Origin of the sequence: Prescottella agglutinans, assembly GCF_004011865.1 — a bacterium.
Classification (GTDB): domain Bacteria; phylum Actinomycetota; class Actinomycetes; order Mycobacteriales; family Mycobacteriaceae; genus Prescottella; species Prescottella agglutinans.
Map to the genome: position 1 here is coordinate 168,956 of NZ_RKLP01000008.1, position 57,202 is coordinate 226,157.

Consider the following 57,202-nt stretch of genomic DNA (forward strand, 5'->3'; position numbering starts at 1 on the left):
ACCGCCGCGGTGACGTCGGACTCGGTCATGACGGGGTACTCGGCGAGAACGGTCCCGGTCCGCGGGTCCAGGCTCGGGAAGGTGGACGGCGCCGAGTCCGGGGATAAGGCGGGGTCGGTGTCGCGCAGTTCTCGGGTCATGTCGAACTACCTCCGGATCTCCAGTGGGATCGCATCACATATATTTGATGTGATTTACTGTGGTGACGCTCACACTATTCGGCCCGGCGAGCGCGGACAACCCCCCACGCGGGTGTCCGCCCCGATGCGGCCGCAGGGGAATTCGGTAACTCGACTCTTTCCAGGCAGGAGCACGTCAATGACGATCGACTTCACCCCCGAACAGCACGACTTCGCGCAGGCGGTGGCCGCGTTCTGCCGACGCGAGTGTGGCACCCGCGAGCAGCGGGACGCGCTCACCGGCCGCGGTGAGCACAGCCACAACCAGGAGCTGTACCTGAAGATGGCCGACCTCGGCTGGCTCGGGATCACCGTCCCCGAGGAGTACGGCGGATCGGGCGGCACCGCGGTCGACATGTGCATCCTGCTCGAACAGGCCGCGAGGGGGATGGCGCCGATCGGCGGCATCGGGCCGACCCTCATCACCGGGGCGGCGTACGGAAGGTTCGGTACCGAGACGCAGAAGCGGGCCGTGCTCGGCGGCATCGTGCGCGGCGCTTCCGAGTCGATCTCGATGTCCGAGCCCGAGGCCGGGTCCGACGTCGGCAACCTCACCTGTCGCGCCGAGAAGGTCTCCGACGGCTGGCTCATCAACGGGCAGAAGACGTGGTGCTCCAACGCGCACTTCGCCGAGAACATCCTGCTCGTGGCCCGAACCGACCGCACCGGGTCCAAGCACGAGGGCCTGACGATGTTCCACCTGCCGGCGGACACCCCGGGTCTCAAGATCAGCGGCATCGACACGATGGGCGGCAAGGAGGTCAACGACCTCTATCTCACCGACGTCCACCTGCCCGCCGACGCCGTCGTCGGCGAGGTCGGCAACGGGTGGAGTCAGCTGATGACCGGGCTCAACATCGAACGACTCATCCTCGGCGCGATGATGCTCGGCACCGCGCAGCGGGCGTTCGACGACGCCCTCGAATTCATCACGCAGCGAAAGCAGTTCGGTCGGCCGGTCGGGACATTCCAGGTGCTGCGTCACCGTGTCGCGGATCTGGCCACCGAGATCGAGTGCACCCGGCTGCTCGTGTACAACACCGCACGGCTGGTCGACGCGAACCCGACGAAGCTGTTCCCGCGGGAGGCGTCGATGGTCAAGCTCAAGGCGACCGAGACCGCGAAGAAGGTGGCGCTCGAGGGCATGCAGATGATGGGTGGATACGGATACGCCACCGAGTTCGACATGGAGGGGCATGTCCGCAGGACGCTCGTGTCGTCGATCTACGGTGGTACCAACGAGATCCAGCGCGACATCATCGGCAAGACGTACGGGCTGTAGGGAGCGTCGACATGGGTGCGCCGGCACGTCCACTGCGCAGGACGCAGCTCTCCGATTCGGTGGCCACGTACCTGCGCGGTGCGGTCATGTCGGGTCGTCTGCGGCCCGGTGAGTTCGTGCGCCTGGACGAGACCGCCGCCGAACTCGGCGTGAGCGTCACCCCGGTGCGGGAGGCGCTGCTGACCCTGCGGGGCGAGGGCATGGTCGAGTCGGTGCCCAACCGCGGATACGTCGTGTCGCCGCTCGAACGCGACGACGTGCACGACATCTTCTGGTTGCAGGGCCAGATCACGGTGGAGCTGGCGGTGCGCGCCTCGGGTGTCGCCACGGCCGAGGACCTGACGCGGCTGACCGCGCTCAACGACGTGCTGGGTGAGGCGGTCGAGGCTTCCGATCCCGAGCGGATCGCCGACGCGGAGTACGAGTTCCACCGCGAACTGTGCCGGATCGGAGGCGGGCCCAAGCTCGCGTGGTTCCTGCTCAACGCCGCCCGGTACACGCCCTACCAGCTGTACGCCACCGATCCGGCCTGGGGCTTGCTGGCGGTGGCGTCGCACGCGAGCCTGATCGACGCGATCCGAGCGCGGGACCGTGAGGCCGTGGTGTCGCACACCCGCGTCCAGTTCGACGACGCCGCACGGCGCCTCGTCGCGCACCTCGAGCGAGTGGGGATATGGAAATGACGAAACCGCTTGTCGTGGAACGCGACACCGGACAGCTCGACCTCGCCGACTTCGTCGGGGAGTCCATGCTGCTGATCGGGGCGGGCGCCACGGTCCTGCTGCAGCTGGCGTTGCCGGGTGTCGGGCGCGGCGTCGCCGAGCACAGCACCACGCTCGAGCGGCCACTGGACCGGCTGCGGACCACCATGACGTACGTGTACGCGGTCACCCTCGGCTCCGCCGAGGAGAAGCAGGCCGTGGTCCGGTTGGTGAACCGGGCACACGTCCCGGTGCGGTCGGAGCGGTACAACGCCTTCGACCCGGAGTTGCAGCTGTGGGTCGCAGCCACCCTGTACCGCAACGGTTCCGACATGTACCAGCGGTTCTTCGGGCCGCTGTCGGATGCCGACGCCGAGCGCCTGTACCGGCAGTCGGCGGTGTACGGGACGGCGCTACAGGTCCGGGAGGACATGTGGCCGGCCACCCGCACCGACTTCGACGCGTACTGGGACCGGATGATCGAGACCGCCACCGTGGACGACCAGGTGCGCGCGTACGTGCGCGGGTTGCTCTCCGGCGGCCGGGCGCCGCTGCCGGTGCGGATGACGATGCCGTTGCAGCGATTCCTCACGATCGGGCTGCTGCCGCCGCGGATCCGGGACCAGTTCGCGCTGCCGTGGAGCCCTCGCGACCAGCGCCGCTTCGACCGCCTCATGACGGTGGTGCCGATCCTCTACCGCCGCGTCCCGCGCCCGCTGCGCCAGATCACGGCCACCTACTACCTGCGGGACATGCGCCGACGCCTGGCGCGGAGCCGGCACCTGATCTGACGCGGACGCGACGTCGCGCTCGGCCGCCCGAGGTCAGAGCGCGACGTCGCGTTCGAGGCCGAACCAGAAGTGCTCGCCGCCGTCGAACACCAACTTGCCCTTGCCGTTCATGACGCCGATGACGGTGTCGTCGTCGACCTTCTTGAAGTGGTCGAAGACCGGCATGCCGTCGTAGACCATGGTCGCGGTGATCTCGCCCCGGAAGACCACCTCCCACAGGCTGGCCTCGCCGTGGCCGGTGCCGATGTCGGAGACCAGTTTTCCGGAATCGTCTCGGCACAGCAGCGGCTGGACCTCCGATTCGCTCGTGAACGCCTTCCCGTACCAGTGGATGCGATCGAGCAGCGTGCCGGTTCGGTGGCCGGTGTCGAAAGCGAATCCGCGCCAGCGGTATCCGATGAGGTCGATCGGCCGGCACGGCTCGAGGCGCGCCCACAACTCGTCGAGTTCGCGTGGATCGATCCGATCGGTGCGGGCGCGCAAGGCTGTCACGTCGTCTCGGGTGGTCATGCGGGATCTCCTGGTTCGTCGGGTGCGGCTGTCGGTACGGCCTTCACCACCTCGCCGGCGTCGACTGCGGCGAGCGTGGTGGCGATCTCGTGGAAGGGAAAGGTGCGCACGAGCTTCTCGACGGGGAAGCACCCCGCCTGCCAGAGGTGCACGAGATGGGGGAATCAGCAAGAACGGAGAGCCCTGCTGTGAACATCGGGCCGGCTCGACGCGGTCTCTGCCATTGACGGAACCCGCCGGACCGGCGCAACCGTCTCGACGCGCAACGGTGACGATCGCCGACGATGAACCGTCCCGGGCGTCAGTGATGAACGGGAACGTGGTCGATTGGAGCGCCCGCGGGAATGAGTGGTTCGCGGGCGAGGCTGGCCTTGTAGTCGCCGAGGATGCGCCCGGCGTGGTAGGCGACCCAGCTGTGAAGGTACTTGTAGTTGAAGGGCTCACGTTCCTGCGGATCGGTGATCAGGTTGATGATGTGTGGCGCGGCGAGCGTGCCCACCTCATCGGTCGAGAGCTTCTGGGTCTTCATGACGACCTTGAAGTCCCGCCATTTCACCCCGTAGAGCTCGGCACCCATCCAATACGGGTAGCCGTCACGTGCGGATGCCTCTTGCCTGCCGGTGAGCCACGGCAGCTGATCGACGCCGTCGATCACCCGATCCGAGGGAACCTTCGCACCGGCCGCGGACAGCAGGGTCGTGAACCAGTCGGTGACATGCATGATGTCGTTCGATACGCGGTCTTGCCCGATGCGCCTGGGCCAGCGGACGATGCACGGTGTTCGAAGGTTGCCCTCGCCCCCGGCGAAGTACGACCCTTCCCAGTACCCCGGTGAGCCACGCCACGGCAGCATCTCTTCGGGTCCATTGTCGCCGGCGAAGACCACCAGGGTGTTGTCGCTGATCCCCAGTTCGTCGAGGAGGTCGAGCACCGTCCCGAAGTCGGAGTCGAGCTCGAGCAGGCTGTCCGCCCAATCGCCCATGCCGGATTGCCCCGCGAACTCGCGTCGGGGAATCACGGGCATGTGCATCATCGAGTGGTTGAAGTACAAGAAGAACGGCTCCCGTTCGGCAACCGACGTCCTGATGAAGGAGTCGGTCCGGGCGAGGTAGTCGACGTCGACGTCGCGGCGCACGTCTTGGGTCATCTGTTCGCCCTCGGTGACGTCGTCGTCGCCAGCCGCGATGGTGACCATGCGGCTGACCGGGTCGCGGGTGGGGTCGTACCAGGGATCGTCGGGCCACAGGGATTCGTCGTAGGTGCGAGGGGGGCCGCTCCACTCGACGAAGCCGTGGTCGGTCGGCCAATGACCGGGTCCTTCTCCGACATGCCATTTGCCGTAGACCGCGCATCGATAGCCGGCCTCCGACAACTGGTCCCCCAACGTTCGTTCCCAGGCCACCAGTCCCCATCCGCCCTGGACGCCGATCGGAACCGAGTGTGTGCCCGAACGCACCGAGTACCGCCCCGTCAGGAAAGCGGATCGGGTGGGCGTGCATTGAGCTTCGGGGGCGAAGTTTGTCAGCCGAGTCCCCTGCTCGGCGAAGGCATCGATTCGACGGGTCCAGGCGCCGCGAAAGGGGCCGCCGCTGTAGCAGCTGATCTCTCCGAAACCGAGGTTGTCGACATGGAAGTACACGATGTTGGGCCGGTTCGAAGCCCCGGTGCTGCCGCTGCCGTCCGCCATCTATTCCTCCTGGTCATGAACGTGGCACGCCCGCCACTGCGCCGACCGATCGGGAGTCGAGTATTGAGAGGACTTCTCGATGCACCCGAGTGAGGTGAATTGATGCCATGTGTACGCCCTTCCATCGACCGGCGGGCAGGTGCTAAGCAGTATGAAGTTCTCAGCCATTCGAATGAGGATCATGTCGGCAGCGCTGCCGCGCCGCATCACCCATTCCAGGTGAAGCGGGTTTCGAGCGTGAGAGTCGGTGACGATCCTTGTCAGCGCTGGAGATCTCGATCGGCGCCGTGCCGATGTACATCGCGAAGCCGGACTCGCCATAGAACAGGAGGGGGTTGCCGCCGCGGGCGAGGATGCGGTCGGCCATGATCGGGCCGACGCCGTAGCTGGTTGACCAGCCGTCTGTTTCGAACAAAACAGGTCGCGGCGGCGCTCGTCGATCAGGCACAGTTCGTCGGTGTGATCCTCGGGGTGACGGGCATGTAGCCCAGGGTCACGCGGACTCCCGGGCTGCGGAGGTCGCCGACCTCATGTATCGGCTCGCTCGCCCAACAGCGTCACGAGCATGAGCGCCTGCACGCGCGCTTCGTTGGCCTCGCCGGAATCGAAGCGCATCACCCGGCCCACATCGACGACGAGGCTCAGTGCCGCATGGACCAGGAACCTGCACTCGGCAGCGGACAGTTCGGGACGGGCTTCGCCCAGCAGTCGCGCCCACTCTTCGACGTTGAGTCGCTGCACGTTCCGCAGTTCGGTCCGCTGCTCGTCCGGCAGGCTCCCGATCTCGGCGAAGTACACGCTCATCAGTTCGTTCTGTGCGAACGAGAGGCGGACGTACACCTCCACCAGTGCGCCGAGGGCTTCCCTGGGCGTCGTGGAGCCACCGAGTGCGGTTCCGACGGCCACCGTGAGGCGATCCGCGGCACGGTGGAACGCCGCCGAGAGCAGATCGGACTTGCTCGTGAAGTGCCGGTACACACCCGACGCGTTGATTCCGGCCGCGCCGCCGATCTCCTCGATGCTCACCTCGTGGTAACCGCGGGCATGGAAGAGCCGGATCGACTCGTTGAGGAGGACTTCCCGCTTGTTGACCAACGGGATCCCGGGTGCCCGGGTGGGCGGGTCGACGGGATCCGCGGATGGGGGCAGATCGGTGTATGCGACGTCGCGGCAAGCGTCGAGCAGCAACTTCTCGAGCCGCCGAGGGGGCAGGCTCGCCCGATGGACGGTGATGCTGCCGACCACACTGAGCATGGCCACACAGACCTGGAAGTTGTCTCGCGCGGGGAGCTCGGGGCGAAGTTCTGCGAGGGTCGCGCCGATGCGGCGGTTGACCGTTTCGATCACACCGCGGATGTACGCGCGGTCGTCCGCCTCCAGGTACCTGCTCTCCCAGCGGTACAGGCCGGCGGTGCGACGATTGGCGACGGTGGTGCGCACGGACGCGAGAATCTGTTCGTCGAGTCGGGCCGTGGCGTCCGTCCCGGCTCGGGCCTCGTCGTCGGCCACCGCCTCCTCGAGCGCCGTCGCGAGGCTCGTGGCCGCGTGCAGGAACAAGGCGTACTTGTTCGGGAAGTGGCGGTACAGCGCGGGACCGGAAATGCCTACGGTCGAGGCGATCTCGTCGATGCTGACGGCGTGGTAGCCGCGCTCGCTGAAGGCTTCGGCCGCTGCCGTCGCGATCTGCGCCTTCCGGTTCTTGGGCCGACGGCGGGGCTCGGTGCCGGTCGGCGTGCCGGGGCGGGCGTGGGCCGCTCGCGCGCGGGTCTCCGTGCGTTCCGCCACCGGACCTCCTGACGTGTGGTGACTGGTCGCCGCAGCATAACGCACAGGTAAGTGCCCGTGCGTCCGGTTCGGTACCGCGAATCCTGTGGAGGCTCCGACTTATTCGCCTGTACAGCGGGTGTTGACAAGCGGATCGCTCGCCACGAAAGTTAACGGAAATTCCTGCTCTTCTCCCGATTCGGGCCGCCCTCGGGACTCCCCGGGGACGGCGATCTCGTCGCGGGTGTCCGGAGCGTCGGGCAGGGCCGGGGATCGATCGACGACATTCCGACGTGTGACGCCTCGGTTCGGAGGATGATCGACGAAGCCGCGACGATCATCCGCAGGCGCCCGCGCGCGACCAGGAGGTGCACGCATGACTACCAGCACAGGGCAGGGGCTGTGCCGCGAACTGCGGAACGGCGTGCTCGAACTGACGATCTCACGGCCCGAGCGGATGAACGCGGTCGACATGGCGACCATGAGTGAACTCGGTGCAGCGGTCCGCGACGCGGGGAACGACGCCGCGGTGCGCTCGATCCTCCTCACCGGAGCCGGATCGGCCTTCTGCACCGGTGCGGATCTCGCTGCCGCAGGGCCGAATCCGGCGGACCCGAGCGTCGTCATGGATGTCGCGAACGCGGCAGTCCGCGCGATCGTTGAGGTCCCCGTTCCGGTCGTCGCGGCCGTGAACGGACCGGCGGCCGGGGTGGGGGTGTCGCTCGCGCTCGCCGCCGACCTGACCTACGCCGCCGAGAGCGCCTACTTCCTGCTCGCGTTCGTCGGAATCGGACTGATGCCGGACGGCGGCGCGAGCCTGCTCGTGCCGGCCGCGATCGGCCGGGCGAGGGCCGCGGAGATGGCACTGCTCGGAGAGCGGGTGGCGGCGGTGGACGCCGATCGCGTCGGCCTGGTGTCGCGGACGCTTCCCGACGTCGAGTTGTCCGAGCACGCTCGCGCAGTCGCCGCACGACTCGCATCGGGGCCGCGACGCGCGCTCGAACTCACGAAGCGGTCGCTCAATGCGGTCACGCTCGACGCGCTGGACCGCGCACTGGAGCGGGAGAAGGAAGGCCAGGCGGAATTGCTCGGGTCCGCCGACTTCGCCGAGGGGGCGGCGGCGATGCTGCAGAAGCGCCGGCCGAAGTTCCCGTAGAACTGGAATCGCTGTCTACTTCCAGGTGGGGAGACGGCGTCGAGGACGGATCCCGCCGCAGTCGGACAAACGTCTGATAACCGCAGTTCGGATCGCATCTCGGTCGGCCGAGCCGAGCCTCCGGACCGCGTGGGCGGCACTCGGGAGCGGCCGCCGGTCGTTGAGAATCGCGATTAACAAAATGCACACTGGAACCGCGCATAACATGTAATCTGCCTCACATCGAACCACGGGTCCGGTCAGGTCGGGAGGACCCGCACCGCACGAGAGGAACCCGCGATGGTCACTTCTTCTGCTGTCCCCGCAACCTCGAACGAGGCCCAGCGGTCCCGTCGCAACAACTGGAACAATCAGGTCGCGCGGCACGCCCGGATGATCCCGGATCGCGTCGCGCTGCGGTTCCAGGGTGCGTCCGTCACGTGGTCGACGCTGCACACGCGGGTCGAGAGGCTCGCCGACGCGCTGGCGCGGCGGGGTGTCGGCCTCGGCGACCGGGTCCTGATCCTGATGCTCAACCGCCCTGAGTATCTCGAGGTGGTTCTCGCCACCAATGCGCTCGGCGCCATCGCCGTCCCCGTGAACTTCCGGATGACCGTGCCCGAGGTTTCATTCCTGTTGCGCGACAGCGGTGCTCGCGTGGTTGTCGCGGACACGACGCTGGCGCCGCTCGCCGACGCGGTGCGTGCCGACGTCGGGGGGCCGGACCTGTCGATCGTCGTCGGCGGCGCGACCGAGGGGGACGTACTCGGGTACGAGGACCTCGTCGCCGAGGACGGCGCCGGGTACCCCGCGATCGACATCCCGGACGACACTCCGGCACTGATCATGTACACCTCCGGGACCACCGGCCGTCCCAAGGGGGCGGTGCTCACCCACGGCAACATGGCGGCGCAGGCCCTCACGTGCATTCGGGCGTTCCAGTTGAACCGGCCCGACGACATCGGGTTCTGCGCATCGCCGATGTTCCACATCGCCGCGTTGGGATCGATGGCACCGAGCCTGATGCTGGGGCTCACCACGGTGATCCATCCGGTCGGTGCGTTCGATCCGGACGTGCTGCTCGACGTCCTCGAGGAAGAGCAGGTGACCACGCTGTTCCTGGTGCCGGTTCAGTGGCAGGCGGTGTGTGCGGCGCAGCAGACGCAGCCGCGAAAACTGAAGTTGCGCGGCATCTCCTGGGGCGCGGCGCCCGCATCGGACACCGTCCTGCGGGCGATGGCGGAGACCTTTCCGGACGCGTCGAACGTCGCGGTGTTCGGGCAGACGGAGATGTCCCCGATCACGTGCGTCCTCGACGGCGAGGACGCCCTCCGCAAACTCGGGTCCGTCGGCCGGGTCATCCCCACCGTGCAGGCCCGCGTCGTCGACGACGACATGAACGACGTGGCCCCCGGTGAGGTGGGTGAGATCGTCTACCGCGGACCGACGATGATGCTCGAGTACTGGCAGAACCCGGCGGCCACGGCGGACGCGTTCCACGGTGGCTGGTTCCATTCCGGCGACCTGGTGCGCGTGGACGACGAGGGCTTCGTCTACGTCGTCGATCGCAAGAAGGACATGATCATCTCGGGCGGCGAGAACATCTACTGCGCCGAGGTCGAGAACGCGCTCTTCGCGCACCCGAAGATCCTCGAGGCCGCCGTGATCGGTCGCCCGGACCCCAGGTGGGGCGAGATCCCGGTGGCGGTGGTCGCGCTGCGTCCCGGGGCCGGGGGCGAACTCACCCTCGACGAGTTGCAGCCGTTCCTCGACGAGCAACTCGCCCGGTACAAGCACCCCAAGGTGGTGGTGTGTGTGGAGATGTTGCCGCGCAACGCAAGTGGCAAGGTCGTCAAGGGAGAGCTGCGGAGCGGATCCGCCGTCGTGCAGGGTTGACGACACCAGGGCCGGCTCCGGCGTCGTGAGGGGCCGGGAGGCAGCGGGTTCGGGACGGAACTGGGGAGGGCCGGCAGATGAGCTACGAGTTGCCCACCGGGAAGGGGCCGGTGCAGGACGTCGCGCTCCAGGGCGGGTATCTCATCGGCTTCTCCGTGCAGGCCCTCGTCGCGCTGGTGCGGTCGGTGGTGCGCGGTCGGTTGTCGTTGCAGGAGACGGTGACCCAGACCCTGTTCATCGGCCGGGTGAGCACCGGACCGTCGTTGCTGTTGATGATCCCGATCGGCGTGTTCGTCGCGGTCTCGGTGGGCGAGTTGGCCGGACGCATCGGGGCCGGCGGGTACTCCGGCGCGGTGGTCGCCTTCATCATCGTCGGGCAGGCGTCCGCACTCGTCTGTGCGCTGATGATGGCCGGAGTCGCCGGCTCGGCGATCTGTACGGATCTCGGCTCGAGGAAGATTCGCGAAGAGATCGACGCCTTGGAGGTCATGGGCATCGACGCGCTCGAGCGACTCGTCGCACCCCGACTCGTCGCCGCCGTGATCGTCTCGCTCGCCCTGTGCGCGATGGTGACCTTCGGCGGCGTGATGGCCTGCTACCTGTACCACATCTACGTCCAACATCTGCCCGCCGGAACGTTTCTGGCCACGTTCAGCCAGTACGGGCGTCTGCCGGACTTCGTGATGGCACTGGTGAAGGCCGCGATCTTCGCGCTCACCTCGACACTGATCGCCGCGTTCGCGGGCCTGCACGCCAAGGGCGGGCCGCGCGGTGTCGCGGACGCGGTCAACGAGGCCGTCGTGATCGCGTTCGCGCTGGTCTTCATCGTCAACGCCGCCCTCTCCGCGCTGTACACCGTGGTCGTGCCTGCGGTCGGGGCGTACTGATGGTCGGCTTCGACACCCGGGTGCGACTGCGCCGCGCCGCCAGGCCCGTGACCGCGGTGTACGGCGGTCTCGCCGACGTCGGCCGGCATGCCACGTTGTTCTGGCGCACCGTCCTCTCGTTGCCGTATGCGGCCACGCGCTACCGCCGACACGTCCTCGCGCAGATCAGCGAGGTCAGCTTCGGCACCAACTCGTTGCTCTCGGGCGGCGGTACCGTCGGCATCGTCTTCGCGATGTCGCTCGCCGCGGCGATGATGCTCGGCGTCGAAACGCAACGAGGGCTCGAACTGATCGGTATGACAACACTTTCCGGGATGCTGTCCGCGATCGCGAACACCCGGGAGCTCGCCCCTGTCGTGGTTGCGATCGCGCTGGCCGCGAAGGTGGGCACCGGATTCACCGCGCAACTCGGCGCCATGCGCATCTCCGACGAGATCGACGCACTCGATGCGATGGCGGTGCGGTCGATCCCGTTTCTCGCCGGAACCCGGGTGCTGGCGGCGATGGTGTGCGTGCTGCCGATCTTCATGATCGGGCTGCTCGCCAGCTATCTGTCGACGCGACTGGTGATCGTGTTCTGGGGCGGCGCTTCCGCCGGCACCTACGACTACTTCTTCCATCTCGCGCTGTCGCCCGAGGATCTCGTCTACGCCGCGATCAAGGCGATCGTGTTCGCGGGCGTCGTCGCGCTGGTGCACTGCTCGTACGGCTACCTCGCGTCGGGCGGACCGGCCGGCGTCGGACAGGCGGCGGGGCGCGCGCTGCGTACCGCCATCCTCGCGATCGGTGTGCTGGACGTCCTCATGACGTTCGCGCTGTGGGGGCTCGTGCCCACGATCCCCGGAATGGGGGTGTGACGTGGCCCGCCGCACCGGCCCCGGTCAGGCCGCCTTCGCGGCGCGCGGGGCGGTCGCGGTGCTGGTGGCCCTCGTCGCCGGTGCCGCGATGGTCATGCGCGGCACCGGACAACTGCAACGCGACCCCGAGGTGGTGGTCGGTGTCCCGGCCACGGCCGGCCTCGTCAGCGGCGAGGCGCCCGTGCGGTACAGCGGCGTCAACGTGGGACGCATCTCGGGCATCGACTCGGGCATCGAATCGTCCCGGGTGCGGTTGCAGATCGATTCCGACGCCATCGGGTCGATCCCGGCCTCGGTCGTGGTGCGGGTGGTACCCCGAACTTTCTTCGGCGACATCTACATCCAACTCGTCGATGCTTCCCCCGGCGCCGCCGGCGGGCCCCTGGCCGACGGCGCCGAACTGCGCATCGACACCGGCCCGGACGCGGTGGCGCTCTACGCCGTCTACACCCGGCTCGTGGACGTGCTCGACCGCATGCAGCCGCAGAAGACGCAGGTGGCGCTGTCGGCGTTGGCGCAGGCGCTGGACGGGCGCGGCGCGACGGTCGGGCGGATCATCGACCGGTTGGACGCGGCGTCGCCGAACCTGACTCCGGCCGTGCAGTCGCTGCTCGAGGCCACCCCCGACTTCCGGACCGTGCTGCAGGCCCTGGACGCCGCCACCCCGGACGTCGTCGCCACGTTGGCCGCCGCCACCGCTGTGTCGCGAACCGTGGTGGAGAACCGGGACGCGGTCGTCGACACCAGCGGTGCCGCAGCCGGATTCGCCTCCGTCCTCGCCGGATTCGCGGGCGAGCAGCGGGACCGGATCATCACCGTGCTCGACGCGTCCGGCACCGTCCTCGCCACCACGGCCGCCGACCCCGACGGCCTGGCCGACACCCTCGACCGGGCGCGGACGTTCGGCGCCGCCGGCGCCCGCGTGTTCGCGACCGGGCACTTCGACATCGTCGCGGTCCCCACCTTCGACGACCCACTGCCGTACGGCGCCGCGGACTGCCCCGGCTACGGCGATCTCCCCGGTGCGTGCGGCCCCAGCGCCGTCGACGGGGGACCGCAAGAACAGCAGGCGTTGGACGTGCTCCGGGACCGATTGCTCGGGGACGCGACCGGCCCGGACGATCGTGCCGAGCCGAATCCGTTGGCGCCGGTGATGCTCGGACCGCTGGTGCGCGGCACGGAGGTGCGGGTGCGATGACGATCGGATGGGTGCCGCTCGCGAAGGCCGCCGGGTTCTGCGTCGCCGGCGTCGTGTGCGGGTTGCTGGTCGCGAACACGCTGTCGGTACCGGTTCGCGGCGCCACCGACAACTACACCGTCGAGTTCACCGACGTCGAGGGACTCAACCCCGGGAACCCGGTGACGATGGCGGGGGTGCGGATCGGGCGCGTCGACGCGATCGACTTCGCGGACGCGGGCGGTGGGACGAGCAAGGCCGTCGTGCAGATCGAGGTGTCGTCCCATTACACCCTCGACCGCGACGTGACCGCCGCCGTCCGCTACGGCGACATGCTCGGTGCGCGGTACCTCGCGCTCGCCCCGCCCGAGGGGGCGGCCGCGCAACCGGTCGCGATGGGGGAGCGCGGGAATGCACTGCCGCCCGGCGGTGTGATCCCGCTCGACCGCACCACCCCGCCGGTCGACCTCACCGCCCTCATGAACGGCTTCGCGCCGCTGTTCGACGCCCTCGACCCCGGCAAGGTCAACACGCTCACCCGCACCTTCGTGGAGACCTTCGACGGGCGCGGCGCGGCCGTGTCCACGCTCGTCGACCGGATCGGTGCGCTCACCACCGATCTGGCGGACCGCCGTGGGGTGTTCGAACAACTGGTGGCGAACATGACCGGGCTGCTGGGGTCGGTGAACCAGCGGCGACCGCAGCTCGAGGAGCTCATCGGCGGGCTCCGCGACCTGACCTCGTCGGTGGCGGCGAGCAACGACGACTTGGCCGCCGTGCTGGACGGCGGTGACCGCGCGGTCGCGGCGTTGGCCTCCTCCCTCACACGGTCCCAGGGAGCCTTCGGCGACTCGGTGACAGGGCTGAAGGACGTCACCGACCAGTGGATCGCGGACACCGACGCGTTCGACCGGTTCGTCGCCGCGATGCCGCAGTTCGCTGACGGGATCAACCGGATCAGCAGCTACGGCGGTTTCGTGAACCTGTACCTGTGCAACTTCGTGCTGAAGGTCGGTGACGTCGAGGCGAACATCTTCGGGACCACCCATTCGGAGGTGTGCAGCTGATGTTCCTCGTCAGAACCGTCGACGTCGTGGTCGGAATGTGGCTGTTCCTGTTCCGCGGCGAGCGCCGTCCCGGCTCGGCCCCGCCGCTGGCCCTCGGGACGCTGGGCATCGCGGCGCTGGTGCTCGGCCTGGCCGCGGCCCTCGGGGTCCCCAAGGTCTGGTATCTGGCGCGGACCGCCCCGTACACCGCCGAACTCGCGAACGCGAGCGGGCTGTCCGGCGGCGATCCGGTGTACGTCGCGGGCGTTCCGGCCGGGCGGGTCGAGGGCATCGACCTCGCGGGTGACCATGTGCGCGTGGCGTTCCGGTTGGACGACGGCCAGCCGCTCGGGAACCGGACCACCGCTACCGTGCGGCTGAAGACCGTGCTGGGCAAGCGATACCTCGAGGTGGTGCCGGCCGGCGTCGTCGAGCGGGACCCACCGGACGGAGCGTCGCCCGACGTCATCCCGCTGTCGCGCACCACCGTTCCCTACAGCCTCGACGACGTGAGCCGGGACGCCGCCGGCGCCGCGCAGCAGATCGACGCCGAGTCGTTGGAGGCGATGATGACGACGCTGTCGCAGGTGATGCCCGACGATCCCGCGCAGCTCGCCAAGGCGCTCACGGGCATCACCGGAGCGTCGGCCGCCGTCGCCCGGAACGCAGAGCAGATCGACCAGCTCCTCACGTTGTCGCGATCGCTGTCGGATCTGGCTGTCCGGCAGCAGGAATCGCTGGCCACGACCCTCTCGAACGCGCAGACCGTCGTCCGCACCCTCGCGGTGCGCAGGCAGGTGCTCACCCGACTCGTGGAGAACCTGCGGACGGTGCTGGCGACGACGGCGACGTCGCTCACCGAACACGAGCAGGAGCTCTCGCAGCTGACGAGCAACCTCGTGGCGGTCACGAACACACTGCAGCAGAACACGGCCGACATCGATCGCATCCTGACGCGTCTGCCACCGGCGTTGCGTTCCGCGACCGACGCGACCGGCAACGGGAACTGGACCGACGTCACCGCGCCGGCGGCCGTCGTCCCCGACAACATGCTGTGCGTGCTCGGCGTGATGCAGGGGTGCCGATGAGCGCCCGGTCCGCGGTCCGGCGTCGCCGCCTCGGCCGGGTCGCGCTCGCGACCGTCCTGGCGGTCGCGCTCGCGTCCGGCGCCTGGTACGTGTTCGGGCGCACCGACCGCACGACCACCGTCCACGTCGACTTCGCTTACGTCAACGGCCTGTACCCGGGCAGCAAGGTCACGGTGCTCGGCGTGCCGGTCGGCACCGTCACCGCCGTGGAACCGGTCGGCACCTACGTGCGGGTGACCGCATCCGTACCCGACGAGGTGGAACTCCCGGCGGACGTGCATGCGTACGTGCTGAATCCGTCGGTCATCAGCGACCCTCATCTCGAGTTCGGTCCCGCGTACAGCGGGGGGCCGAAACTCGCGGACGGCGCCGAGATTCCGCTCGAGCGCAGCCACGCCCCGATCGACTTCGACGGCCTGATGGGCAGCCTCGACACCCTGACCGAGGCGCTCGGTCCGGGCGGCGGCGACGCCGGCGGTCTGCTCTCACAGGCGGCCTCCAGCCTGGACGGTCAGGGCGAGGATCTGAACCGGGCCGCCCGGAGCCTCAGCGCCGCAACGGGAGTGGTCGGCGCGCGCAGCGAGGACATCGGTGCGATCGTCGACAATCTCGAGTCGCTGATGGTCGAACTCGACACGCGCCAGGTGAGTATCGACCAGTTGATCTCGGACCTCGGCGCGCTCGGCGACGAATGGTCGGCGCAGGATCTCGACATCACGCGGCCGCTGCAGGACCTGAAGACAGTGTTCGATCAGATCGACCGCTTCACGACCGAGCACGGCGACGACGTCGGGGCGGTCGCCGGCAACCTGCGCACCCTCGGCGACACCCTGGCGGCGAACCAACCCGGGCTCGCCGAATTCATGGACCTCGTGCCGCTCCTGATGCAGAACCTGTCCCGCACCGTGGGCCCCGACGACCGGGGCCGGATACGGCTGAACATCTCCACCGCCCTCACCCAGTTCGCGGTGGCGCAACCGCTGTGCGCGCAGTACCCGATGCCGCTGTGCACGGGAGCCGGATTCACCAACCCGATCTCCTTTCCGATCAGCGCCTCCGACCCGTTGGGTCTCGCGACCCTGCTCTCGGGCGGCGCCGCGGCGGCAGGAGGCAACTGATGCGCCGGAGGATGGGCGGGATCGCGACGGCCGTCGGCGGCGGGCTGCTGCTCACCGGCTGCGGCGTCGGCATCCAGGACCTTCCGCTCGGTCGATCCGTGCCCGGCGACAGCTACACGGTGACGGTGCAGTTGGCGCACGCCGACGGGATCCTGATGGGGGCCGAGGTGCGCACCGGGCAGCGGGTGATCGGCCGGGTGTCGAAGCTGTCGACCGACACGGTGGGCGCGGCCGTCGACCTGAGCCTGTCGTCGTCGGCGGAACTGCCCGGCAACGTCGAGGCCGCGGTCGAGTTGCCGTCTGCGCTCGGCAGCCCGTTCGTGCGGCTGAACATCCCCCGGGAGCCGTCGGGGACGGCGTTGGCCGACGGCGACGTCATCGTCGAATCCCGCACCGAGATCGGCCCCCGGATCGAGAGCGCACTGGCCACGCTCGGGACAATCCTCACCGGCAGCGGATTCGACCAGATGCAGACCGTCATCGACGAACTCAACACCGCGTTCGCGGGCCGGTCGCAGAAGGTGCGTGGTCTGCTCGACACGATGACCGCGCTGACCGGGACGGCGACGGAGCAGCAGGACGACTTCGGCGCGGCGATCGATCTGGCGCGCAGCATCTCGGGGCAACTCGTGGAGCAGCAGGACGTGCTCGACGGGTTCCTCGACACGGTGCCGGAGGCCACGACCGTCCTGGCGCAGCAGCGGGACCGGCTCGCGTCGCTGTTGGACTCCAGCGCCCGGTTGGCGGAGCACGCCGACGTCGTGCTGTCGGCGTCCAGCCTCGACGGCATCGTCACCGACGGTGCGACCGTGGTGGAGACGTTGCGCTCGTTCAACTCCCGCATCGGGGAGACGCTGACCAACATGAACACCTTCCTCGGAAACTTCGATCGCGCAGCCAAGGGCGACTACCTGATGTTCGACGGAACCCTGGACATCCCGGCCGGTATCGAGAATCTCCTGACCGGTGGCCTGACCGCCCGGTCGGCCGAGGCGGGTTCGCTGCGGACGCTGCTGTCGGGAGGGACCGGATGAGGCGAGTCGTGCTGGTCCAGCTGATCCTGTTCGCGCTCACCGCCGCGGTCGTGATCCCGTTCGGCATCGCCTACGTGGTGGGCTCCCGGGCGTTCGGCGATCCGATCCGGTTGCACACGAACATGTCCGACGCGCTCGGCCTGACCGCGGGCACGAGCGTCACCTACCGCGGCGTCCAGGTGGGCCGGGTCGCGTCGGTGACGCTCGATGGCGGCCGGGACGGGGCGCGGATCGAGTTCGACCTCGACCCCGGCACCCGCATTCCGCGCGACAGCATCGCGAAGGTCACGATGAGCACCGCCGCCGGCATCCAGAACGTCGATATCTACCCGACCACCGGGTCCGGTCCCTATCTCGAGGACGGCGACATCCTCCCGGCGCCGCAGGATCAGCAGCCGGTCCAGATGGATCAGCTCATGGGCGACGCCGCGAAACTGTTGGGCGGCATCGACCCCGAGGCCGTCGGTACCCTCGGCACCGAACTGGGGGAGGCATTCGACGGCCTCGGCCCCGGTCTGGCGAGCATGATCGACGACGGTGACAAGCTGTCGGCCCTGCTGGAACGGCAGGCGCCGCAGCTGCGGTCGCTGTTCACCCGCACCGCGAGCCTGGTCGGGGCGATGGCAGACCAGGCCGACGCGTTCGGCCGGGGGACGGCCGCGGCGCGGACGGTCACCGGCCAACTCGACGACAACTCGCCGACGCTGGTGTACCTGTTGGACCGTTCGCCGGACGCGCTCGCCCACACCCGAGAGCTGTTCGATCGCTACCACGACACGTTCGGCGCGTTGCTGGCCAACCTGGCTACCGTCACCCCGATCATCGCCGACCGGCGTAACGCTCTGGCCGCGGGACTCGACGAGATCCCCGAGGGGCTCGGCAAGCTCGAGTCGATCGTCAAGGGGGACAGGGCCGAGTTCGCACTCGTCGGCACGCAGGGGCCGGTGTGCAACTACGACACGCAGCGCCGCGCCGTGGGGGACCTGAGTCCCACCCAGCCGAACCTCACGCTGTACTGCCCGCCCGGCCCGAACATCGCGCAGCGCGGATCACGCACGGCACCGCGACCCGACGATCTCGGGCTGCAGAACGCGACCACCCCGGGCGCGGTCATCGGTCCGCCGATGGTCCCGGACCCGGTCCTCGTCCCCACCGGGGCCGAGGCGCTCGACCAATGGAACCAACTGCTGGAGGAGCTCGGAGATGGCGAACGATAAGACCGGGATCGACACCGCCGCCGGCGCGACCGCGACCGCGACACCGCCGGTCTCGGACCCGGAGTCCCGGCCCGCCGACGTCGCACCCGCGCGCAGATCGCGATCCCGGATCGCCGCCACGGTCCTCGCGGTCCTGGTCGCCGTGCTCACGGTGCTCTCCGCGGTGCTCGGATGGCTGCTGTGGCAGCAGCATCGCACCGACTCGCTCCGCGCCGCGGCCGTCGACACCACGCGCGACTACGCGCAGACGATCGCCACGTTCGACTACCAGAACCTCGATGCCAACCGCGACAAGATCGCGGGGATGTCCACGCCGGAGTTCGCCGGCAAGTACAACGAAATGGTCGACGCCCTGAGCAAACTCGTCACCGACGGGCAGGGCACCGCCACCGCGACGGTGACGAACATCGGCGTCGAGAGCCTCGACGACTCGAGCGCCGTCGTGCTGGCGTTCGTGGACCAGGAGGCGAAGAATGTGATTGCCCCCGAGGGGAAGTCGCAGAAGTACCGAATGGTCGTCACGCTCGTCCGTGAGGACGACCGTTGGATCGTCGACAACGTCGAGACGAAGTAGCCGCCGAAACGACAACCGCCCGACCGGGAGGAGCCCCCGTGCCGACCCGATACCTGGATCTCGCCGGGTCCGAACCGCGATTGACCAACGAGCGCACGCGCATTCGGATCACGAGCGCCCCGCGCGGCGCGGATCGACACGCTCGTCTGCCCGACGCCCTCGACTTCTGGTCGTTCGCCGGAGGCGCCGCGAACGTGGTGATGCAACTGTCGTGGCCGGAAGTGGGGCACGGGGTCGCCGAGAGCAAGGTCGAATCCGGAAGTCTCGTCAAGCATCCGTGGAAACGTGCCCGCACCACCTTCACGTACCTCTCGGTGGCGATCCTGGGATCCGACGACGAGCGCCGCGCCTACCGCGAGGCTGTCGACGGCGCGCACAGGTACGTGCGCTCGGACGAGGACAGCCCGGTGGCGTACAACGCCTTCCATCGTGAGCTACAACTGTGGGTCGCGGCGTGCCTGTTCGTCGGCTTCGAGGACACGCATCAACTGCTGCACGGGCGGCTGACACCCGATCAGGCCGAGGAGTTCTATCGGTCGTCGTCGACGCTCGGCACGACTCTTCAGGTCACCGAGGACATGTGGCCGGCCACCCGCGCGGATTTCGACCGGTACTGGAACATCGCGTGCGAGCGCGTTGCGGTCGACGACACGGTCCGCGCGTACCTGACCGATCTGATCGGGTTGCGAATGGTGCGGTGGCCTCTGCGGTTTCTGTTCGGCGGCCTGCTGAGGTTCCTCACCGCCGGTTTCCTGCCGCCGTTGTTCCGCGAGCAACTCGGAATGGAATGGACCGACGACGACCAGCGCCGCTTCGAACACCTCTTCGTCTTCGTCGCGTTCGTCAACCGCATTCTCCCGCGCTTCGTCCGGCATATGCCGAGCCGAATCCTGATGCGCGATCTGCGGCGGCGGATCCGAACGGGGCGACGCCTCGTGTAACGCATCGGCCACATTCGGTCCGGCGAGGGTCACAACTCGAACAACTGCAGCTCGAGGCATTGCGGAGGGCACTTCGGCGCGTACTATCAGTAGTGCGGATCGAGTGAGTAATCGGTAACGGTGAAAGGCTCGTGAAACAGAGATGCCGCCGAGGATGTGTATGCATTCCCGGCGACACCCCTGTTTGGGGGAGTTTGCCCCTCACATCGTCTTCGTGAGCGCTCGTTTCAGGCCCAGGTGCATGTCCTCTCGCGTTCGGTCCGACACGGACACCCCGGGGAAAGCGTTGGATCCGTGGAAGGTCCCCGGCCGGTGGTGCAGTTCCACGGGAACACCGGCCCGCATCAAGCGCAGGGCGTACTCGATCGCTTCGTCGCGCAACGGATCCAGTTCGTTGGCGGCGATCCACGCCGGGGGCAGACCGGAGACATCGTCGGCGCGGGCGGCCGCCGCATGGGGCGGAGTGTCCACGGACCGGCCGCCGAGGTAGAAGTTCCACCCGAGCACCGCCTGGCCGTGGGTCCACAACGGTGTGTCGGTGAATTCGTTGACCGACGGCGTCTCCAGGCGGTCGTCGAGCATCGGGTTGTCCAACAGTTGGTAGACGAGACGGGGCCCGTTCTCGTCGCGGACCCGGAGGGCGAGCGCGGCGGCAAGTCCCGCGCCCGCGCTGACACCCCCGATGGCCAGACGCTCGGGATCCACGCCGAGTTCGTCGGCGTGCTCCGAGACCCAGGTGAGTGCGGCGAGGCAGTCGTCCAGCCCGGCCGGATAGGGGTGCTCGGGCGCCAGGCGGTACTCAACGCTGACGACGACACACCCCACGGTGGTCGCGATCTCGACGCACGTGCGTTCCGATGCCTCGATCTCGCCGAAGACGTAGCCGCCGCCGTGGAACCAGACCAACGCGCCGAGCCGCGAGAAGCTCCCGGCGGGGGTGTAGATGCGGACCGGAACCTGCGGTGCACCCGGCGGTCCCGGGACCACGCGGTCGTCCACGGTCAGGTCGTGCGGGCGGACGACGTTCGTCGCGAGTTCGGCCGCGCGGATCCGCTGTCGCTCGCGGAAGGCCACGGGGTCGGTGATGTCGACGCGGGGGAGCGTCGGTAGCAGTGTGCGCAGCTCCGGATGAATGCGGTCGATCAAGGCGCCTCCTGGGTCTCGACGAGAGCACACTCGGGGAAGTTGTGTGCTGCAACGAGATCCAGGCTAGGAAGGGCGCGAACCGGGCGGACCGCATCCTCCCACCTGGCGGGACAGCACGCGGTGGTGCCGTCCCGGGGCCTCAGCGCACCCGCAGGCGCTCGCGGCGCAGCAGGTCCACCTCGGGCAGATCCAGCGGCCGCAGTTCGTCGACCCCGAGGGCACGCTTCAGCAGCAGGTCGGCGAGTTCGGGGTTCCGGGCCAGGACCGGTCCGTGCATGTACGTGCCGATCACCGAACCCTGCGTGACGCCCTCGAGTCCGTCGCCGACACCGTTGCCCACGCCGTGTGTCACCCGGCCGACGGCCGTGGCGTCGGCGCCGAGAGTCGTTCCACCACGGTGATTCTCGAACCCCGAGAGGGGGGCGGTGAGGCCGTCGATCAGGGGCGACGTGACGACCTCGCCGATCGAGCGCGTCGCCTGCGGGGAAGTAGTGGCGTCGAGCATCGACACGCCCTCGACGCGTTCGCCGGCCGACGTCTCGTACCAGTGGCCGAGGACCTGGATCGCCGCACAGATCGCGAGGACCGGCGCGCCCCGTTCGGCGGCGCGCTGCAGCCCCGGATAGGTCTTGAGGTGCCGTGTGGCCAGGCGCTGCGCCGAGTCCTCGGCGCCGCCGAGGGTGTACAGATCGAGCGACTCGGGTACCGGATCGCTGAGGGTGATGTCGACGATCTCGGCGTCGTAGCCACGCATGCGCAGGCGCTGCCGCAGGATCAGAGCGTTGCCGCCGTCACCGTAGGTGCCCATGACGTCGGGCAGGACGAGGCCGATACGGACCGTGGACTCAGACATCGCGGCTGTTCTCCTTGGCGATTGCGGTGTTCAGGTCACGGAAGGCCGTGTAGTTCGCGAGCACCTCGACCCGGCCGGGCGGGCACGACGCGATCGCCCGCATCGGATCGTGCTCGAGCGTGTGCTCGACGCCCGCGTACGTCAACCGGACCGCGAGGTCGGTGCCGCGTTCGCCGGCCGCGACCACCTTGACGCCCTCGAAGTGTTCGAAGCGCACGTCCCACAGCCACGACAGGTCCTCGCCGTCGGGCACCTGCCCGTTGACCGCGATCACCAGGCCGTCGACGCTGTGGTCGATCATCGACAGCGCCTCCTGCCAGCCGGCCGGGTTCTTCGCCAGCAGCATGTGCACCGAGTGCGCACCCACCTGGACGGTGCTGTAGCGGCCGGCGACCTCCTCGACGATCGACGCGGCGGCGACGGCGTCCTCCGCCTTCGCGCCCATCGCGACGGCCGCGGCCACCGCCTGCGCCGCGTTGCCGCGGTTCGCCTTGCCCGGCAGCGTCAGCTTCATCGGGATCACGAGACCGTCCGGCCCGTACAAATTGTCGTCGTCGAGCCACCAGTCGGGTGTCGGGCGCGCGAAGTCCGACCCGGTGCTACGCCAGCGCGGCCCGTCCCACACGATCGGCTCGCCGGTGCGCGGGCAGCTCACGGAATCGCTCGCCCAGCCGCCGCCGGCGGCGACCCAGACCACGTTCTTGCAGTCGTACGCGACCGACGTGACCAGCACGTCGTCGCAGTTCGCGATCACGATCGCGTTCGGGTGCCGCTCGAGCCCGGCGCGCAGCTTGCGCTCGATCATGTTGATCTCACCGACCCGGTCCAGCTGGTCGCGGCTCAGGTTCAGCAGCACCACGACCTCGGGGTTCACGGCGTCGCTCACGTGCGGTACATGCAGTTCGTCCACCTCGAGGGCGGCGAGCGGGGCGTCGACGCGGGCGGAGAGCGCGGCCACGATGCCGGCGTCCATGTTGGCGCCGTCGGCCTGCGTGGCGACCTCGTCGACGGTCGCCAGCGCGGCCGCCGTCATGCGGGTGGTGGTGGACTTGCCGTTGGTGCCGGTGATGACGACGGTGCGTCGTCCTCGGCCGAGCTGCTGCATCAGTGTCGGATCGATCTTGAGGGCGATCAGGCCGCCGATCATCGAGCCCTTGCCGCGGCCGGCCTTCTGCGAGGCCCAGGCCGCCGCAGCGGCCGCGCGCAGCGCGAGACGGCCCCGCAGTGTCATCCGAGTGCTAGTTCCCACGTGCCGAGTTTTCCACAGGCGCGACGGGGACGTGTTCCGGTGCCACGCGTGCCGCTCCGGAAACGGCGATGCCGCGCCCCCGAACGGAAGCGCGGCATCACGAAGGGTGAAGCGGCAAGCGCCGGAGGGTCAGCTCGCCAGCGCCTTGGCCTTGAGCGACTCGAACTCCTGCGGCGTGATGGTGCCGGCGTCGAGCAGGACCTTGGCGTCGGCGATCTGCTCCGCACCCGACTTGCCCGCGACCTGGCGGATGTAGGACTCCTGCGCGTCCTGCATCTGCTGGGCCGCGCGGACCGAGCGCTTGGTCATGTCGTCGCCCTTGACGATCAGGTAGATCAGCGCCGTGATGAACGGAAGGATGATCAGGAAGACCACCCAGATCGCCTTGACCCAGCCGGAGCTCTTGTGGTCCCGGAACAGGTCGGTGATGATCGAGAACAGCAGCATCAGGTACGCGACGAACGCGAAGCTGACGAGAATCACCCAGAGAAAATCCCAGAAAGAGTCCATCTTCAGAGCTCCATTCACGTGTTCAGCCGAAAGTGCATCTGACTGTGACACAAACGGCGGCTCGATTGCGTCATTCGAGGCGGGTGAATTCCAAGTCGCGACGAACAATCGGCGAACGGGAGATGATTGGCGGGAACCGACCCACGTAAGTGACTTCCGATTGGGGCTTCGCGATGACGGTTCCGGCAGATGCGACACCCGAGATCGCCGCGGCCAACGCGCGGTCGGTGGTCACCCTGCCCGAAGAGGACGCAGCGGACGTCGAGCGGGGCTTCGTGGCGGCCCTGACTCCCTGCACGGTGCGGAACGCCGCCGGAACCGTCGTATGGGACAACGACTCCTATTCGTTTCTCGCCGCCGAATGCCCGCCGACGGTCGATCCGAGCCTGTGGCGGCAGAGTCGCCTCGCCGCCAAGCAGGGTCTCTTCGAGGTTTGCGACGGCATCTACCAGGTTCGCGGTCTGGACATTTCGAACATGACGATCGTCGAGGGCGACACCGGCGTCATCGTCGTCGACCCCCTCATCTCCGCCGAGACCGCCGCGGCGGCACTGGCCCTGTACCGGGAGCATCGCGGAGACCGTCCCGTGGTCGGGGTCGTCTACACCCACTCGCACGTCGATCATTTCGGTGGCGTCAAGGGCGTCACCGACGTCGAGTCGGTCGAGGCCGGTCGCTGCCCGGTGATCGCCCCCGCGGGTCTGGTGGAACACGCGGTCGCGGAGAACGTCTACGTCGGCACGGCGATGGCCCGCCGCGCCGCGTACATGTACGGGACCGCGCTGCCGCGGAACCCGCGCGGATCGGTCGGATCGGGTCTCGGTCAGGCCACGTCGACCGGAACGGTCACGCTGATCGCGCCCACGGTCTTCGTCGAACGCACGGGACACACCGAGGTGGTCGACGGCGTCCGGATCGAGTTCCAGTCGACACCGGGCACCGAGGCGCCCGCGGAGATGAACTTCCATCTCCCGGACCGGCGGGCACTGTGCATGGCGGAGAACGCAACTCACACCCTGCACAACCTGCTCACGTTGCGCGGGGCGCTGGTCCGGGATCCGCACGCCTGGGCCAAGTACCTCACCGAGGCGATCAATCGGTACGCGGCCGACTCGGACGTGTTGTTCGCGTCCCACCACTGGCCCACCTGGGGAACCGAGCGGCTCACCGAATTCCTCGCCCGGCAACGGGATCTGTACGCCTACCTGCACGACCAGACCGTGCGGCGAATGAACCAGGGCCGTACCGGGATCGAGATCGCCGAGGAGTTCGAGCTGCCGCCCGTGCTCGGGAAGTCGTGGCACGCGCGCGGCTTCTACGGTTCGGTCAGTCACAACGTCAAGGCCATCTACCAGCGCTACCTGGGGTGGTTCGACGGCAATCCGGCGCACCTGTGGGAGTACCCGCCGGTCGAGTCGGCGAAGCGCCACGTCGAGTTCATGGGTGGCTCCGCGGAGGTGCTGCGCAAGGCGCGGAAGTCTTTCGCGGAGGGCGATTTCCGATGGGTCGCTCAGGTTGTCGACTATGTCGTCTTCGCCGATCCCGACAACGTCGACGCGCGGGAGTTGCAGGCCGCCGCCCTCGAGCAGCTCGGGTACGGTGCCGAGAACGCGACCTGGCGCAACTTCTACCTCACGGGGGCGCTGGAACTGCGCAGTGGCCCGGTCGGTTCGCCGACGCGGGTCGCGGCACCCGACCTCGCGCGGGCACTGTCGGTGGAGCAACTGTTCGATGCGATCTCGCTGCGCGTCGACGGGCCCAAGGCATGGCACGCCCACATCGTGATCGACTGGGACATCAGCGACGACGGGTGCGTACACCGGATGGAACTGCGGAACGGTGTGCTCGTGCACTGGGACCTCGACGTCGACCGGCCCGTTCCGGATCCGGACGCCCGGTTCACGATTCCGCGCCGCCTGCTGTTGGGCGTGCTACTGGGCCTGGTCGACCTGCCCGAGGCGATCGCCGACGGGCGCGTCGACGCGGTGGGCGACGTGCGCAGGCTGACCGAGTTCGCCGACTATCTCGACGACCCGGATCCGGGCTTCGCGATCGTGACGCCCTGAGGAGGCATGCGTATCGAACTGTCGTAGCCGACCGATAGGTTCGTCGGGGACGGGTCGCTGACGAGGGAGGGAGAGCGGTGGCCGACAATGCGCGATCGTCGGGGGTGTCGTGGGCGGGAATGGTCGACTGGCTGGTCGACTCGCTGACCGATCAACCCGTTGCGTTCATGCTCGAGATGGGGCCGAGCGGATACCGCAGCCACGACGAGGACGAGGTCGTGTGCGCGCAGATCCAGGTGCTCGAGGACGGCGTGCTGATGCTCCGGCGATCCCGTACCGTCCTCGACCAGTTGACGCTGTCCGACCACTCCGTCGACGGGTTGCCGCTGGACCGCTGGTTCTTCGACGACCACTTCGCCGACTGCACCGACGGTTACCTGTTCACCCGCGACGTGCGACTCGTCGCCGACGCGTGCGTCGCGTGGTTCCGCGACGAGTGGGGAACGCGGTCCACCGACGACCTCGGCTGCGACTACCGGTTTCCGGACGAGTTGCCGCGGCACTGACCGTGTCGCGTTCCCACCGAACGTTCACCCGAAAAGTGTGAGGTCCTCGCGGTGACTCTGTTCGTACGGTGCTGGTGAGGCCGACACGGCTGGACCCCACTGTGCGAGGAGACCCCATGGCTGGAACGCTGACCGTCTGGAAGTTCGCATCCCCGACCGGTGCGGACACCGCGATCGCAACTCTGGAGGACCTGCAGAAGCAGGCGCTGATCGTCGTTCACGATGCCGCAGTGGTGAGTTGGCCGGAAGGGCGTAAGAAGCCGAAGACCCGCCAGCTCACCAACCTGGCGGGTGTCGGCGCTCTCGGTGGCACGTTCTGGGGCCTGCTGTTCGGCATCCTCTTCTTCATCCCGCTGATCGGGGCTGCCGTGGGTGCCGCGGTCGGTGCCGTGACCGGGGCACTGACCGACGTCGGAATCGACGACGACTTCATCAAGCGCCTCAAGGACCAGATCACCCCCGGTACCTCGGCCCTGTTCGTCCTGACCTCCGACGAGACCCTGGACCGCGTCCACGAGGAATTCCACGGTCAGCACGCCGAACTGATCTCTACGAACCTGTCGCACGAGCAGGAGGCTCACCTGCGCGAAGTGTTCGCGGACTGATCGATTCTCCGTCCGGAGGGAATGCTGATGCTCTCACGTAGATCACCGTCCGCGCGGACATCGTCGACGGCGCCGGCGCCATCCCTGTCGCCGGCACCGTGGGCGATCCCGCGCGGCCTGATCGTGCTGCTGGCGGGCGCGGGTGTGGTCGTCTCGATCGCCGGAATCAAGATGTTCGCCGGGATCCTCGGCCCCGTGTTCCTGGCGTTGATGCTCACCATCGCTGTGCAACCGATCCAGTCGTGGGCGCAACGCAGAGGGCTCCCCAGGTGGGTCGGCATGGTGGGCGCGCTGATCGTGGTGAACCTGATTCTCCTGGGACTCATCGGCGCGCTGGTGGTGTCGACCGCACAGCTTGCCACCGAGTTGCCGCAGTACGCGGACACCGTCGACGACCTCCTCGATGGCCTGCGTTCGGCGCTGGCGAACGCCGGGGTGAACTCCGACCAGATCCACAACGTCCTGAGCGGCATCGACGTCGGTACGGTCGTCGGCGTCCTGGAATCGGTCCTGCAGAGTCTCCTCGGAGTGTTCTCGAACCTCTTCTTCGTTGTCGCACTGCTGCTCTTCATGGCGGTCGACGGCATGGCGATGGACGACAAGATGCGGATCGTCGCACGCGCTCGGCCCGAAATCGCCTACGCCCTGTCGACTTTCGTTCGCGGAACGCGCAAGTATCTCGTTGTCTCCACCGTGTTCGGTCTCATCGTCGCCGTGCTCGACGGTGGCGCCCTCTGGCTGATGGGCGTCCCGTTGCCCATCCTGTGGGGTCTGCTGTCCTTCATCACGAACTACATCCCCAACATCGGATTCGTCATCGGGCTCGTCCCGCCGGCACTGCTGGCGCTGCTCGACGGCGGCCCCGGCCTGATGTTGTGGGTGATCGTCGTCTACTGCGTGATCAACTTCGTCATCCAGTCGATCATCCAGCCGAAGTTCGTCGGCGACGCCGTCGGTATCAGCGTGACGATGACGTTCCTGTCGCTGGTGTTCTGGACCTGGGTGCTCGGCGCGCTCGGTGCCCTGCTGGCGATTCCGCTGACACTCCTGGCCAAGGCGATGCTGCTCGACATCGACCCGTCCACCCGTTGGGTCAACATCCTGATCGGGGACAAGGCGCCCGACGACCCGGTGCCGCCGGACGACGGCTCGGTGTCGCCCGACGACCCGGCGCCGCCCGACGGCTCGACCGATCAGTCGACGGCGCAGACCGGGCCTCCGGTGCCCGTCGCCGCCACCGACACCTGATCGTGTCGACGAGGGTCGCGGGCCGCGTGCTGACCGCCGTTCCGGCGGGGGCCGGCGCCGCGGCCATGTCGACCGGCATCCTGTCGGTGGCGCTGCACCTCGCGGACATCGAGTGGTTCTCGCGGTTCTGGCTGGTCGTCGGCGGGCTGATCTGGATCGTGCTGGTCGCGGTGTTCGTCGGACGCCTGTTCGGCGACCGTGTCCGCTGGGAGAACGAGGCCGACACCCCACAGGCTCTGACCGGTGTCGCCGCGACGTGCGTGCTCGGGGCGCGGTGCGTGCTGCTGGAGTGGAACCACGTCGGGTGGGTTGCGCTCGCGATCGCGCTGGTCGCGTGGATCGTGCTGATGCCTGTCGTGCTGTGGCACTGGACGTCGCCGACCGTCGGCGCGCACTTCCTGCTCTGCGTCGCGACGCAGGGACTCGCCGCGCTCGGCGCGGTGCTCGTCGTGTCGGCGCCGGCGCACTGGCTGGCCGCGCCTGCGTTCGTGGCGTTTCTGCTGGGACTGTTCTTCTACCTGGTGGTGTCCGTCCGCTTCTCGTACGACCAGTTCCGGATCGGCGCGGGCGATCAGTGGGTGTTCGCGGGCGGCCTCGCGATCAGTGCGCTGGCCGCAGGAGCGCTCGCACCTGCGGTGGAGGCCGCCGGTTGGCCGGCGGGAGTGCACCATTCGATCCAGGTCGCGGGCATCGTGATCGCGTGCCTCGCGATGACCGGCTACGTGATCCTCGTGGTCTCCGAGATCCGCTGGCCTCGTCCGCGCTACGACGTGCGTCGCTGGTCCACCGACTTCCCCATGGGGATGACGTCGGCGGCGTCGCTGATCGTGGCGACGTCGTCGGACGCCGACTGGCTGCGCCCCGTCGGCCTGGTCCTGGTGTGGCCGGCGGTCGTCGTGTGCCTGGTCTTGCTGGTGGGCTCGGAGCGCCATCTCGTTCGGGCAGCGTCGGCAGAAGACGAGAAAGGGGCCGCATCCTGACGGATGCGGCCCCTTCTCGCGATGGAAACTCAGTGCGCCCGGTTGACCGCCGAGACGACGGCGCGCAGCGACGCGGTGGTGATAGAGGTGGCGATGCCGACGCCCCACACGACCTTGCTGGTGCCGTCGGGCAGCGTCACCGCGCACTCGACGTACGCCGCGGCCTGGGCGTCGTCACCGGCGGACATCGCGTGCTCGGAGTAGTCCAGGACGCGGACGTCGAATCCGATGGTCCCCAGCGCGTCGACGAACGCGGCCAGCGGGCCGTTGCCGGCGCCGGAGATCTCCTGCTCGGCGCCATTGACCTTGACCACCGCGGTGATCGAGTCGGTGCCGCCGTCCTCCTCGGCCGCCGTCACCTTCTGGCGCATGCGCTCCAGCGGGTTGACCGGGGCCAGGTACTCCTCGGAGAAGACGTCCCACATCTCCTTCGGCGAGACCTCGCCGCCCTCGCCGTCGGTGATCTTCTGGACGGCCTGCGAGAACTCGATCTGAAGGCGGCGCGGCAGCTGCAGGCCGTGGTCGGCCTTCATGATGTAGGCGACGCCGCCCTTGCCGGACTGCGAGTTCACGCGGATCACGGCCTCGTAGGTGCGGCCCACGTCCTTCGGATCGATCGGCAGGTAGGGCACCTCCCACACGATGTCGTCGATGTCGGCGTTCTGGTTGTCCGCCGCGACCTTCATCGCGTCCAGGCCCTTGTTGATCGCGTCCTGGTGGCTGCCCGAGAACGCGGTGTAGACCAGGTCGCCGCCGTACGGGTGGCGCTCGTGGACCGGCAGCTGGTTGCAGTACTCGACGGTGCGACGGATCTCGTCGATGTTCGAGAAGTCGATCTGCGGGTCGACGCCGCGGGTGAACATGTTCAGACCCAGCGTCACCAGGCACACGTTGCCGGTGCGCTCACCGTTGCCGAACAGGCAGCCCTCGATGCGGTCGGCGCCGGCCTGGTAGCCCAGCTCGGCGGCCGCGACACCGGTGCCGCGGTCGTTGTGCGGGTGCAGCGACAGGATGATGCTCTCGCGCTGCGCCAGGTTGCGGTGCATCCACTCGATCGAGTCGGCGTACACGTTGGGCGTCGCCATCTCGACGGTGGCCGGCAGGTTGATGATGACCCGGTTGTCGGGGGTGGCGCCCAGGGTCTCGACGACCGCGTCGCACACCTCCTTGGCGTACGACAGCTCGGTGCCGGTGTACGACTCCGGCGAGTACTCCCAGCGCCAGTTGGTGTCGGGGTGGTTCTTCGCCTCTTCCAGGACCAGTGCGGCGGCGTCGGTGGCGATCTTCTTGATCGCGTCCTTGTCGGCGCGGAACACGACCCGACGCTGCAGGATCGACGTCGAGTTGTAGAAGTGCACGATCACGTTCTTCGCGCCGGCGCAGGCCTCGAAGGTGCGCTTGATCAGCTCGGGGCGCGACTGCGTCAGCACCTGGATGGTGACGTCGTCCGGGATCGCGTTGTCCTCGATGATCTCGCGGACGAAGTCGAAGTCCGTCTGGCTCGCGGACGGGAAGCCGACCTCGATCTCCTTGTAACCCATCCGGACCAGCAGCTCGAACATGCGGCGCTTGCGGGCCGGGCTCATCGGGTCGATCAGGGCCTGGTTGCCGTCACGCAGGTCCACGGCGCACCACTGCGGGGCGCGGTCGATGACCTTGTCGGGCCAGGTGCGGTCCTTCAGCGAGACCGTCTCGACCTCCTCACCGAACGAGCGGTAGCGGAAGGTCGGCATCGACGAGTTCTTCTGGGTGTTCCAGGCCGGCTGGTCGGCGGGCGCCGGCTTGGACGGCGGCGTGATGGTGCGCGAACCGGAAGTGAAGGCGTCAGCGGGGGACATGGGAATCGATCTCCAGGTTGGTTGTGGACTGTAGAGAGCCCGACAGCTGAGGCGACCGGCGCACGGAGAGGACCCGCGACGGGTGGCCAGTCTGGATCAGACCCCGCCGCGGCACCCAAGAAGGAGCGCGCGCTGCATAGAAGGCACTGTACCCCTGCGCCCCGATAGCACGTGAGGAGTGGGGAGCAATTTCACACTCGGGGTGGGTGCGGCATGGTCGACTGTGTCACATGACTGCACAGCTCGACGCGGCCCGAAGTTACGTAGCCGCCCTCCTCAGCCACGACGGTGATTCCGTGCCCTACGCGCCGAATGCGGTGCGCTACGAAGTCGGCCTGAAGACAGGCTTTTCGGGAAACCACCTGCGCCGCAGCCTTTCACGAGGCCCGCAGTTCCGGGTGATTCGCGCTGTTCGGCAGGAGACCTATCGGGTCGAGGGCGACGACGTGATCGCCGAGTACCTGATCGACGCCGGCGTGTTCGGTCGGACGCTGGCCACCGCCCACGTCCACGAGACCTTCCGCATCCCGGCGGACGACCCGCGCATCCACCGGATCGACGCCAAGATCCGGCTGGTCCGCAGGGACAACCTCATCCTCCGGGAGTGAGGACACCGGCGGCGCCGCTGCGCACACTGCACGCATGGCTGGAGTGGTCGGCGCCGTCGGAAGCTGGGTGCGTTCCCGACTCCCGGAGCGGGGCTCGTTCAAGAACGACCTGGTCGCGGGCATCCCAGGGGCGATCAGCAGTGTTCCGGACGGCATGGCGTCCGGCGTGCTCGCCGGGATCAACCCGGTCCACGGGCTGTATGCGAGCTTTGCCGGACCGCTCTTCGGCGGATTGCAGACCAGCACGAAACTGATGGTGATCACCACCACCAGCGCCGCGGCCCTGGCCGCCGGATCGGCCGTCGCCGACCTCCCGGAGGCGGACCGATCGGGCGCGGTGGTGCTGCTCACCCTCATCGCCGGTCTGGTCATGGTCGTGGCGGCACTGCTGCGCCTGGGGCGCTACACCCGTTTCGTGTCGCACTCGGTGATGACCGGGTTCCTGACCGGTATCGCGGTCAACATCGTCCTCGGTCAGTTCCCGGACCTGGTCGGGGCCGATGCCAGCGGGTCGGTCGCGGCGGCGAAGTTCTTCGACGTGATCTCCAACCCGTCGAGCATCGACTGGCACGCACTCGTCACGGGTGCGACGGCCCTGCTGCTGGTGGTGGTTCTCGCCCGCACCCGGCTCGCCCTGTTCAGCTCCCTGCTGGCGCTGGTCGTGCCGAGCGCCGTCGTGATCGGGTTCGGGTGGGACAGCGTGGCCCGGGTCTCGGACGTCGGAACGATCCCGACCGGGCTGCCGCTGCCGGTGCTGCCGGACTTCGGTGCCTTCTCGCTCGAACTGCTGGGCGGGGCCCTGGCGGTCGCGGTGATCGTGTTGGTCCAGGGCGCGGGCGTGGCGGAGTCGGCACCCAACCGGGACGGCAGCCGATCGGAGCCGAACACAGACTTCTCGGCGCAGGGCGTGGGCAACATCGGCTCGGCACTGTTCGGCGGCATGCCGGTGGGAGGCTCGGTGGGCCAGACGGCGCTCAACGACTCGGCGGGCGCGCGGGGCCGGTGGGGTGCCGTGTGGTCGGGGGTCTGGATGCTGGTGATCCTGGTGGTCTTCTCCGGGCTCGTCGGGAAGGTCCCGATGCCGACGTTGGCGGCGGTCCTGGTCTTCGCGGCCGTCGGATCCCTTCGGCCGCGCGAGATCCGGGTGATCCTCCAGAGCGGGCCCAGTTCGCAGATCGCTCTCGCGACGACTTTCCTTGCCACGCTGCTGCTTCCGGTGGCCGCCGCGGTGGGAATCGGTGTGGCGCTGTCGCTGCTCCTGCAGCTCAACCAGGAGGCGATGGATCTGTCGGTCGTCGAACTGGTCCCGGCGGACGACGGCACCCTGCGGGAGCAGCCCGCGCCGCGGACCCTCGCGGACGGGCAGATCGTCGTGCTCGACGTCTACGGCAGCCTCTTCTACGCGGGCGCCCGCACCCTTCAGGCCCGCCTGCCCGATCCGTCCGGTGCGGCGAACCCGGAAGTGGTCCTGCGACTCAGGGGCCGAACCACCTTCGGGGCGACGTTCTTCTCCGTCGTCCGCGACTACGCGCAGCGCCTCGACGCGGTGGGGGGGCGCCTGTACCTGAGCGGCATCGCCGAGCCGGTCTCGCACGACTGGGACGACGACCGCCTCGCCGGCCAAGGCCTCGCGCTGGAGGTCTATTCGGCCACCGACACGATCGGGGAGTCGACCCGACGGGCGTTCGATGCCGCCGAACACCGGCTGGTGCGGGTGACCGCGCGCGCCGACGGCTGAGCCGTCCTCGGTCCGGCAGCCGAGCCTTGTCAGTCCGGCAGGCGTCGCATCTCGACGATCGTGAGGCCGAGGGCGTCGAAGCGGGCGAGCATGCCGCGCAGTTCGGTGGGGTTACGGACGGGGCCGTACAGCGTGGTGTGCGCATGGGCCGTCTCCGAGACCTGCAGTTCCGGGAAAGCCGCGAGCACCCGCTCGGACAGTTCACCGCCGACGAGGAAGGCGTAGCGCACGGTGGCCGGCCAGCCCGAGTCGGAAGTGGCCATGACGCCTCCTGTTCGTTGCTTTCCGGTCCACCGAGAATGCCTCGACCGCCGGGCTCACGCCTCACCCACCGATGGTGAATCCGAGCGTTCAGAGCAACCCGTGGGAGTGGGCGGCGGTGACCGCATCGCGCCGGGTGGTGACGCCGAGTTTGCGGTAGATGCCGCGCAGGTGCGTCTTGACGGTGTTGACCGACACGCACAGGTCGGACGCGATCTCCTCGGCGGTACGCCACGTGGGCAGCTCGGCAAGCAGTTCCAGCTCGCGCCGGGTGAGCTGTTCGGCCGTGGTGACGGTCGTCCGGGGGAAGGAGGACCACACCAGATCCGCGAAGGAGTCTCTGGCGCCGAATCGTCCACGGCTGGCGGACATCAGCTCCCGGCTTGCCGGGGTCATGTCGTGGAAGGGCCGCAGGACCCCCTCGGGCTCGGCCAGGCGGAGGGCCTCCACGAGAGCATCGTGCGCACGCGAGTCGTGGGCGCGGCGCCGCGCGACCTCGGCCTCGACGAGCCACGCCGTCACCATGTTGGTGGCGGCGGCGCACCGCAGTTCACCGTCGAGGACCGGGCGCAGGAGGGTCCGCGCCCGCTCGAGCTGGTTGGCGCACAGGTGCAGGATCGCCTCGAGCAGTGCGATGTCGCCGGTTGGGCCCAGCGCGTCGGCTGCGACGCCGAAAAGTTCGCGAGCCCAGGTGACCTCACCGATGTGCAGGTACGCGAACTGGATCGACGGAAGGCACGCAGCGAGCAGCCCGGGAGGCCGGGGCATCGCCCGCCTGGTGACGCTGGCGGTGTGCAGGGCCGCGACCGCGGCGCGGCGGTCCTCGGCCAGATCGATCCCGAACAGTGCCGCGGCGACGGCGCTCTCCTGGGCCAGTGGTGCGTCGATCCCGGGTGCGCCCGCGAATGCGGTGGCGAGTTCGACGGCCCGCGCGGTGTCGTTGCGCAGGTAGTGGCAGACCGCCTCCAGCAGGGCCACCCGGCGCGTGTCCATCGATCCGGACGGATCGGCATCGGTCGTCGTGGCCCGACTGTGGGCCGCCAACGCCTGCGCCTCGCCGAGCAGGCCACGGGACAGGGCGGCGGCGCCGAGCGCCGCCGAGGCCTGCGCGTCGATGCGCGCGGAATCGATCTCGCGGGCGTGTGCACGCGCTCGGCGCAGGTGATGTTCGGCGAGGTCGAGGTTCCCGAGGTAGAGCTGTCCGCGGCCGTGCTGGAGGGCGACGAACGAGTCCAGACACGGATCGCCGGACGGGCCCGCGTCCGGATCGGACGAATCCTCGAGTGCGCGCGCGATGTCGCCGGTGTAGACGGATGCCTGTACGCGCAGCGCCTGTTCGAGAAGCTTTGCGTGGTCCGCGCTTCCGCTGTCCGTCGCCTCCACGTGGACCGCTCCCAGCAGCGATGTCGCGGACGTCGGGCTGTCCGATTGCAGGTGGGCGGCCGCCCGCACGAGGCCGGCGATCGCCCGGTCCCGGATGGAACGTGGTGCCTGGGCGATGAGGCGCTCGACGGACTCCCCGTGACCGTCGAGGACCAGTGCCAGGCCCGACTCTTCCAGCACGGACTCCACGTCGGCGACGTCGCCGGCGGTGATGCCGTGCTCGAGTGACAACAGCGCCTCGCCGAACTCGGCGTACCACCGGGCCGCGACGTGCTCGAGTTCCAGGACCGCGCGGTGGCCGAGTCTGCTGATCTCGGCGCGCAGGTAGCTGCGCAGCAGCGGATGGTAACGGAACTGCGTGGGAGAACCCTCGATTCGGCTGATCAGGAAGTTCCGGTGCTCGAGCTGGTCGATGATCGCATGGGCGTCGGCGCAGCCCGTGAGTTCCTCGGCCAGCGCGGCCGTGAATGTCGACGGCACCGACGTCTTGATCAGGAACTGCCGGATCTCTTCGCTCTGACCGGCCAGGACCTGTTCGATCAGGTAGTCGGCGACGGCGCGGCGGCACCCGGTGAAGTTCTCGATCAGGGACGTCGGATCAGGATGCCCGGCGAGCGACATGCCGGCGAGACGGATTCCGGCAGCCCAGCCTTCGGTGCGTTCCATCAGTGCCGCCAGGTCGACGGGGTCGAGCGTGACGTCGTGCTCGCCGAGCATGATCGACGCTTCCTCGGCCGTGAAGGCGAGATCTTCGAAGGTGACATCCGTGACGTGGCCGTCGAGTCGCAGTTTCTGGAAGGCGAGAGGTGGTTCGAAGCGTCCGCACACGATGACGCGAAGGTGTTGCGATGGGGCCCTGAGGAGTTCTTCCAGATCGGCCAGAGAATCGGGGTCGTGGAGCAGGTGCGCATCGTCCAGGACGAGCCACACCGGTTCGTCGAGTTCGAGTAGCGACTGCACGATGGGAAGGCGCTGCACAACAGTCGGTTTCGCGAGATTCCGGCAGATTCGCGCTATCTCCGGCCGGCCGGTGTTCTCGAGTGCGCGAACGAGTTCCGTGTGCAGAGTGGGTGGACCGGCGTCGTTGTCGACGATGGTCGTCCACGCGACCACCGGCCGCTCGGGTCTCTCGCGCGCACGATTCGCCCAGTCTGCGAGAAATGTCGTCTTACCAGAACCTGCTGGCGCACAAACCAGTACGACAGACATAGCGTTTTCCGGATCGGTGAGAGCCGTATCGATCGTGTCGAGCAATCGAACCCGTGACACGACACGATCACTGCGGAACACCGGAACATCAGCGCTCGCAGCATAACTCCCGTCTTGCGTGATCGACACCCGACATGCCTCCCCACATAACGAGCCCGGACCGGATGGACCGGACGAACCGCCTGCTGCGGGAGCTTAACCCGCGCAGGCGGTTCGCGCGTGTCGAACCAGCTCAGTCTCGCGACATTGCCGCCGCAAGGTGACTCTCGATGTCGACGTACGCGTCGTCGGCGACGTCGAACACGACCTTGTGGATCTCACCGTCCCGGAACTCGAAGCGCGGCTCGGGATACGCACTCGACACGGGATCGGCGCTGTCGTAGCCGATGCACAAGCCCTCGCCGCAGAGCGAGAAGTGGCCCAGCACAGTGCGGATCTTCTGTTCGCCGACCTGCTTGTCGTCGATGTACAGCTTGAGCGGTCCGACGCCTTCGCGGTTGGGCCCCATGCCTTCCTTGACGAACTCGATGCCGATGATGTGCCTGCCCGACGTCGGCACCGGGGCGGAGATGCGGTCCTCGGGCGGAATGCCGAGGAAATTGTACGCGTAGGTAACGACACCGTCCTTGACGAAGAGCGAGTGGCCGCCGAATCGTGAACCGTGCGCGAAGATCACGCCCTGCGAATCGGGCGTGAGGTCCACCTCGGCGAGGATCTTGTAGGAGACGCCGTGGACGTTGGCCGCGGAGCGCTCCGGCACCTCGCTCGTGCCCGGGTAGTAGACGTACTGTCCGCTCGGCGGCACCGGCTGGTGGAACTCCATCCCCATGAACGTCTCGAAGTCCTTGGGGTTGCCGAGGATCTGCAGGTCGTTCAGCGGCAGCACGTTGTTCGCCTTCGCCTCCTGCATCCACAGCGCCTTGAGCTCCTCGAGCTTGCCGGGATGCTCGGCGGCCAGGTTGTGGGCCTCGGCACGGTCGACGTCCGCGTGGAACAGTTCCCACTCGTCCTCGTCGAAGTTGCTCATGCCCGAGACCGGGCCGTGCACGGAGACGGCCTTCCAACCCTTGTGCCACAGACCGCGCTGGCCGAACATCTCGTAGTACTGCGTTTCCTTGGTGGTGGGCCCGTCGGCGGGGGCGTCGAACGAGTACCTCATCGACACGCCCGACAGCGGGGTCTGCTCGACACCGTTGTAGGTGTCGGGGAACTCGACACCGCAGGCCTCGAGGATCGTCGGCACGATGTCGGTGCTGTGGTGGTACTGGTGGCGGATCTCGCCGCGCGCCTTCATGCCCGCCGGCCAGTGGATGACCAGCGGGTCGCAGACGCCGCCCTGGTAGGTGTACCGCTTGAACATCTTGTACGGCGTGGAGAACGCGGCCGCCCAGCCCGTGGGGTAGTGGTTGTAGGTGTCGGGGCTGCCGAGCTTGTCGACCATCGTGAGATTCTGCTCGAGATCGTCGGGGTAGCCGCCGAAGATCTTGCCCTCGTTCACCGAACCGTTCGGGCTGCCCTCGCCGGAGGCGCCGTTGTCGGCGCAGTAGATGATCAGCGTGTTGTCGAGCTGGCCCGACTCCTCGAGGTAGTCGACGATCCGGCCGACCTGGGCGTCGGTGTACTCGGAGAAGCCGGCGAACACCTCGGCCATGCGGCTGAACATGGCCTTCTCCTCGTCGTTCAGTTCGGCCCACGGACGGACCTCGTCGGTGGGGGAGAACGTGCCGTCGGGCATCGGGTTCAACGCCGTGAGATCGGTGTCCTCGGGCAGGATGCCGCGTTCGATCATCCGACCGAGTACCCACTCGCGGTAGGCCTCGTAGCCGTCGTCGAACATGCCCTTGTACCTGTCGATGTACTCCTGCGGCGCGTGGTGCGGGGCGTGGTTGGCGCCGGGGCAGAACCACAGGTACCAGGGCTTCTCGGGTTCGGTCTGCTTGACGTCGCGGATCATCTTCAACGCCTGGTCGGCGAGGTCCTTGGAGAGGTGGTAGCCCTCCTCCGGGGAGTACGGCTGCTCGATGTAGTGGTTGTCCTCGGCGAGCGACGGGTACCAGTTGTTGGTCTCGCCGCCGATGAACCCGTAGAAGCGGTCGTAGCCCTGCGCGAGCGGCCAGTTCTTCTTCGACGCGCCGGCCGTCCATTCGTCGATGGGCACGTTGTGGTTCTTGCCGACCCAGAACGTCGACCATCCGGCGTCCCGCAGGACGTTCGCCATCGTGGCGTTGGACGGCGGGATGTGCGAGTTGTAGCCGGGGAAGCCGGTGGACGACTCCGAGATGGAGGCGAAGCCGTTGAGGTGGTGGTTGCGTCCCGTCAGGAACGTCGAGCGGGTCGGCGAGCACAGCGCGGTGGTGTGCCACTGCGTGTAGGTCAGGCCGTTCTCCGCGAGACGGTCCATCGTCGGCATGTTGATCCGGCCGCCGTACGGCGACCACGACGCCTGACCGGTGTCGTCGTACAGCACGACCAACACGTTGGGTGCGCCCGCCGGTGCCTTCTCGGGAAGGAAGGCGTCCCAGTCCGACACCGATTCGCGCACATCGAGATTGATGGTGCCCTTGAATTCCTTGGCCACGATTGCTCCTTCGTCGGTCAGAGGTCCCGTCGTCTCATGGTCGGTGCCTGCCAGTCCCTTCGCCTCACCCTCGTCAGGTGAAGCCGCCTGCGCGCGGGGCGTCGACAATCAGCGGAGCAGTCCCCGGGCGAGAGGAGTCGGCGAACGGTGAGTACGACCGAGAAGACGCACAGGCCCTGGCCCGCGTTCGGGACCCTTCAGGGCTACCGGAGGGCGTGGATCCGCCCCGACCTCATCGCCGGGCTCACCGTCTGGGCGGTCCTCGTACCGGAGGCACTGGCGTACGCGACGATTGCCGGTGTGCCGCCGGTGGTCGGGTTGTACGCCGCGATCCCGTCGTTGATCCTGTACGCCGCCGCGGGGAGTTCGCGGCACCTGGTGGTCGGGCCGATGTCCGCGACCGCGGCGTTGTCGGCGGCCATCATCGCCCCGATCGCCGGTGCGGACGGAGGCCGGTACATCGCCCTGTCGGCGGTACTGGCCGTCGCGACCGGCATCGTCGGACTGCTCGCCGCCCTGCTGCGGCTCGGATTCATCGCGTCGTTCATATCGGAACCGGTGCTCAAGGGGTTCATCGTCGGCCTGGCACTCACCATCATCATCGGTCAGGTTCCGAAACTGTTCGGCATCGAGAAGGGCGACGGCAACTTCTTCGAACAGGCGTGGTCGGTGGTGCTCAACCTCGGCGACACCGATTGGCGCACATTGGTTGTCGGTGCACTGAGCCTGGTGGTGGTGCTGGGATTCAAGCGCTGGCTGCCGCTCGTGCCGGGATCGTTGCTGGCGGTCCTGCTGGGCGTCCTCGCCGTCGTGGTGTTCGGCCTCGAGGACAAGGGGGTCGACATCGTCGGCCACATCGACTCCGGGCTGCCGGCGATCGGTCTGCCGGGTGGTGTCGGGTTCGACGAGTACGTGGACCTGCTGGGGCCCGCTGTGGGCGTGCTGCTGATCGGATTCGCGGAGGGCCTGGGCGCCGCGAAGACCTACGCGGCCAAGGCCGGCTACGAGGTCGATGCCAACCGCGAGCTCGCGGGGCTGGGCGCGGCGAACCTCGGTTCCGGTCTGTGTTCGGGCATGGTCGTCAACGGGAGCCTGTCCAAGACCGCGGTCAACGGTGGCGCCGGCGCCAAGTCGCAGGTCAGCGGGCTGGTAGTGGCCGGCCTGACCGTTCTCACGCTGCTGTTCTTCACCGGGTTGTTCGAGAAGCTCCCGGAAGCGACGCTCGCGGCGGTAGTGATCGCCGCCGTCATCGAACTGGTCGACGCCGCGGCGCTGCGTCGGCTGTACGGCGTGTGGACCGCGCGGCTCGGCAGCATCTACGGGCACGCTGCCCGCGCCGACTTCGCCGCCGCGATCGCCGCGATGATGGGCGTCCTGCTCTTCGACACCCTCCCGGGTCTGGTCATCGGGATCGGGGTGTCGATGCTGCTGCTGCTGTATCGCGCGTCCCGTCCTCGTGTGGCCGCGCTGGTGAAGGACGGCTCGCGGTGGGTCGACGCCGAGCGTCGCCCTGATCTCGACACGCGTCCCGACGTCGCGGTGGTCCGCGTCGAGGGGGGACTCTTCTTCGCGAACGCAGACCACGTCAAGGAACGGATCGCCGAGTTGTGCACCGACCGGACACGCGTGGTCGTCCTCGACGCCGAGACGTCCCCCTTCGTGGACGTCAGTGCGGCCCAGATGCTCGCCCAGCTGCGAGACACCCTGGGACGCAGGGGTGTGGACCTCCGGATCGCGCGCGACATCGGACAGTTCCGGGACACGCTGACGCGGGCGGCGCACGCCGACGGTCGCGTCGCCGTCTACCCGACAGTTGCCGACGCGCTCGCCGATCTGGACGCGCACTCGTAGCCAGAACCGGGGTAGGAGGGACTGTGGCAGTGCTCGCGCCGACACTCGTCGGATACCGGATGGCGTGGCTCAGAGCCGATGTCGTGGCCGGACTCAGCGCCGGGGCGGTGGTGATCCCGCAGGCGATGGCCTACGCGACGATCGCCGACATGCCGGTGCAGATCGGTCTGTACACGTGCATGGTGCCGATGGTGGTGTACGCGCTGCTCGGCGGTTCCCGCACCACGAGCGTGAGCACCACCTCCACCATCGCCACGCTCACCGCGTCGACTCTGATCGGCGCCGGGATCGCGGCCGGCTCGGAGGACGCGCAGACGTCGTTGATGACGCTGACGCTGATGGTCGGTGTGATCCTGTTGCTGGCGAGGGCGTTCAAGCTCGGGTCGATCATCGAGAACATCAGCGAGGCAACGCTGTCCGGCATCAAGGCCGGCGTCGGACTGACGGTTGCCGCCGGCCAGTTGCCCAAGCTGCTCGGGGTGCCGTCGGATCCGGACGCGACCGGGTTCTTCCGTGTGCTGTGGTCCGCCGTGCGCCAGATCGGCGACGCGGTCCCGGCGACGGTGCTGCTCGCGGCGGGCTCGATCGCGGCCCTGTACGCCATGGCGAAGTTCGTGCCGCGGATCCCCGGCCCGCTGGTGGTGGTCGCGATCGGTGTCGCGCTGGTCGCGTTCGCGGGCCTCGACGATCACGGTGTCGCGCTGATCGACCCGGTCCCGCAGGGTATTCCGCTGCCGGGAATCCCGAGCCCGGACGACATCGGGGGGCTGCTTCCGGGAGCGCTCGCGATCTCGGTCATGGCGTTCCTCGAGACGGTGGCCGTCGGGCGGGGCGTGCGCAGGTCCGGCGAACCACAGATCGACAGCGATCAGGAACTGTTCGCCAACGGCATGGCCTCGGTGGCGGGTTCGTTCTTCCACACCCTGCCGCCGGCCGGCGGGTTCTCGCAGACCGCAGTGGCGTTGCGGGCCGGGGGACGTACGCAGGCCGCGAGCCTGGTGACCGCTGTGCTCGCGGTCGCGGTGGCGCTGTTCCTGGCGCCGGTGCTCGACGACCTGCCGCAGGCCACGCTGGGCGCGATGGTCGTCGTCGCGACGCTCGGACTACTCGATCTCGGCTCCTTCGCGCGCTACTGGCGGATCAATCGCGTGGAGTTCTGGATCGCGCTGGCCACCGCGGTGGTCGGGCTGACCGCGGGCCTGCTGGCGGCTGTCGCGGTCGGCGTCGTGCTCACGCTGTATCTCGTGCTGCGGGAATTGGACCGGCCGCATGTCGTCCAACTGTTCCGCGACGAACGGGGGGAGTGGCGGCCCGGCGCGGAGGGTGCTCCGACCGAAGCGGCCGATCCTCTGGTCCTGAGGGTCAATCTCGCGCTGTACACCGCCAGCGTCCGCGCCACGGTCGCAGCGATCGAGCGGAGGGCCGGCGTCGGCGAGGGGGCGGAGAAGCTCTCTCCGCCCGGTGCCCTCGTCCTCGATGTCTCGCGCGCCTACATGGTGTCGACCACCGTGATCGACCAGATCCGTGACATGGTCCGGGAACTGGACGATGCCGGTGTCGCCGTCCACTTCGCCGACCTGCCTGTTTCGGAGATGCCGAAGTTGCTGACGACGCCGTGGTGGCACGAATACGGTTCGGATCGCTACTTCGAGCGCGTGGCGGATGCGGTTGACGCGATCGAGAGGGCGCGTCCCTCCTCGGACGCCTCGGACGGCGTTTCCGGCGACCTGATGGGTCGGTGATCGTTATTCATGCGCCGAGGGTGAGGACGGTTCCGTTCGCGTGCAGTGAAATTCACCCATGGGAGAGCTGATCCTGCAGTTGCTGCCGGAACTGGCCGGGATGGCGGTGACGCCGGCCGCGATCGCCGGGTGCGTGCTGTTGTTGCAGACGAAACGGGCGCTGGCGAACTCGTTCGCGTTCTTCGCCGCGTTCATGATCGCGTACACCGCGATCGGGATCGCGGCGCTGCTCGGCGGCGCCACCCACGACACCCGATCGGGAACCGCCACTCACTGGGCGGGTCTGGCCGTCGGTCTGATCTTCGTCGCGTTCGGCGTGGCGCAACTGATCCGTCGGCGGACGCCCTCGGACACCGGACCGGAATGGATGCAGCAACTCACGAACGCCAAGCCACGAGGCGCCTTCGTGATGGGTGCCGCGCTGTCGATCGTGAACCCCAACCTCGCGATCATGATCTCCGGCATGACCATCATCGCGGCATCCGACACGACCACCGCATCCGCGGTGACGGGAACGGTGTTGTTGCTTCTCGCGGCGGCACTCGACTTCCTGGTGCCGATCGGGGTGTATTTGGCCTTCGGGGATCGGGCGAAGGGCATCCTCGCGAAGGTCAAGGAGTGGATGCTCGCGCACGAGCGGCCGCTCACGCTCACCGTGTTCTTCGGGTTCGGTGCGCTGTTCGTGATCCGGAACGTGTCCGCGCTGGTGTGATGTTCACGCTCGGATAGTGCGCCGGCGCTCGGCGAACACGAAGGTCTCGTAGGCGATCAGAACGAGCAGAACCGCGGTGAGAAGTCCCAGCGTCACCAGCGCGGGGAGGTGCCACGCGAGCGGGATCAGGGCGAGCAGCACGACGACGGTCACGGTGCGCGGCACGCTGAACGCGCCGGCGCCGTACTGCTTGAAGTAGACGAGTGCCGCCAGGTACAGCGCCGCGCCGCCGAACAGCGCCACCAACGGCCAGCCCTGGAGGGGGTCGGTCAACCGGTGCTCGTTGCCGTCGCCGACGTAGTAGAGGATCTTCTTCAGCCCGAGGGAGACCATTACGATGCCGAGCACCATCGGCAGGTGTGCGTAGCTGTAGCAGCGCTGAGCGATCCGGATGCGGTGCCGACCCCGCGACGCCTCGAATCCCTGCTCCACCATCAGCGACGTGACATCGAAGTACGCCCACCACAGCAGCGACGACACCGCGAGCCCGAGGAGCGAGGCGACGATGATCGCCCACGTCGTCGGCAGGCTCGCGACGCCGATGCCGATCGACGCGATGGACTCGCCCAGCGCGATGATCACGAACGAGCTGTGCCGCTCCGCGAAGTGGCTCACCGACCGCAGCCGCCAGCCGGTCCCGCCGATCAGCGTGCCCAGATAGTCGCCGGCGAGTGCCAGGAACCACATCACCGTCTGCCACGGCCCCGTCAGCTGCGACGCGATCAACAGGAAGGTCGTGCCCGTGAGCATCGACGGCACGAACCGCATCACCTGCCCGCGCAGTTGCGGGTCTTCCTTACTGATCACCAGGAAAATCAGGATGTGCAGCATCCGCACCACGAAGTAGCCGACGGCGAACACGAGTGGGGCGTCGAGGCCGCCCGGCAGGTCGTCGAACGCCTCCGGGATCGTCAGCGCGATGACGAACACCGCCGACATCGCCGCGAGCATCACCACCCGCAGCACACCCTCGTCGGCGCGCACCAGGTTGGCCACCCACGAATAGCCCACCCAACTCCACCACAGCACCGCCATCACCAGCACGCCGTGCAGCAGGTTGACACTGCTGGGATCGTGGCCCCACAGCTCGGTGACCCGCGTGAGCGCGAAGACGAACACCAGGTCGAAGAACAGCTCGAGTGGCGAAACCGATGCCCGTTCCTCAGTGGGGCGGGTGGTCAGACGGCGGGTGACGTTCACCGTGCAGATGCTGCCACCGACGGAGTGGGGCCGCGCCCCTATCCGTTGGTCAGGACGCGGTGCACTCCCGGAGACGCACCTCGGTAAGCTCGACAGCTGGACTTGCATCAATCCATCTATCCGGAGGTACACACGCGTGGCTCTCGTCGTCCAGAAGTACGGGGGATCCTCGGTCTCGAGCGCCGAGCGCATCCGGCGCGTCGCTGAACGGATCGTCGAGACCAAGAAGGCGGGCAATGACGTCGTCGTGGTCGTCTCGGCGATGGGCGACACCACCGACGAACTGCTCGACCTCGCGCAGCAGGTGTGTCCGGTGCCGCCGGCCCGCGAGATGGACATGCTGCTCACGTCGGGTGAGCGCATCTCGAACGCCCTCGTCGCGATGGCCATCCACTCGCTCGGCGCGCAGGCGCGGTCGTTCACCGGCTCGCAGGCCGGTGTCATCACGACCGGCAGCCACGGCAACGCCAAGATCATCGACGTCACCCCGGGCCGCGTGCGCGCGGCGCTCGACGAGGGTTCGATCGTGCTGGTCGCCGGCTTCCAGGGCGTGAGCCAGGACAGCAAGGACGTCACCACCCTCGGCCGCGGAGGCTCGGACACCACCGCCGTCGCGCTCGCCGCGGCGCTCAAGGCCGACGTGTGCGAGATCTACACCGACGTCGACGGTGTCTTCACCGCCGACCCGCGCATCGTGCCCGACGCGCAGCGCCTCGACACCGTCTCCTTCGAGGAGATGCTCGAGATGGCCGCGTGCGGCGCGAAGGTTCTGATGCTGCGCTGCGTCGAGTACGCCCGCCGCTACAACGTGCCCGTGCACGTCCGCTCGTCATACACGACCAAGCCCGGAACGATCGTGTCCGGATCGATGGAGGACATTCCCGTGGAAGAAGCCCTGATCACCGGTGTCGCACACGACCGCGGCGAGGCCAAGGTCACCGTCGTCGGCCTGCCCGATACCCCGGGCCACGCCGCGAAGGTCTTCCGTGCCGTCGCCGAGGCCGAGATCAACATCGACATGGTCCTGCAGAACATCTCCAAGGTCGAGACCGGCAAGACCGACATCACCTTCACGCTGCCCAAGGCCGACGGCCCGCGTGCGGTGGAGAAGCTGACGGCGCTGCAGTCGGAGATCGGCTTCACGCAGATCCTGTTCGACGACCTCATCGGCAAGGTGTCGCTCGTCGGCGCCGGCATGAAGAGCCATCCGGGCGTCACCGCCAAGTTCTGCGAGGCGCTCGCCGAGGCGGACGTCAACATCGACCTGATCTCGACGTCGGAGATCCGCATCTCGGTGCTCGTCAAGGACACCGATCTGGACGACGCCGTGCGCGCGATCCACGCAGCTTTCGAACTCGGCGGCGAGGAAGAGGCCGTCGTACACGCAGGAACGGGACGGTAATTCGAGATGACCACCATCGCTGTCGTCGGTGCCACCGGCCAGGTCGGCATCGTCATGCGCACACTGCTCGAGGAGCGCAACTTCCCGGCCGACAAGGTTCGGTTCTTCGCGTCCGCGCGCTCGGCCGGCAAGACGCTGCCGTTCCGCGGTGAGGACATCGTCGTCGAGGACGCGTCCGCGACCTCCGACGAGGACCTGAAGGGCATCGACATCGCGCTGTTCTCGGCCGGTGCGACGCTCTCGCGTGCGCAGGCCCCGCGCTTCGCGGCCGCCGGTGCGATCGTCGTCGACAACTCGTCGGCGTGGCGCAAGGATCCCGAGGTTCCCCTCGTCGTCAGCGAGGTCAATCCGGAGGAGACGAAGAACCCGCCGAAGGGCATCATCGCCAACCCGAACTGCACGACGATGGCCGCGATGCCGGTCCTCAAGGTGCTGCACGACGAGGCGGGCCTGCAGCGCCTGATCGTCAGCAGCTACCAGGCGGTCTCGGGCAGCGGCATCGCCGGCGTCGAGGAGCTCGTCGGCCAGGTCCGCGCCGTCGCCGACGACGCCGAGAAGCTGGTCCACTCCGGTGCGGCCGTCGACTTCCCGGCCCCGAACAAGTACGTCGCGCCCATCGCGTTCAACGTCGTGCCGCTCGCCGGTGCGCTCGTCGACGACGGCAGCGGCGAGACCGACGAGGACCAGAAGCTCCGCAACGAGAGCCGCAAGATCCTCGGCCTGCCGGACCTGCTGGTGTCGGGCACGTGCGTGCGCGTCCCGGTCGTCACCGGTCACTCGCTGGCGATCAACGCCGAGTTCGAGCGTCCGCTGTCGGTGGAGCGCGCGAAGGAACTGCTCGCCGACGCCCCCGGCGTCGAGCTGGTGGACGTGCCGAACCCGCTCGCGGCCGCCGGTGGCGACGTGTCCCTCGTCGGCCGGATCCGTCAGGACCCGGGTGCCCCCGAGGGCCGCGGCCTGGCGCTGTTCGTCTCGGGCGACAACCTGCGTAAGGGTGCTGCACTCAACACCATCCAGATCGCCGAGCTGCTCGTCTAGCTCCCGCTCGTCCCGCGTGCGCGGTCACGGGGCCTTCGGGTCCGGTGGCCGCGCACGCGGCGTTTTCGGTGAGTGGTGAGTGCTGTTGCAGCCGAAAGCGTTCGACCGTAGCTTCAGTGCTGTGACGGCGAACACAGGAAACGGTGCGGACTGGGGACCTCTCCTCGAACGACTCGAGGATCGGAAGGCGTCCGCGCGCGCGATGGGTGGCGCGGAGAAGGTCGCGCGCTACCGGGCGTCCGGGAGGCTGGACGTCCGTGGCCGTCTCGCCGGGCTGCTGGATCCCGGATCGTTCGTCGAATTGGGTCCGCTCGCAGGAGATCCGGCGGTGCCGTCGGACGCGTTCGTCGCCGGATCCGGGACGATCGAGGGGCGTCCGGTAACGGTCGGCGCCGAGGACTTCACCGTCGCGGGCGGCTCGATCGGCACCGCGGCCGCATCCAAGCGCGCCCGCTCGGCCCAACTCGCACTGCGCAATCGGGTGCCGCTCGTGATGATGCTCGAGGGGGCCGGGCACCGCGCCACCAACGCACTGGAACGGAACCGTCCCGCACCCAACGATCTTCAGGCGATGGCGGACCTGTCGGGGCTCGTGCCCACCGTGGCGATCGTGACCGGGCCGTCCGCAGGACACGGTGCCCTCGCGGCGCCGCTCTCCGATTTCGTGATCATGGTGGACGGGCACGGCGCGCTGTTCACCGCCGGCCCGCCGCTCGTCGCGGCGTCGACCGGCGAGCAGATCGACAAACAAACGCTCGGCGGGCCGCAGGTCGCGATCGACACGTCCGGCGTCGCCCACAACCTCGCCGAGTCCGACGAGGCCGCGCTGGCCCTGGCCCGCCGGTACCTGTCGTACTTCCCGAGCAGCGCATGGCAGCGTGCGCCGTGGGTGGGCCCGGCGTGCGGCAACCACGACGTGGGCGAGCGGTCCCTGCCGGAACTGCTCGACCTGATCCCGGTGAACCAGAAGCGCCCCTACGACATGCGCGTGATGCTGGACGCCGTCGCCGACGCGGGCACCGTCACCGAGATCCAGCCGACCTACGGGACGTCCATCGTCACCGCGCTCGTGCGGATCGGCGGACACGCGGTCGCCGTCGTCGCGAACCAGCCGATGGTGATGGCGGGCGCGGTCACCGTCGCCGCGGCGGAGAAGGCCGCCGCCTTCCTCCAGGTGGCGGGGGCGTTCCATCTGCCGGTGCTGTTTCTCGCGGACAACCCGGGCGTGATGGCGGGCAGCGCGGCGGAGAAGGCCGGGATCCTCAAAGCCGGCGCGCGCATGTTCGCGGCGCAGCACCGGCTGCGGACCCCCAAGTTCCACGTGACGGTTCGCAAGGCGTTCGGGTTCGGCAGTTCGGTGATGGGCATGAACCCCTACGACAACCAGACCATGACGCTCGCGTTCCCCGCGGTCACACTCGGGGGCATCCCCGCGGACGTCGGTGGGCGCACCGCGAAGGAGGACGACGAGACGCGGCGTGCGCTCGTCGAGAACGAGGCGTCCGGGCCGTGGGCTCTGGCGCAGACGTTGTTCTACGACGACATCATCGATCCGCGGGAACTGCGGAACATTCTGATCCGTGGGCTGGGTTCGAGTGTCCGGGACGACGCCGTCGCACCGGTCGCGCACCACGGCTATCTACTCTGACGTCCCTGGCTCACGGGCCAATTCGGACGAAATGGGCTACCGTCAGGCTGCCAGCGAATTGCGCTGCAGTGCAGAGCTGTACGGGCTCCACGGGTCGGTATCGAAACGGAGTGGAAATGTCCTTGGGGAAGAAGTGGGAAGTCGAGTACGGGTACTCGGACGCCGTGCGCAGTGGCGATCTGTTGTTCTGCTCCGGCCAGGTCGGCCTCGAAGAGGACGGTAGCGTCCCGGCGGACCCCGAGCGCCAGTACGACCTGGCCTTCGCGGCACTGGCCGCGCTGCTCGCCGAGCACGGTGTCGGGCCGCAGGATGTCGTGGACCTGACCAGTTTTCACGTCGACTACCCCGAACACATGAAGGAGTTCATGGCCGCGAAGGCGCGCTTCCAGGATGGGGCACGCCCCGCATGGACCGCGATCGGCGCCGGCGCTCTCGCAATGCCCGGCGTGTTGGTGGAGATCAAGGCGACGGCCCGGATCCCGTAGCTTCGGGGAATGCGGCGGCGCCGACAGGGCGTGCGATGTCGGCGCCGCGGAGCATCTCTCGCGTCGTCCTACAGGGCGGTGGGGGCGGTGGTACGCGCGGTGCCGGCGACCCCGGACAGCAGGGTCACGATCGCGATCCCGACTGCCAGGTAGATCAGCGAGCTGCCGATCTTCGAGTCGATGTCCGCATAGACCGTGAACGGCCACAGGGCCACGGCGACGGTCGCGAGCCCGCCGATCCACCCGAAGAACGACGTCGCGCGCGGCGTCGAGACCAGGAGCAGGTGCAGCAGGGCTGTCGCCAGCAGCGCCGCGACGATCGCGTATCCGGCGATCGTCGTGACTTGGGATTCTCCGAAGGTCGTGTCCGGAGTGACGACCGCGATGTCGAGCAGGCCGCGGACGATCAAGAGGCCCACCACCGCGGCGAGCGCCGCGACGAGGGCGGTGGCCACGCCACCGGACCACAGTCGTTTCGCATCGACCGCGGGTGCGGCCGGCGGGCCGGGGGGATACGCGCTCATCGAGTGCTCCTTCCGGATGCCGAACGGGAACCTGTCCTGCCGACACGGTAGGGCGTCGCGCGGCCCGGGCCGTCACCCTCTGCGGGTGAACGCGATCTGCTCGCGTAGCCCGGAGTGCAACGGCGCCGACACCCGATCGAGTGTCGGCGCCGCCCAGGGAAGCGACGAGCCCCGTGTTACGCGGCCGGGCCTGTGGAGCCGAGGGGCAGACCGGCGAGCAGGTCGCCGAGGTCGGCCGGCAGCAGATCCTGCAGGCTGCCCAGATCCAGGTCGGCCGGCAGGATGTCCTGCAGGCTGCCGAGGTCGACGCTGCCGAGGAGGCCGCCGACGGGCACGATCTGCGGTTCACCGACGACGGGTTCCGGGTTCGCGAGCGAAACGCACTCGCCCACAACCGCGTACACGCCGTTCTCGAGGTCCGTCGTGAAGGTGTCCTCGCCGGCGGGCCCGACCCGCTCGGCCACATCCGTCTGCCAGGACAGGAATCCCGGTTCGGTGATCTTGCTCGGGTCCTCGCGGAGCGCGGGTAGCTTGGCGGCCTCGAGCGCGAAGGCGCCGCAGCTGCTCGTGGCATCTTCGTTGGGGTTGGCGACGGTGACCGAGAGCGTGTTCGCCTGGACGCCGGTCGTGACGGTCGGACTCGTGAGTTCGGCCGGTTCGGCCGAGGCGAGGGCGGGTGCGGCGAGCGCTGCCGCGGCGAAGATCGCAGCCCCACCGACTGCGTGACCGAGTGTCTTCCGACTACGCAACTGCATATTCATCCCCTTCCAAATGTGAACCATCGGAACGTGATCCAGGTCGGAGGCGATCTCCTGACCAAGATCACCTCTCCACCATCGACCCCGGGTGCGGAGGCTGCAACAGCAAGAGCGGTCAAAGCGGTCGTATCGGGCGGCGGTGCGACCCGGGGTGTGCTGTCCGCGTTGCCGGAGCGGCGTCATGAACAGGGCAAAGCGCGCGGTCCGTTTTGCGAGTAACGATGCTGTAACGGTCTCACTTGGACGGTCGATCAACCATTGTGACGCTTGGGGTTTGGCCGATCAGGTCGGCGCGAACTCTGCGCGTAGGCGGTTCAGGGCACGGTGCTGTGCGACGCGGACCGCACCGGGAGTCATGTGCAGCGCGTCCGCGGTCTCGGCGGCCGACATCTCGTCGATGATGCGCAGGCGGAGGATGCGCCGCTGTCGCGGGGTGAGGACGGCGAGCATCGTCTCGATGCGCCGCAGATCCTCCGACCGGACCGCATGGTTCTCCGGGGTGTCGGTGTCCGCGCCGATCTCGGGCAGGGTGCCGACCGGGAGAGACCGGTCGCGGTGCGCCGCGCGCAGTGCGTCGGAGATCTTGTGGCCGGCGATACCGAACACGAACGCGGTGAAGCGGCCCCGGTGTTCGTACCGGGGAAGCGCGCACACCACGGCGACGCACACCTCCTGCGTGACGTCCTCGGCCGACACGCACCGCGACTCACGCAGCCGTGACCGGCAGAAGCCCAGCACCATCGGACGGACACGGGCCATGAGATCGGCCAGCGCGTCGTCGTGCCCGGTGGAGGCAGCGGCGGCGATGCTGTCGACGTCGGTGCCGGAGGGCGACGGGGCGTACCAGGAACTCGCATTCACACCGCACAGGTAACGCGCGCTTCCTGAGGCCCTCTTCAGTGGACCATGGAGGTTTCTGTGAGTGGCTCCATCGGCCCGCGGAGGTAGCGGCCGATGGGCCCCTCGTCCAGGGCGAGGGCCTTGGTGATCACCGAGGCGCCGACGATGATCCCGCACGCGACGAACATCCACCCGATCGCGGTGAACACCAGGCCCAGTTCGCCGAACTTGGCCTCGGCGGTGGACACCGTCCGCGGTAGGACGATGTCGCCGGCGATACCCAGCGCGGCCAGGCCGATGGCGGTGATGGCGCCGGTGGTCCACAGTACGCGGGGCGACAGGCGTCGCTCGGTGAGCAGGTACGGCACCAGGGTCCACAGGGCGGTCCAGACCGCGAACTGCGCGATCAGCACGAGGAACACGCCCAGGTACGGCACGTCGCGCAGGATCTTGGCGAAGCCGATCAGCGCGGCCGACGACGCCACCGACAGCAGGACCGCGACCCACCGCCACCAACTGGACATCTTCAGCGTCGGCACGTGCCACACCCGCCCGTACATCCGGCCCAGCGCGCGGGCGAACGACGTGCCACTGAGCACCACCATCAGCAGACCGATGATGCCGAACGTCGCGAACGACGGTTCGCTGGGTGTGAAACTCCCCGGTGGCACGTCGACGGCCTCCACGTCGATGCCGAACTGGTCGAAGAATCCCGTCGTGAAGGCGTCGTGGCGGCCGATGGTCGACGCCGCGATCACCACGGGCAGTACGGATGTGAACGACTGCGCCGCCAGCGTCATGGACCGGTCCGCCCACTCGATGTCGACGAAGCCGGACAGCATGTGCTGCACCGTCCGACCGGGCGCGGTGCCGCGCAACCAGCCCTGTGCGCTCTCCGACCGGGCGGCGAGTGCCTCGCGGGCCAACACGACGTTGAACTTGGACGACCGCACGGCACCCCTCAGGCTCTGCGGGCCCCGGCGCGGCCGGTCCCGATGGACTGCCGTCAGCGTAGGCGAACCGGGCGATCGTGTCGGACAGGAGAATCGGATGACGCCGTCGAATCGACGCCGACGCAGTACGGTGACGGGTGCGCTCTGCCGAGACCGCCGGAGGCGCCGTTGAAGGACGTGGAGCACCCCGACGCCCGCGTGATGGCACGCGAGGCGGGCCTGGCGGTGCTCGTCGGCGTGGCCGCCGCCGCGATCCCGATCGCACTGTTCGAGACGGTCCGCGCCGTCGCCGACCTCCTGTACGTCCGTGTCCCGCACGCCCTCGGGTTCGCGGGTGATTCCCGGTGGTGGATCGCCGTCGTGCTGACGGTGGCCGGAGTCGGTGTCGGCTCGATCGTCCGGCTCGCACCCGGGCACGGCGGCCGCGACTCGGCGACGGCCGGTCTGATCGGGCCCCCGATCCCGTTGTCGGCGTTGCCGAGTCTGCTGGCGGCGACGGTGCTCGCACTGGGCGCGGGGGCGAGCCTCAGTCCCGAGAACGTGCTGATCTCCGTCAATGCGGCCGTCGCGGTCTGGGTCGTCGCGCGACTGCGGCCCGCGGTGGCTTCGGAGCGTGTGATCGTGCTCGCGACGGCTGCGACGATCGGTGTCCAGTTCGGCACTCCGATCGCGGCCCCGCTGGTGTACCTCGAACTGACGGGGCGCCCCGTGCGGGGGAACCTGTGGGACGTCCTCCTCATGCCCCTGGTCGCAGCCGGGACCGGCACGGTCACGATGGCGGTGCTCCACCGCCCGGTGCTGACGATCGACGTGCCCGGGTCCTGGTCGACGACGCTGCCCGACGTGCTCGGCGGCGTCGCGATCGCGTCGGCTACCGCAGTGGTCGTGCTGGGCGCGGTCTACGGGTACCGGGGCCTGCACACCCTGTTCCACCGCGTTCGCAATCCGGTGCTGATGACCGGTCTGGGCGGCGTCGTGCTGGGTGTCCTCGGGGCGCTCGGCGGTCCGCAGTCCATGTTCAAGGATGTCGAGACGATGCGGTCGCTGGTGTCGACGGCGCCGGAGATGTCCGTCCCGCGCCTCGTGGTGGTGGGGTTGTGCAGCCTCGCGGCCTTCACGGTGGCGGCCGCGAGCGGATTCCGGGGCGGGCGCGTCATCGCCTCGGCCGTCGTCGGGGTGAACGCCGGCCTGACCGCGCACGCGCTCGTCCCGTCGGTACCGGTGACCCTCGCGGTGGCGTGCGCCGTGCTCGGTGCCGTGGTCGTGGCGGTGCGCAGTTGCTGGCTGGGGATCTTCATCCCGGCCGCGATGGTCGGCTCGGTGTCGGTGCTGCCGGTGCTGTGCGTCGCGGTACTACCGGTGTGGCTGCTGGTGACGAACCGGCCGACCATGACCATTCGCGAGCGCCGCGGGCCACCGGACGAGCGGTGACCCGCGGAACTCGCGGTCAGCTCACGTGCGGTCGCGCAGCAGGAACGAGAGCACCGACGCCAGCCAGGCGTCGCGGGCCTCGATCATGGTCCAGTGGCCGCAGTTCGGGAACACGTGGAACTCGGCGTTGGGGATGTCGCGCATCGGCAGCAGACCCATGTCCACTGGGCTGACCCGGTCGTCGCGGCCCCACGTGATCAGGGTCGGGGCCTTGATCTTGCCGAGCTTCGCCCAGTACGGGGTGACGTCGGCCTGCGCGGCTGCGGCGGCCATCGCCTTCATCGCGTTGCTGCTGTACATGCGGCGGGCGATCTCGAGCGTCTTCGGCTCGGTCGCGAGCGCCCAGCGCTCCTCGATGAGCTGCTCGGTCACCACGGCGGGGTCGTAGACCATCGACTGCAGCCACCGGATCAGGCTCTCCCGCGACGGGTTGTCGGTGAACTCGGTGAGGAGCTTGATGCCCTCGCCCGGGAAGGGGGAGAGGACGTTCTTGCCGATGCCGCCGATCGAGACGAGCTTGTTCACCCGCTCGGGGTGCGCGATCGCGATGTTCGCGCCGACGCCACCGCCCATCGAGTTACCGATGATGTCGACCGCGCCGAGGCCGAGTCCGTCCAGGAAGACCGGGACCGCGTTGACGGCCTCGACCATCGGGTGGCCGTCGCACGGATCGGACACGCCGAAGCCGGGGAACTCGAGGACGTAGCAGGTGAAGTGCTCCGCGAAGTCCGCGAGGACGCCGCGGTAGTTACGCCAACCGGTCACACCGGGGCCGGAGCCGTGCAGCAGCAGCAGCGGCGGACCGTCGCCGGCCTGGTGGTACCGGAGCACGCCCTGATCGGTGTGCAGTTCCCGCTTGGAGTCCTCGTAGCTGATCTCAGTAGTCATCGTCCGCCTCTATTTGTCGGAAATGTCGTTCGGGTCACCAGCCTGTCGCGAATCGCCACCGACCGCCACATCGCCTCCCGCGCAGTGAAAACGTTTCGCGGGGCGATTCGTCCGGCTCGCCGGAAACTCGCCGTGTGAACCCGGTTGATCCACGCAAAGTATCAGGGCGGCAGACGGTTCCGGCGTACCGTCGGGCGGGCGTGCTCCGGTAGGGCGACCACGGGGAGTGTGACGTGTCATGAGCGGACGGATGTCGAGGCGCGCGTTCAACCGCGGATTGGTGTGGACCGCCGGCGCGGTCGGCGCGGGAGCGGCCGGCATGGCCGCCGTGCGCGCGCAGGATCTGGGCGACCTCGGCAACATCGACCCGGCCCGGCCGCTGCTGTTCGCGTCGCCGAAGCTCGAGCCGTTCGTCGATCCGCTGCCCCGGCTGCCGGTCCTGACCGGGTCGCAGCTGGAACTGCGCGCCGCGAGCACCACGCACCGGTTCCACCGGGACCTGGAGCCGTCGCCGGCACTCGCGTACGGAGGCATGGACTACCTGGGGCCGACAATCGAGGCGCACGGCGGCGACCCGCTGACCGTGGCCTACCGCAACGAGATCGGCGTCCACCCGCTGGCCGCCGACTTCGACACCACCCTGCACGGTGTCACCGAACAGGACCGGACCTCGGTGCCGACGTCGATGCACCTGCACGGCGCGGTGACCCCGCCCGAGCACGACGGTCACCCGGCGTTCCTGCAGCGCCCCGGGCAGGGGCACGTGCACCGGTATCCGAACGTCCACGAGGCCACCCAGTTCTGGTATCACGACCACGCGATGGGGATCACCCGGCTCAACGTCTACGCCGGCCTCGCGGGCGTGGTCCTGCTGCGCGACCAGTTCGACACGGGCGCCGGCGACAACGCGTGGGGCCTGCCGTCGGGGGAGTTCGAGATCCCGCTGGTCCTGCAGGAGAAGATCTTCACCGCCGACGGGCGCCAGAGCATCCGCGCGACCCCGATGGTGCCGCAGGGCCGCTGGGACGGCGGTACCCCCGGCGACGTCGGTGTCGTGAACGGCAAGATCTGGCCGGAACTCGAGGTGGCGCGGGGGATGTACCGCCTGCGGATCGTCAGCGCCGCATCGTTCAGTGTGTGGAACCTGTTCTTCGGCAACCGGATGCGATTCTGGGTCCTCGGCATGGAGAGCGGCATGCTCAACGCTCCGGTGCCGACGACGCGGGTGCGACTCGCGCCCGGGGAACGGGTCGACCTGCTCGTCGATTTCGGCGCGCTCGAGCCCGGCGGCACGGTGGAACTGTGCAACGACGAGCCGCCGCCGCTCGCGGCCTCACAGCGCGGGGCGCGGGCGATGCCGCTGTTCTGCCGGTTCCGGGTGGCCGCCGGACGCGGCTTCACCGGTGCCGTCCCGGAGACGCTGCGCGGGGGGAACGGGCGGCCGGCGGACCTCGAACCCGTGCCGACTCCGCAGGCACGGCGGACGGTCACGGTCATGCAGTTGTCCGATCCGTCGACCGGCAGCGTGCTCATGTCGCTGAACAACCTGCGGTTCGCGGACACCGACATCGAGATGCCGCGGCAGGGCACCGTCGAACAGTGGGACATCGTCAACGTCACGCCCGAGCCGCATCCGATTCACCTGCACCTGGTCAACTTTCGGGTTCTCGGTCGCCAGGACTTCGACCAGCAGCGCTACATGCAGCGTTACCCGGTGCCGCCGGTCGGGACCAAGTGGGCGCCGCCGGTGGACGAGTTCGTCACCTCGCCGCTGGTGCCGCCCGAGCCGTGGGAGTCGGGGCGCAAGGACACGGTCGTGGCGAATCCGGGGACGGTCACCCGGATCGTCGCGGTGTTCCCGACCGCCGAACGCCTCGGCTTCGACCCGGACGCCACGTTCGGTGTCGGGGAGGTCGCGGCACCGGTACCAGCACCGGCACCGGCGCCGGATCACACCGGTCACGGGGCGCCGGCGCAGGCCGGACACGACCCGGCACCGGCGATGTCCGGTCCGCTGCAGGGTTACGTGTGGCACTGCCACATGCTCGACCACGAGGACCACGACATGATGCTCGGTTTCCGCACCGTCGCGGAGTGACCCCCACCGCGGGAGAGGCCCCGATGCCGGCTTGATTCGATATCTGTCAATATTGAAGTATGTCGATACAAGAGTCCGATGTGACGTGCTGCGCGCCGCTCGGAAGGCAACCACTCTCGGTGGACCGGGCGGGTGAGCTGGCCCGGATGTTCAAGGCGCTCGGAGACCCGGTACGGCTTCGGATGCTGAACCTGATCGCCGGCCACGAGGGCGGAGAGAGCTGTGTCTGCGACATCTCCCCGGCGTTCGACCTGTCACAGCCGACGATCTCCCATCACCTGAAGGTGCTGCGGGAGGCCGGTCTGCTCGACTGCGAGCGTCGTGGCACCTGGGTCTACTACCGGGTGATCCCGTCCGCGCTCGCGCAGTTGTCGGCGGTGCTGTCGTCCGAATCCGGCGTCGTCGAAGGCTCGGCCTGTGCGCCGGCCGACGTCGTCGTGGTCGCGGAGGCGGCCCGGTGACCGAGACGACCACCCATCCCGCCGTTGTCGGCAGGCTCTCGACCCTGGACCGGTTCCTGCCGGTGTGGATCGGCGTCGCGATGGCCGCCGGACTGCTGCTGGGCCGGATGATCCCGGGCCTCGGCGACACCCTCGGCGCCGTCGAACTCGACGGGATCTCGCTGCCGATCGCCCTCGGGCTGCTGATCATGATGTACCCGGTGCTCGCGAAGGTCCGCTACGACCGCCTCGACACCGTCACCGGCGACCGCAGGCTCCTCCTCGGCTCCCTGCTGCTGAACTGGGTGCTCGGCCCGGCGCTGATGTTCGCCCTCGCCTGGATCTTCCTGTCCGACCTACCCGAGTACCGGACCGGATTGATCATCGTCGGCCTGGCCCGCTGCATCGCCATGGTGATCATCTGGAACGACCTCGCCTGCGGCGACCGCGAGGCCGCCGCGGTGCTGGTCGCGATCAACTCGGTCTTCCAGGTGATCATGTTCGCCGTCCTGGGCTGGTTCTACCTCTCG

At 68.6% G+C, this 57,202-nt stretch carries 54 protein-coding genes and 1 pseudogene (2 of these 55 cut by a window edge); 34 read left to right on the forward strand and 21 right to left on the reverse strand.

Going from position 1 to position 57,202, the window contains the following annotated elements; translation table 11 throughout:
* On the reverse strand, positions 1-140 hold the 5' portion of the coding sequence (locus tag EGT67_RS16390) for an aldehyde dehydrogenase family protein (RefSeq protein ID WP_127917143.1). Its footprint begins 1,378 nt before the window's first position; the window shows 140 of its 1,518 coding nt (coding positions 1-140); its start codon is at positions 138-140; its stop codon lies off the left edge, out of view.
* Positions 141-318: 178 nt separating this feature from the next.
* Here EGT67_RS16390 and EGT67_RS16395 point away from each other — a divergent pair, with 178 nt between their 5' ends.
* The 3 genes from EGT67_RS16395 to EGT67_RS16405 are packed head-to-tail and all read left to right on the forward strand — an operon-like array spanning position 319 to position 2,953.
* A complete protein-coding gene (locus EGT67_RS16395; protein WP_127917144.1) occupies positions 319-1,461 on the forward strand; it encodes an acyl-CoA dehydrogenase family protein in 1,143 nt (380 codons plus the stop codon).
* Positions 1,462-1,472: 11 nt separating this feature from the next.
* Positions 1,473-2,144 carry a GntR family transcriptional regulator gene (locus tag EGT67_RS16400; RefSeq protein ID WP_127917145.1) on the forward strand — a complete coding sequence of 224 codons (672 nt, stop codon included), beginning with the start codon at positions 1,473-1,475 and terminating at the stop codon, positions 2,142-2,144.
* Complete coding sequence (locus EGT67_RS16405; protein ID WP_241566068.1) at positions 2,141-2,953, forward strand: oxygenase MpaB family protein; 813 nt, start codon at positions 2,141-2,143, stop codon at positions 2,951-2,953. The genes EGT67_RS16400 and EGT67_RS16405 overlap by 4 nt, the downstream gene beginning before the upstream one ends.
* A 33-nt stretch (positions 2,954-2,986) precedes the next feature.
* Here the strand turns inward: EGT67_RS16405 and EGT67_RS16410 are convergent, their stop codons facing one another.
* From EGT67_RS16410 to EGT67_RS16425, 5 genes are all read right to left on the reverse strand, one after another.
* Entirely contained in the window at positions 2,987-3,463 is a 477-nt protein-coding gene (locus tag EGT67_RS16410; RefSeq protein WP_127917147.1) for a DUF4334 domain-containing protein, read from the reverse strand.
* The gene (locus EGT67_RS25120; RefSeq protein ID WP_164877587.1) at positions 3,460-3,615 is read right to left on the reverse strand and encodes a hypothetical protein; all 156 of its coding nucleotides are present in this window, start codon (positions 3,613-3,615) and stop codon (positions 3,460-3,462) included. Before EGT67_RS25120 ends, EGT67_RS16410 begins: the two co-directional genes overlap by 4 nt.
* A gap of 149 nt (positions 3,616-3,764) precedes the next feature.
* A complete protein-coding gene (locus tag EGT67_RS16415) occupies positions 3,765-5,150 on the reverse strand; it encodes a sulfatase-like hydrolase/transferase (protein WP_127917148.1) in 1,386 nt (461 codons plus the stop codon).
* 160 nt (positions 5,151-5,310) lie between these two features.
* Positions 5,311-5,598 carry a transposase gene (locus EGT67_RS16420; RefSeq protein ID WP_127917149.1) on the reverse strand — a complete coding sequence of 96 codons (288 nt, stop codon included), beginning with the start codon at positions 5,596-5,598 and terminating at the stop codon, positions 5,311-5,313.
* An 80-nt stretch (positions 5,599-5,678) separates the two neighbouring features.
* Complete coding sequence (locus EGT67_RS16425) at positions 5,679-6,935, reverse strand: TetR/AcrR family transcriptional regulator (RefSeq protein WP_127917150.1); 1,257 nt, start codon at positions 6,933-6,935, stop codon at positions 5,679-5,681.
* Between the two features lie 355 nt (positions 6,936-7,290).
* On the opposite strand from EGT67_RS16425, the gene EGT67_RS16430 reads away from it, so the two are divergent.
* The 12 genes from EGT67_RS16430 to EGT67_RS16485 all read left to right on the forward strand — a co-directional run bounded on the left by EGT67_RS16430 (position 7,291) and on the right by EGT67_RS16485 (position 19,884).
* Positions 7,291-8,070, forward strand: a complete 780-nt coding sequence (locus EGT67_RS16430) for an enoyl-CoA hydratase (RefSeq protein WP_127917151.1) — start codon at positions 7,291-7,293, stop codon at positions 8,068-8,070.
* Positions 8,071-8,349: 279 nt separating this feature from the next.
* Complete coding sequence (fadD5, locus tag EGT67_RS16435) at positions 8,350-9,945, forward strand: fatty-acid--CoA ligase FadD5 (RefSeq protein ID WP_127917152.1); 1,596 nt, start codon at positions 8,350-8,352, stop codon at positions 9,943-9,945.
* Between the two features lie 77 nt (positions 9,946-10,022).
* Positions 10,023-10,832: an MlaE family ABC transporter permease gene (locus tag EGT67_RS16440; RefSeq protein ID WP_127917153.1), complete on the forward strand. Its 810-nt coding sequence runs from the start codon at positions 10,023-10,025 to the stop codon at positions 10,830-10,832.
* Positions 10,832-11,689: an MlaE family ABC transporter permease gene (locus EGT67_RS16445; RefSeq protein ID WP_127917154.1), complete on the forward strand. Its 858-nt coding sequence runs from the start codon at positions 10,832-10,834 to the stop codon at positions 11,687-11,689. Before EGT67_RS16440 ends, EGT67_RS16445 begins: the two co-directional genes overlap by 1 nt.
* Before the next feature lies 1 nt (position 11,690).
* Positions 11,691-12,887: an MCE family protein gene (locus EGT67_RS16450; RefSeq protein ID WP_241566069.1), complete on the forward strand. Its 1,197-nt coding sequence runs from the start codon at positions 11,691-11,693 to the stop codon at positions 12,885-12,887.
* Complete coding sequence (locus EGT67_RS16455; RefSeq protein WP_127917155.1) at positions 12,884-13,933, forward strand: MCE family protein; 1,050 nt, start codon at positions 12,884-12,886, stop codon at positions 13,931-13,933. Before EGT67_RS16450 ends, EGT67_RS16455 begins: the two co-directional genes overlap by 4 nt.
* On the forward strand, positions 13,933-15,000 hold the full coding sequence (locus EGT67_RS16460; protein WP_127917156.1) for an MCE family protein: 1,068 nt from the start codon (positions 13,933-13,935) through the stop codon (positions 14,998-15,000). Before EGT67_RS16455 ends, EGT67_RS16460 begins: the two co-directional genes overlap by 1 nt.
* Entirely contained in the window at positions 14,997-16,118 is a 1,122-nt protein-coding gene (locus EGT67_RS16465; RefSeq protein WP_127917157.1) for an MCE family protein, read from the forward strand. Before EGT67_RS16460 ends, EGT67_RS16465 begins: the two co-directional genes overlap by 4 nt.
* Positions 16,118-17,152: an MCE family protein gene (locus tag EGT67_RS16470; RefSeq protein WP_127917158.1), complete on the forward strand. Its 1,035-nt coding sequence runs from the start codon at positions 16,118-16,120 to the stop codon at positions 17,150-17,152. The genes EGT67_RS16465 and EGT67_RS16470 overlap by 1 nt, the downstream gene beginning before the upstream one ends.
* Positions 17,149-18,369, forward strand: coding sequence for an MlaD family protein (locus EGT67_RS16475; protein ID WP_127917159.1), 1,221 nt, complete (start codon positions 17,149-17,151; stop codon positions 18,367-18,369). The genes EGT67_RS16470 and EGT67_RS16475 overlap by 4 nt, the downstream gene beginning before the upstream one ends.
* Positions 18,356-18,943: a VirB8 family type IV secretion system protein gene (locus EGT67_RS16480; RefSeq protein ID WP_241566070.1), complete on the forward strand. Its 588-nt coding sequence runs from the start codon at positions 18,356-18,358 to the stop codon at positions 18,941-18,943. The genes EGT67_RS16475 and EGT67_RS16480 overlap by 14 nt, the downstream gene beginning before the upstream one ends.
* Before the next feature lie 38 nt (positions 18,944-18,981).
* Positions 18,982-19,884 carry an oxygenase MpaB family protein gene (locus tag EGT67_RS16485; protein ID WP_127917160.1) on the forward strand — a complete coding sequence of 301 codons (903 nt, stop codon included), beginning with the start codon at positions 18,982-18,984 and terminating at the stop codon, positions 19,882-19,884.
* A gap of 201 nt (positions 19,885-20,085) precedes the next feature.
* Here the strand turns inward: EGT67_RS16485 and EGT67_RS16490 are convergent, their stop codons facing one another.
* The 4 genes from EGT67_RS16490 to EGT67_RS16505 all read right to left on the reverse strand — a co-directional run bounded on the left by EGT67_RS16490 (position 20,086) and on the right by EGT67_RS16505 (position 23,642).
* Positions 20,086-21,030 carry an alpha/beta hydrolase gene (locus tag EGT67_RS16490; protein ID WP_241566071.1) on the reverse strand — a complete coding sequence of 315 codons (945 nt, stop codon included), beginning with the start codon at positions 21,028-21,030 and terminating at the stop codon, positions 20,086-20,088.
* Positions 21,031-21,169: 139 nt separating this feature from the next.
* Positions 21,170-21,883: a type 1 glutamine amidotransferase gene (locus EGT67_RS16495; protein WP_127917162.1), complete on the reverse strand. Its 714-nt coding sequence runs from the start codon at positions 21,881-21,883 to the stop codon at positions 21,170-21,172.
* A complete protein-coding gene (locus EGT67_RS16500; RefSeq protein WP_421958144.1) occupies positions 21,876-23,114 on the reverse strand; it encodes a Mur ligase family protein in 1,239 nt (412 codons plus the stop codon). The genes EGT67_RS16495 and EGT67_RS16500 overlap by 8 nt, the downstream gene beginning before the upstream one ends.
* Before the next feature lie 147 nt (positions 23,115-23,261).
* Positions 23,262-23,642 carry an SHOCT domain-containing protein gene (locus tag EGT67_RS16505; protein ID WP_127917164.1) on the reverse strand — a complete coding sequence of 127 codons (381 nt, stop codon included), beginning with the start codon at positions 23,640-23,642 and terminating at the stop codon, positions 23,262-23,264.
* 173 nt (positions 23,643-23,815) lie between these two features.
* Between EGT67_RS16505 and EGT67_RS16510 the strand changes: the two genes are divergently transcribed.
* The 5 genes from EGT67_RS16510 to EGT67_RS16530 all read left to right on the forward strand — a co-directional run bounded on the left by EGT67_RS16510 (position 23,816) and on the right by EGT67_RS16530 (position 29,047).
* On the forward strand, positions 23,816-25,708 hold the full coding sequence (locus EGT67_RS16510) for an alkyl/aryl-sulfatase (protein ID WP_127917165.1): 1,893 nt from the start codon (positions 23,816-23,818) through the stop codon (positions 25,706-25,708).
* A 119-nt stretch (positions 25,709-25,827) separates the two neighbouring features.
* Positions 25,828-26,214 carry a hypothetical protein gene (locus tag EGT67_RS16515; RefSeq protein ID WP_127917277.1) on the forward strand — a complete coding sequence of 129 codons (387 nt, stop codon included), beginning with the start codon at positions 25,828-25,830 and terminating at the stop codon, positions 26,212-26,214.
* Between the two features lie 116 nt (positions 26,215-26,330).
* Positions 26,331-26,819: a DUF1269 domain-containing protein gene (locus tag EGT67_RS16520; protein ID WP_127917166.1), complete on the forward strand. Its 489-nt coding sequence runs from the start codon at positions 26,331-26,333 to the stop codon at positions 26,817-26,819.
* Between the two features lie 27 nt (positions 26,820-26,846).
* Positions 26,847-28,067: an AI-2E family transporter gene (locus tag EGT67_RS16525; RefSeq protein WP_127917167.1), complete on the forward strand. Its 1,221-nt coding sequence runs from the start codon at positions 26,847-26,849 to the stop codon at positions 28,065-28,067.
* A 2-nt stretch (positions 28,068-28,069) separates the two neighbouring features.
* Entirely contained in the window at positions 28,070-29,047 is a 978-nt protein-coding gene (locus EGT67_RS16530; RefSeq protein WP_241566072.1) for a tellurite resistance/C4-dicarboxylate transporter family protein, read from the forward strand.
* 29 nt (positions 29,048-29,076) lie between these two features.
* On the opposite strand, the gene leuA is transcribed toward EGT67_RS16530, so the two are convergent.
* Positions 29,077-30,885 carry a 2-isopropylmalate synthase gene (gene leuA / locus EGT67_RS16535; RefSeq protein WP_127917168.1) on the reverse strand — a complete coding sequence of 603 codons (1,809 nt, stop codon included), beginning with the start codon at positions 30,883-30,885 and terminating at the stop codon, positions 29,077-29,079.
* A gap of 230 nt (positions 30,886-31,115) precedes the next feature.
* On the opposite strand from leuA, the gene EGT67_RS16540 reads away from it, so the two are divergent.
* A complete protein-coding gene (locus EGT67_RS16540) occupies positions 31,116-31,493 on the forward strand; it encodes a DUF8021 domain-containing protein (RefSeq protein ID WP_127917169.1) in 378 nt (125 codons plus the stop codon).
* 34 nt (positions 31,494-31,527) lie between these two features.
* Positions 31,528-33,231 (forward strand): SulP family inorganic anion transporter, encoded by a 1,704-nt coding sequence (locus EGT67_RS16545; protein WP_127917170.1) that lies wholly within the window; start codon positions 31,528-31,530, stop codon positions 33,229-33,231.
* Between the two features lie 29 nt (positions 33,232-33,260).
* Here EGT67_RS16545 and EGT67_RS16550 read toward each other — a convergent pair whose 3' ends face one another.
* Both EGT67_RS16550 and EGT67_RS16555 read right to left on the reverse strand, forming a co-directional pair.
* Entirely contained in the window at positions 33,261-33,494 is a 234-nt protein-coding gene (locus EGT67_RS16550; protein ID WP_127917171.1) for a hypothetical protein, read from the reverse strand.
* Positions 33,495-33,582: 88 nt separating this feature from the next.
* Positions 33,583-35,592: a winged helix-turn-helix domain-containing protein gene (locus EGT67_RS16555; RefSeq protein WP_241566084.1), complete on the reverse strand. Its 2,010-nt coding sequence runs from the start codon at positions 35,590-35,592 to the stop codon at positions 33,583-33,585.
* On the opposite strand from EGT67_RS16555, the gene EGT67_RS25340 reads away from it, so the two are divergent.
* Positions 35,578-35,826, forward strand: coding sequence for a hypothetical protein (locus EGT67_RS25340; RefSeq protein ID WP_241566086.1), 249 nt, complete (start codon positions 35,578-35,580; stop codon positions 35,824-35,826). The genes EGT67_RS16555 and EGT67_RS25340 overlap by 15 nt on opposite strands.
* Here EGT67_RS25340 and EGT67_RS25345 read toward each other — a convergent pair.
* Positions 35,755-36,084: pseudogene (locus tag EGT67_RS25345) on the reverse strand (AAA family ATPase); the annotation flags it as partial. The gene EGT67_RS25340 and the pseudogene EGT67_RS25345 overlap by 72 nt on opposite strands.
* 232 nt (positions 36,085-36,316) lie before the next feature.
* Positions 36,317-38,662 (reverse strand): arylsulfatase, encoded by a 2,346-nt coding sequence (locus tag EGT67_RS16560; protein WP_127917173.1) that lies wholly within the window; start codon positions 38,660-38,662, stop codon positions 36,317-36,319.
* 147 nt (positions 38,663-38,809) lie between these two features.
* Here EGT67_RS16560 and EGT67_RS16565 point away from each other — a divergent pair, with 147 nt between their 5' ends.
* The 3 genes from EGT67_RS16565 to EGT67_RS16575 are packed head-to-tail and all read left to right on the forward strand — an operon-like array spanning position 38,810 to position 42,967.
* Positions 38,810-40,513 (forward strand): SulP family inorganic anion transporter, encoded by a 1,704-nt coding sequence (locus tag EGT67_RS16565; protein ID WP_127917174.1) that lies wholly within the window; start codon positions 38,810-38,812, stop codon positions 40,511-40,513.
* 23 nt (positions 40,514-40,536) lie between these two features.
* On the forward strand, positions 40,537-42,255 hold the full coding sequence (locus tag EGT67_RS16570) for a SulP family inorganic anion transporter (protein WP_241566073.1): 1,719 nt from the start codon (positions 40,537-40,539) through the stop codon (positions 42,253-42,255).
* 58 nt (positions 42,256-42,313) lie between these two features.
* Complete coding sequence (locus EGT67_RS16575) at positions 42,314-42,967, forward strand: GAP family protein (RefSeq protein WP_127917175.1); 654 nt, start codon at positions 42,314-42,316, stop codon at positions 42,965-42,967.
* A 3-nt stretch (positions 42,968-42,970) separates the two neighbouring features.
* Here the strand turns inward: EGT67_RS16575 and EGT67_RS16580 are convergent, their stop codons facing one another.
* Positions 42,971-44,167: a low temperature requirement protein A gene (locus EGT67_RS16580; protein WP_241566074.1), complete on the reverse strand. Its 1,197-nt coding sequence runs from the start codon at positions 44,165-44,167 to the stop codon at positions 42,971-42,973.
* A gap of 136 nt (positions 44,168-44,303) precedes the next feature.
* Between EGT67_RS16580 and EGT67_RS16585 the strand changes: the two genes are divergently transcribed.
* From EGT67_RS16585 to EGT67_RS16600, 4 genes are all read left to right on the forward strand, one after another.
* On the forward strand, positions 44,304-45,569 hold the full coding sequence (locus EGT67_RS16585) for an aspartate kinase (RefSeq protein ID WP_127917177.1): 1,266 nt from the start codon (positions 44,304-44,306) through the stop codon (positions 45,567-45,569).
* Positions 45,570-45,575: 6 nt separating this feature from the next.
* Entirely contained in the window at positions 45,576-46,607 is a 1,032-nt protein-coding gene (locus EGT67_RS16590) for an aspartate-semialdehyde dehydrogenase (protein WP_127917178.1), read from the forward strand.
* A gap of 121 nt (positions 46,608-46,728) precedes the next feature.
* A complete protein-coding gene (locus EGT67_RS16595; RefSeq protein ID WP_127917179.1) occupies positions 46,729-48,255 on the forward strand; it encodes an acyl-CoA carboxylase subunit beta in 1,527 nt (508 codons plus the stop codon).
* 116 nt (positions 48,256-48,371) lie between these two features.
* On the forward strand, positions 48,372-48,740 hold the full coding sequence (locus EGT67_RS16600) for a RidA family protein (protein WP_241566075.1): 369 nt from the start codon (positions 48,372-48,374) through the stop codon (positions 48,738-48,740).
* A 68-nt stretch (positions 48,741-48,808) separates the two neighbouring features.
* Here EGT67_RS16600 and EGT67_RS16605 read toward each other — a convergent pair whose 3' ends face one another.
* From EGT67_RS16605 to EGT67_RS16620, 4 genes are all read right to left on the reverse strand, one after another.
* Positions 48,809-49,264 carry a DUF6069 family protein gene (locus EGT67_RS16605; protein ID WP_127917180.1) on the reverse strand — a complete coding sequence of 152 codons (456 nt, stop codon included), beginning with the start codon at positions 49,262-49,264 and terminating at the stop codon, positions 48,809-48,811.
* Between the two features lie 176 nt (positions 49,265-49,440).
* Positions 49,441-50,019 (reverse strand): hypothetical protein, encoded by a 579-nt coding sequence (locus EGT67_RS16610; RefSeq protein WP_241566076.1) that lies wholly within the window; start codon positions 50,017-50,019, stop codon positions 49,441-49,443.
* 285 nt (positions 50,020-50,304) lie between these two features.
* Complete coding sequence (gene shbA, locus EGT67_RS16615; RefSeq protein WP_127917182.1) at positions 50,305-50,883, reverse strand: RNA polymerase sigma factor ShbA; 579 nt, start codon at positions 50,881-50,883, stop codon at positions 50,305-50,307.
* A 35-nt stretch (positions 50,884-50,918) separates the two neighbouring features.
* Positions 50,919-51,815, reverse strand: coding sequence for a hypothetical protein (locus EGT67_RS16620; RefSeq protein WP_127917183.1), 897 nt, complete (start codon positions 51,813-51,815; stop codon positions 50,919-50,921).
* Between the two features lie 177 nt (positions 51,816-51,992).
* On the opposite strand from EGT67_RS16620, the gene EGT67_RS16625 reads away from it, so the two are divergent.
* Positions 51,993-53,246 (forward strand): ion channel protein, encoded by a 1,254-nt coding sequence (locus EGT67_RS16625; protein ID WP_241566085.1) that lies wholly within the window; start codon positions 51,993-51,995, stop codon positions 53,244-53,246.
* 21 nt (positions 53,247-53,267) lie between these two features.
* Here the strand turns inward: EGT67_RS16625 and EGT67_RS16630 are convergent, their stop codons facing one another.
* Positions 53,268-54,134, reverse strand: a complete 867-nt coding sequence (locus EGT67_RS16630) for an alpha/beta fold hydrolase (protein ID WP_127917185.1) — start codon at positions 54,132-54,134, stop codon at positions 53,268-53,270.
* A 238-nt stretch (positions 54,135-54,372) separates the two neighbouring features.
* Here EGT67_RS16630 and EGT67_RS16635 point away from each other — a divergent pair, with 238 nt between their 5' ends.
* The 3 genes in view from EGT67_RS16635 to arsB are tightly spaced (at most 59 nt apart) and all read left to right on the forward strand, a layout consistent with a single transcriptional unit that may run on beyond the window.
* Positions 54,373-56,232, forward strand: a complete 1,860-nt coding sequence (locus EGT67_RS16635) for a multicopper oxidase family protein (RefSeq protein ID WP_127917186.1) — start codon at positions 54,373-54,375, stop codon at positions 56,230-56,232.
* Between the two features lie 59 nt (positions 56,233-56,291).
* Positions 56,292-56,693, forward strand: a complete 402-nt coding sequence (locus tag EGT67_RS16640) for an ArsR/SmtB family transcription factor (protein WP_127917187.1) — start codon at positions 56,292-56,294, stop codon at positions 56,691-56,693.
* Positions 56,690-57,202, forward strand: partial view of an ACR3 family arsenite efflux transporter gene (gene arsB, locus EGT67_RS16645; protein ID WP_127917188.1) — the start only. The gene runs 573 nt beyond the window's last position; 513 of the gene's 1,086 nt are visible here — the first part of the coding sequence; the start codon lies at positions 56,690-56,692; its stop codon lies beyond the right edge, outside the window. The genes EGT67_RS16640 and arsB overlap by 4 nt, the downstream gene beginning before the upstream one ends.

Bases quoted from the DNA above. Each gene is read 5' to 3' on its own strand.
- fadD5 (WP_127917152.1), top strand. From the start codon at position 8,350: ATGGTCACTTCTTCTGCTGTCCCCGCAACCTCGAACGAGGCCCAGCGG.
- leuA (WP_127917168.1), bottom strand. From the start codon at position 30,885: ATGTCCCCCGCTGACGCCTTCACTTCCGGTTCGCGCACCATCACGCCG.
- EGT67_RS16415 (WP_127917148.1), bottom strand. From the start codon at position 5,150: ATGGCGGACGGCAGCGGCAGCACCGGGGCTTCGAACCGGCCCAACATC.
- EGT67_RS16440 (WP_127917153.1), top strand. From the start codon at position 10,023: ATGAGCTACGAGTTGCCCACCGGGAAGGGGCCGGTGCAGGACGTCGCG.
- EGT67_RS16495 (WP_127917162.1), bottom strand. From the start codon at position 21,883: ATGTCTGAGTCCACGGTCCGTATCGGCCTCGTCCTGCCCGACGTCATG.
- EGT67_RS16550 (WP_127917171.1), bottom strand. From the start codon at position 33,494: ATGGCCACTTCCGACTCGGGCTGGCCGGCCACCGTGCGCTACGCCTTC.
- EGT67_RS16575 (WP_127917175.1), top strand. From the start codon at position 42,314: ATGGGAGAGCTGATCCTGCAGTTGCTGCCGGAACTGGCCGGGATGGCG.
- EGT67_RS16630 (WP_127917185.1), bottom strand. From the start codon at position 54,134: ATGACTACTGAGATCAGCTACGAGGACTCCAAGCGGGAACTGCACACC.
- EGT67_RS16600 (WP_241566075.1), top strand. From the start codon at position 48,372: ATGTCCTTGGGGAAGAAGTGGGAAGTCGAGTACGGGTACTCGGACGCC.
- EGT67_RS16465 (WP_127917157.1), top strand. From the start codon at position 14,997: ATGAGCGCCCGGTCCGCGGTCCGGCGTCGCCGCCTCGGCCGGGTCGCG.
- EGT67_RS16635 (WP_127917186.1), top strand. From the start codon at position 54,373: ATGAGCGGACGGATGTCGAGGCGCGCGTTCAACCGCGGATTGGTGTGG.
- EGT67_RS16430 (WP_127917151.1), top strand. From the start codon at position 7,291: ATGACTACCAGCACAGGGCAGGGGCTGTGCCGCGAACTGCGGAACGGC.
- EGT67_RS16410 (WP_127917147.1), bottom strand. From the start codon at position 3,463: ATGACCACCCGAGACGACGTGACAGCCTTGCGCGCCCGCACCGATCGG.
- EGT67_RS16590 (WP_127917178.1), top strand. From the start codon at position 45,576: ATGACCACCATCGCTGTCGTCGGTGCCACCGGCCAGGTCGGCATCGTC.
- EGT67_RS16455 (WP_127917155.1), top strand. From the start codon at position 12,884: ATGACGATCGGATGGGTGCCGCTCGCGAAGGCCGCCGGGTTCTGCGTC.
- EGT67_RS16475 (WP_127917159.1), top strand. From the start codon at position 17,149: ATGAGGCGAGTCGTGCTGGTCCAGCTGATCCTGTTCGCGCTCACCGCC.
- EGT67_RS16555 (WP_241566084.1), bottom strand. From the start codon at position 35,592: ATGCTCGGCGAGCACGACGTCACGCTCGACCCCGTCGACCTGGCGGCA.
- EGT67_RS16445 (WP_127917154.1), top strand. From the start codon at position 10,832: ATGGTCGGCTTCGACACCCGGGTGCGACTGCGCCGCGCCGCCAGGCCC.
- EGT67_RS16610 (WP_241566076.1), bottom strand. From the start codon at position 50,019: ATGCAGTTGCGTAGTCGGAAGACACTCGGTCACGCAGTCGGTGGGGCT.
- EGT67_RS16500 (WP_421958144.1), bottom strand. From the start codon at position 23,114: ATGACACTGCGGGGCCGTCTCGCGCTGCGCGCGGCCGCTGCGGCGGCC.
- EGT67_RS16545 (WP_127917170.1), top strand. From the start codon at position 31,528: ATGGCTGGAGTGGTCGGCGCCGTCGGAAGCTGGGTGCGTTCCCGACTC.
- EGT67_RS16510 (WP_127917165.1), top strand. From the start codon at position 23,816: ATGACGGTTCCGGCAGATGCGACACCCGAGATCGCCGCGGCCAACGCG.
- EGT67_RS16405 (WP_241566068.1), top strand. From the start codon at position 2,141: ATGACGAAACCGCTTGTCGTGGAACGCGACACCGGACAGCTCGACCTC.
- EGT67_RS16520 (WP_127917166.1), top strand. From the start codon at position 26,331: ATGGCTGGAACGCTGACCGTCTGGAAGTTCGCATCCCCGACCGGTGCG.
- EGT67_RS16515 (WP_127917277.1), top strand. From the start codon at position 25,828: ATGGTCGACTGGCTGGTCGACTCGCTGACCGATCAACCCGTTGCGTTC.
- EGT67_RS16605 (WP_127917180.1), bottom strand. From the start codon at position 49,264: ATGAGCGCGTATCCCCCCGGCCCGCCGGCCGCACCCGCGGTCGATGCG.
- EGT67_RS16460 (WP_127917156.1), top strand. From the start codon at position 13,933: ATGTTCCTCGTCAGAACCGTCGACGTCGTGGTCGGAATGTGGCTGTTC.
- EGT67_RS16395 (WP_127917144.1), top strand. From the start codon at position 319: ATGACGATCGACTTCACCCCCGAACAGCACGACTTCGCGCAGGCGGTG.
- EGT67_RS16640 (WP_127917187.1), top strand. From the start codon at position 56,292: ATGTCGATACAAGAGTCCGATGTGACGTGCTGCGCGCCGCTCGGAAGG.
- EGT67_RS16470 (WP_127917158.1), top strand. From the start codon at position 16,118: ATGCGCCGGAGGATGGGCGGGATCGCGACGGCCGTCGGCGGCGGGCTG.
- EGT67_RS16400 (WP_127917145.1), top strand. From the start codon at position 1,473: ATGGGTGCGCCGGCACGTCCACTGCGCAGGACGCAGCTCTCCGATTCG.
- EGT67_RS16540 (WP_127917169.1), top strand. From the start codon at position 31,116: ATGACTGCACAGCTCGACGCGGCCCGAAGTTACGTAGCCGCCCTCCTC.
- EGT67_RS16480 (WP_241566070.1), top strand. From the start codon at position 18,356: ATGGCGAACGATAAGACCGGGATCGACACCGCCGCCGGCGCGACCGCG.
- EGT67_RS16525 (WP_127917167.1), top strand. From the start codon at position 26,847: ATGCTCTCACGTAGATCACCGTCCGCGCGGACATCGTCGACGGCGCCG.
- EGT67_RS16505 (WP_127917164.1), bottom strand. From the start codon at position 23,642: ATGGACTCTTTCTGGGATTTTCTCTGGGTGATTCTCGTCAGCTTCGCG.